The 48,185-nt window shown below is 67.0% G+C and carries 35 protein-coding genes (1 of these 35 running past the window's edge); 20 read left to right on the top strand and 15 right to left on the bottom strand.

Going from position 1 to position 48,185, the window contains the following annotated elements; genetic code table 11:
* Positions 1-12 precede the first annotated feature (12 nt).
* From OXR08_RS05525 to OXR08_RS05495, 7 genes are all read right to left on the bottom strand, one after another.
* Positions 13-1,317 (bottom strand): outer membrane protein transport protein, encoded by a 1,305-nt coding sequence (locus tag OXR08_RS05525; RefSeq protein WP_267348401.1) that lies wholly within the window; start codon positions 1,315-1,317, stop codon positions 13-15.
* A gap of 44 nt (positions 1,318-1,361) precedes the next feature.
* The gene (locus tag OXR08_RS05520) at positions 1,362-1,769 is read right to left on the bottom strand and encodes a DUF2147 domain-containing protein (RefSeq protein ID WP_267348409.1); all 408 of its coding nucleotides are present in this window, start codon (positions 1,767-1,769) and stop codon (positions 1,362-1,364) included.
* 227 nt (positions 1,770-1,996) lie between these two features.
* On the bottom strand, positions 1,997-2,308 hold the full coding sequence (locus OXR08_RS05515; protein WP_267348399.1) for a polyhydroxyalkanoic acid system family protein: 312 nt from the start codon (positions 2,306-2,308) through the stop codon (positions 1,997-1,999).
* Positions 2,309-2,381: 73 nt separating this feature from the next.
* Positions 2,382-3,221 (bottom strand): type 1 glutamine amidotransferase, encoded by an 840-nt coding sequence (locus tag OXR08_RS05510; protein WP_267348397.1) that lies wholly within the window; start codon positions 3,219-3,221, stop codon positions 2,382-2,384.
* Between the two features lie 79 nt (positions 3,222-3,300).
* The gene (locus OXR08_RS05505) at positions 3,301-5,097 is read right to left on the bottom strand and encodes an acyl-CoA dehydrogenase C-terminal domain-containing protein (protein ID WP_267348395.1); all 1,797 of its coding nucleotides are present in this window, start codon (positions 5,095-5,097) and stop codon (positions 3,301-3,303) included.
* A gap of 17 nt (positions 5,098-5,114) precedes the next feature.
* On the bottom strand, positions 5,115-7,442 hold the full coding sequence (locus OXR08_RS05500) for a 3-hydroxyacyl-CoA dehydrogenase/enoyl-CoA hydratase family protein (protein WP_267348393.1): 2,328 nt from the start codon (positions 7,440-7,442) through the stop codon (positions 5,115-5,117).
* Positions 7,443-8,579 carry a thiolase family protein gene (locus OXR08_RS05495; RefSeq protein WP_267348391.1) on the bottom strand — a complete coding sequence of 379 codons (1,137 nt, stop codon included), beginning with the start codon at positions 8,577-8,579 and terminating at the stop codon, positions 7,443-7,445.
* Positions 8,580-8,712: 133 nt separating this feature from the next.
* Between OXR08_RS05495 and OXR08_RS05490 the strand changes: the two genes are divergently transcribed.
* From OXR08_RS05490 to OXR08_RS05475, 4 genes are all read left to right on the top strand, one after another.
* The gene (locus OXR08_RS05490; protein ID WP_267348389.1) at positions 8,713-10,410 is read left to right on the top strand and encodes a long-chain fatty acid--CoA ligase; all 1,698 of its coding nucleotides are present in this window, start codon (positions 8,713-8,715) and stop codon (positions 10,408-10,410) included.
* Complete coding sequence (locus OXR08_RS05485; RefSeq protein WP_267348387.1) at positions 10,407-10,820, top strand: MerR family DNA-binding transcriptional regulator; 414 nt, start codon at positions 10,407-10,409, stop codon at positions 10,818-10,820. The genes OXR08_RS05490 and OXR08_RS05485 overlap by 4 nt, the downstream gene beginning before the upstream one ends.
* A 135-nt stretch (positions 10,821-10,955) precedes the next feature.
* Entirely contained in the window at positions 10,956-11,810 is an 855-nt protein-coding gene (locus OXR08_RS05480) for a manganese catalase family protein (RefSeq protein ID WP_267348385.1), read from the top strand.
* Positions 11,811-11,854: 44 nt separating this feature from the next.
* Complete coding sequence (locus OXR08_RS05475) at positions 11,855-12,397, top strand: DUF4142 domain-containing protein (protein ID WP_267348383.1); 543 nt, start codon at positions 11,855-11,857, stop codon at positions 12,395-12,397.
* A 42-nt stretch (positions 12,398-12,439) separates the two neighbouring features.
* Here OXR08_RS05475 and OXR08_RS05470 read toward each other — a convergent pair whose 3' ends face one another.
* Complete coding sequence (locus OXR08_RS05470) at positions 12,440-13,837, bottom strand: hypothetical protein (protein ID WP_267348381.1); 1,398 nt, start codon at positions 13,835-13,837, stop codon at positions 12,440-12,442.
* 152 nt (positions 13,838-13,989) lie between these two features.
* On the opposite strand from OXR08_RS05470, the gene glf reads away from it, so the two are divergent.
* A complete protein-coding gene (gene glf, locus OXR08_RS05465) occupies positions 13,990-16,266 on the top strand; it encodes a UDP-galactopyranose mutase (RefSeq protein WP_267348379.1) in 2,277 nt (758 codons plus the stop codon).
* A gap of 4 nt (positions 16,267-16,270) precedes the next feature.
* On the opposite strand, the gene OXR08_RS05460 is transcribed toward glf, so the two are convergent.
* Together OXR08_RS05460 and OXR08_RS05455 are read right to left on the bottom strand one after the other, a co-directional pair.
* Entirely contained in the window at positions 16,271-17,773 is a 1,503-nt protein-coding gene (locus OXR08_RS05460) for a tryptophan halogenase family protein (RefSeq protein ID WP_267348377.1), read from the bottom strand.
* A 68-nt stretch (positions 17,774-17,841) separates the two neighbouring features.
* Positions 17,842-20,919, bottom strand: coding sequence for a TonB-dependent receptor (locus tag OXR08_RS05455; RefSeq protein WP_267348375.1), 3,078 nt, complete (start codon positions 20,917-20,919; stop codon positions 17,842-17,844).
* Positions 20,920-21,355: 436 nt separating this feature from the next.
* Between OXR08_RS05455 and OXR08_RS05450 the strand changes: the two genes are divergently transcribed.
* The 3 genes from OXR08_RS05450 (at position 21,356) to OXR08_RS05440 (ending at position 23,457) form a co-directional block, all read left to right on the top strand.
* Positions 21,356-22,315 carry an AI-2E family transporter gene (locus tag OXR08_RS05450; protein ID WP_267348373.1) on the top strand — a complete coding sequence of 320 codons (960 nt, stop codon included), beginning with the start codon at positions 21,356-21,358 and terminating at the stop codon, positions 22,313-22,315.
* On the top strand, positions 22,312-23,100 hold the full coding sequence (locus OXR08_RS05445; protein ID WP_267348371.1) for a formate/nitrite transporter family protein: 789 nt from the start codon (positions 22,312-22,314) through the stop codon (positions 23,098-23,100). The genes OXR08_RS05450 and OXR08_RS05445 overlap by 4 nt, the downstream gene beginning before the upstream one ends.
* A gap of 114 nt (positions 23,101-23,214) precedes the next feature.
* Entirely contained in the window at positions 23,215-23,457 is a 243-nt protein-coding gene (locus OXR08_RS05440) for a hypothetical protein (protein ID WP_112383952.1), read from the top strand.
* 42 nt (positions 23,458-23,499) lie between these two features.
* On the opposite strand, the gene OXR08_RS05435 is transcribed toward OXR08_RS05440, so the two are convergent.
* The gene (locus OXR08_RS05435) at positions 23,500-24,525 is read right to left on the bottom strand and encodes a polysaccharide deacetylase family protein (RefSeq protein ID WP_267348369.1); all 1,026 of its coding nucleotides are present in this window, start codon (positions 24,523-24,525) and stop codon (positions 23,500-23,502) included.
* Positions 24,526-24,534: 9 nt separating this feature from the next.
* Entirely contained in the window at positions 24,535-26,319 is a 1,785-nt protein-coding gene (locus OXR08_RS05430) for a hypothetical protein (protein ID WP_267348367.1), read from the bottom strand.
* Between the two features lie 188 nt (positions 26,320-26,507).
* Here OXR08_RS05430 and OXR08_RS05425 point away from each other — a divergent pair, with 188 nt between their 5' ends.
* Positions 26,508-26,975: an Lrp/AsnC family transcriptional regulator gene (locus OXR08_RS05425; RefSeq protein WP_112383955.1), complete on the top strand. Its 468-nt coding sequence runs from the start codon at positions 26,508-26,510 to the stop codon at positions 26,973-26,975.
* Positions 26,976-27,419: 444 nt separating this feature from the next.
* On the opposite strand, the gene OXR08_RS05420 is transcribed toward OXR08_RS05425, so the two are convergent.
* A complete protein-coding gene (locus OXR08_RS05420; RefSeq protein WP_112383956.1) occupies positions 27,420-28,715 on the bottom strand; it encodes a hypothetical protein in 1,296 nt (431 codons plus the stop codon).
* A gap of 157 nt (positions 28,716-28,872) precedes the next feature.
* Between OXR08_RS05420 and yaaA the strand changes: the two genes are divergently transcribed.
* The 4 genes from yaaA (at position 28,873) to OXR08_RS05400 (ending at position 33,546) form a co-directional block, all read left to right on the top strand.
* On the top strand, positions 28,873-29,613 hold the full coding sequence (yaaA, locus tag OXR08_RS05415; protein WP_267348365.1) for a peroxide stress protein YaaA: 741 nt from the start codon (positions 28,873-28,875) through the stop codon (positions 29,611-29,613).
* Entirely contained in the window at positions 29,610-30,299 is a 690-nt protein-coding gene (locus tag OXR08_RS05410) for an SDR family NAD(P)-dependent oxidoreductase (protein ID WP_267348363.1), read from the top strand. Before yaaA ends, OXR08_RS05410 begins: the two co-directional genes overlap by 4 nt.
* A 149-nt stretch (positions 30,300-30,448) precedes the next feature.
* A complete protein-coding gene (gene gyrA, locus OXR08_RS05405) occupies positions 30,449-33,199 on the top strand; it encodes a DNA gyrase subunit A (RefSeq protein ID WP_112383959.1) in 2,751 nt (916 codons plus the stop codon).
* Complete coding sequence (locus OXR08_RS05400; protein ID WP_267348360.1) at positions 33,196-33,546, top strand: DUF952 domain-containing protein; 351 nt, start codon at positions 33,196-33,198, stop codon at positions 33,544-33,546. Before gyrA ends, OXR08_RS05400 begins: the two co-directional genes overlap by 4 nt.
* Before the next feature lie 120 nt (positions 33,547-33,666).
* Here OXR08_RS05400 and OXR08_RS05395 read toward each other — a convergent pair whose 3' ends face one another.
* Together OXR08_RS05395 and OXR08_RS05390 are read right to left on the bottom strand one after the other, a co-directional pair.
* Positions 33,667-36,099 carry a TonB-dependent receptor gene (locus tag OXR08_RS05395; RefSeq protein WP_267348407.1) on the bottom strand — a complete coding sequence of 811 codons (2,433 nt, stop codon included), beginning with the start codon at positions 36,097-36,099 and terminating at the stop codon, positions 33,667-33,669.
* 614 nt (positions 36,100-36,713) lie between these two features.
* Entirely contained in the window at positions 36,714-37,889 is a 1,176-nt protein-coding gene (locus OXR08_RS05390) for a cellulase family glycosylhydrolase (protein WP_267348358.1), read from the bottom strand.
* 164 nt (positions 37,890-38,053) lie between these two features.
* On the opposite strand from OXR08_RS05390, the gene OXR08_RS05385 reads away from it, so the two are divergent.
* From OXR08_RS05385 to treY, 7 genes are all read left to right on the top strand, one after another.
* On the top strand, positions 38,054-40,933 hold the full coding sequence (locus tag OXR08_RS05385; protein WP_267348356.1) for a TonB-dependent receptor: 2,880 nt from the start codon (positions 38,054-38,056) through the stop codon (positions 40,931-40,933).
* Positions 40,934-40,962: 29 nt separating this feature from the next.
* Complete coding sequence (locus tag OXR08_RS05380; protein ID WP_112383976.1) at positions 40,963-41,931, top strand: family 43 glycosylhydrolase; 969 nt, start codon at positions 40,963-40,965, stop codon at positions 41,929-41,931.
* Between the two features lie 121 nt (positions 41,932-42,052).
* Positions 42,053-42,337, top strand: a complete 285-nt coding sequence (locus tag OXR08_RS05375; protein WP_211368606.1) for a DUF2934 domain-containing protein — start codon at positions 42,053-42,055, stop codon at positions 42,335-42,337.
* Between the two features lie 50 nt (positions 42,338-42,387).
* The gene (gene glgX / locus OXR08_RS05370; protein ID WP_267348351.1) at positions 42,388-44,508 is read left to right on the top strand and encodes a glycogen debranching protein GlgX; all 2,121 of its coding nucleotides are present in this window, start codon (positions 42,388-42,390) and stop codon (positions 44,506-44,508) included.
* Positions 44,505-46,199 carry a malto-oligosyltrehalose trehalohydrolase gene (gene treZ, locus OXR08_RS05365; protein ID WP_267348349.1) on the top strand — a complete coding sequence of 565 codons (1,695 nt, stop codon included), beginning with the start codon at positions 44,505-44,507 and terminating at the stop codon, positions 46,197-46,199. Before glgX ends, treZ begins: the two co-directional genes overlap by 4 nt.
* Entirely contained in the window at positions 46,196-48,076 is a 1,881-nt protein-coding gene (gene malQ, locus OXR08_RS05360; protein ID WP_267348347.1) for a 4-alpha-glucanotransferase, read from the top strand. Before treZ ends, malQ begins: the two co-directional genes overlap by 4 nt.
* Positions 48,073-48,185 carry the 5' end (the start) of a malto-oligosyltrehalose synthase gene (gene treY, locus OXR08_RS05355; RefSeq protein WP_267348345.1) on the top strand. The gene runs 2,275 nt beyond the window's last position, so only the first 113 of its 2,388 coding nucleotides appear in the window; it begins with the start codon at positions 48,073-48,075; its stop codon lies off the right edge, out of view. The genes malQ and treY overlap by 4 nt, the downstream gene beginning before the upstream one ends.

Genomic DNA, 48,185 nt, shown 5'->3' with positions numbered 1-48,185 from the left:
CCTGTCCCCTCCTCAGAAGCTCAACCGGCCACCGAGCGTTAGCACGATCGCACGCGCGTTGCGCAATTCGCCATTGGTCTGGATGGTCGTGGCGGCGGCCGTTCCCGGATAGAAGCTGCCCGGACGATCGATCGTCGTATCCTCGAAGTCGACATAGTTGGCGCCGGCATCGATCGCGAAGCCCGGCGTCACCTGGAAAGTGCCGCCTGCGCCGTAGTTCCAGCGGTTGGCATCGGGCACACGGGCGTCACGCTGTGTATCCTGCGTCGGGGTCGTCGCATGCTGCACGCCGGCGCGCAGCGTGACGCGGGGCGACAGGGCGTAATCGAAACCGCCCGCCAGGCTCCAGCTGTTGCGATAATTTTCCGGGATCGCGGTGTTCAGCGGCGGCCCCAGCCGGATCGCATCGAACTGACCCCAGGTATAGCGGATCGCCTGCGCGTTCAGCGTCAGCGCGTCCGTCGCCCGGAAGCGACCACCGACGATGATCTGCGCGGGCGTGTAGAAGCTGGCGGTGGCCCCGTCGACCACGCGGTTCTGCGCGGCGAGCGGCCCCAGCAGGCCGCTGATCTCCAGCGATCCCTTCAGCTTGTGCTGAATCGCCGACTTGTAGCTGATGCCGACCGTCGCCCAGTCGTTGTGCAACTGCACGCCAGCCGTCCAGCCCAGATCCCAGCCGTCGCCGGACAGGCGCTGCAACCCGTCGGGCAGCGCCGCCGACAGGTTCGGCAACGCGTTGGACAGGGTGGCGTCGGAATATTCCACGTTCACCGCGCCGCCGACGCGCAGCCAGGGCAGCAGCGACACCGCGATCGACGGCTGGATGTCGATGGTACGCAGGCGGGTGCGATCCGCGCTGTACCGCGCCCAGCTATCCCCGTCATAATTGGTGGTGAAGCTGTACGGCGACGTGACGGCGACGCCCACCGCGATCCGGTCGGTCAGCGGATAGGCCACGGCGCCCGACGGCACCACGCCCTTGCGGATCGGGTCGGACGAGGTGCTCTGCCCGCTGATGGCGGTCGGCACGCCTGCCACGGTGCGCCGGATACGCGACCCCGTGTCGACCACATCGCCCTTGGGCAGGATGGCGGACGCGCTGATCGCGGCCTCGCCGCTGCGGATATCGGCGATCGCCGCCGGGTTCCACCACAGCGACGCGGCGCCGGTATCGGCGACCTCGCCCGAAAAGGCACGGCCCGCGGCACGCGCCGATTGTTCCTGAAGGTAGAAGGCCTGCGCGTGCGCGGCCCCGGCAAAGGCGAAGGAGGGGGCGACGACCGAAGCGAGCAGCACGCCCTTGATACGCAGAGACATAACGAAAAATTCCTGAAGCAGAAGAAGGCTTGGGGTGCGCGCGATCAGCGCACGCGCGTCCAGGTCTGAGTCTTGCACAGCGGCACGAACACGCAGCCGCGCACCTTGAGCTGGTTGGCGCCCACCGGCGTCACCTTCGCGCTATAGGTCTTGCCATCTTCGGCATTGTAGATCTTGCCGCCGGTCCAGGCATCGCCGTCCGCGGTAAAGCCGCTCAGCATCAGCATGCCCTTGATCGGGCGACCGCGCAGCGCGGCATTGCTGTTGTTGGCATCCTTCAGGTCGGGCTGCGTACGCAGATTGTCGGAAGTGACGATACGGCCGCAGATCGACGCGCCGCAACGCTGGATCTCGACGACACCACCACGGGTCTCGGTCTTCCACCGCCCGATGGCGGCGTCGGCGGACGGCGACGCTGCGGCCAGGGCCATTCCGATTATGCTGAAGAACATGGTCATTCCTCTCCTATCGCCCCATGCGGGGCACGGGTCCGCCTGCCCTTTTACCGGCACGGCGCCGCATGCGTACGGTCGCCGACACCTCGTCGTCCAGACACCGGACCTAAAGGGCCGGCAACTGACGCATAGGGAAACGTCACCCCGATCGACTACGTCTTTGGACGAAGCTGTCAACCGGTTTGTGGTACCCGCCCGCCGTCATCGATCCTGTTCGTGCCGCATCAGGCTGGTTTGGCGAGCATCTTTTCCGCACTGGTTTTGACGAACTCGGCGATCGGGCCGCCCATCATCGCCAGCATCATCGGCACCTGAACCGTACCGGCCACGCGGGCATCCTCGACCGCCATGTCGACGGCGACCTTCTGCCCCATCGCGGTGATCGCCAGCGTCAGCCGGTCGGCGTCGATCCAGTCCGCATCGACCGTGCCACCGCCCGGAATATGCTGCGCCAGCTTGGGCAGGCCCGCCTCGATCCGGCGCCGTGCCTCCGCGCGGCCAAGGCTGTGGGAAATGTCGAACGGAATGGTCGCCATGGGGTCGGGTCCTTTGGGAATGGGGAGGTGGGGATAGGCCGGCTGGCTGCGATCGCAAGGGTGGGAAGCCCCCTCACCCACGCTGCTGCGTCACCGCCGCGATGAAATTGGCGAGTTCGCGCCGTCGTCCGGCTTCCTCGGCAAACTCGCCATCGATGCCCAGCTCCCAGCGCGCGGCGCTGTCCGCCGGATCATGCTGCAACCGGTCGAGCAGCGCGGCGCGCCGTTCCACCGCCTCGACATCCGTCGCCAGCCCGGATTCGACCAGCGAGTCCGCCTGATGACGAATGGCGACCGCGATCTCGCCGGGCGCCAGTTCGGGGTGATATTGCACGCCCCAGAAGACGCCGCGATCATGCCGGATCTCCGCGGCCTGCACGCGCGTGACGCCGTTGCCGGCAAGCAGCACGGCGCCATCGGGCAGTTGCTCCACCTCGTCGGTATGGATCGCCGCGGCGTCCCAGGCACCCGGCCGGCCGGCGAGCAGCGGATGCCCGCGCCCCGCCTCGGTCGCGGTGATGCCGCGCGCCACCGCCGCCTCGATCCGGCCGGTCATCGCGCGCACCTTGCCCCCCGCCGCGAACACCGCCAGCTGCAATCCGGCGCATGAGCCAAAGGAGCGCACGCCGCTGGCGAACACCGCGCGCATGAAGGCGACCTGCCGGCGCACCTCCGGCTTGTCGTCATAGACGTGCAGCGGCGATCCCGTGACGAACACCGCATCAAAGGCGGCGATGTCCTCCAGACCCATGTGCGGCGCATCGGCATCGGCGGGCGCGATGCGCGTCACCTCCGCCGCCGGCACCATGCCGGTCAGCGTGGCGGCATAGGTTTCGCCCGAACTTTTGCCCGCCCGCTGCCGACGCGCCTCGCGCTCCTCCGCGGTTTCACTCTCAAGTACCAGAAATTTCACGCCTTGCTCCCGTCATCCTCTCGACAGGGGCCAAACGCATGGTGGTGCGTTCGGCCCCGTATGCGAGCGGGTGCGGCGATCAGAAGGCGTCGGCGGGCAGCGCCATGGTCGATCGCTTGCCCGACTTGATGACCAGGAAACCGGTCGTCGCCTGCGGCAGGATGCGGTCGAAGAAGAAGCCCGCGGTCGCCAGCTTCGCACGGTAGAAGGCGGCATCGTCATGCCCCTCGTCCAGCCGCGCCTGCGCGATCACCGCCGCCTTCAGGAAGGTGTAGCCGATGCCGACCAGACCCAGCATGCGCAGGTAATCGGTTGCCGCCGCGCCCGCTTCCTCGGGGTCCTTCATGCCCTTTTGCGCGATCATGCCCGTGGTGAGCTGAAGCGCGCCGAAGCTCTGGTGCAGCGCCGCGGTCCATCCCGCGATCGCCTTGTCGCCGTGCCCCGCCGTTTCCTCGCACAAGGCCGAGACGGCGTGGAAGAAAGGCCGCAGCGCCCGGCCCATATGCGCGGGCATCTTGCGACCGACCAGATCGAGCGCCTGGACGCCGTTGGTGCCCTCGTAGATCTGGGCGATCCGCGCATCGCGAACGAACTGCTCGACGCCGTGTTCGCGGATATAGCCGTGCCCGCCATGCACCTGCACGCCCAGGTTCGCGGCATCGAAGGCAAGGTCGGTGAACAGCGCCTTCACCACCGGCGTCATCAGCGCGACGAAATCGCCCGCACGCTGCTTCACCGCCGGATCGGCGCTGTGCTTCTCGGCATCGAGCGCGCGCGAGGTCCATTGGCCGAGCGCCCGGCACCCTTGCGCATAGACGCGCATGGTCATCAGCATGCGGCGGACGTCGGGGTGGACGATGATCGGGTCGGCGGGCAGATCCGGCCGCTGCGCCCCCGCCAGCGAGCGCCCCTGCAGGCGTTCGCGGGCATAGGCGACCGCGGACTGATACGCGATCTCGTTGATGCCGAGGCCCTGGATGCCCACCGAAACGCGCTCGGTGTTCATCATCGTGAACATCGCGGCCAGCCCCTTGTTCGCCTCGCCGACCAGCCAGCCGGTGGAGCCGTCGAACGCGATCTGGCAGGTGGCCGATGCCTTCAGGCCCATCTTGTGCTCGATGCCGGCCACCGACACGCCGTTCGCCGCGCCGACCGCACCATCGGCACCCGGCAGATATTTGGGCACCAGGAACAGGCTGATCCCCTTCACCCCCGCCGGCGCATCGGGCACGCGGGCGAGGACCAGATGGATGATGTTGTCGGTCAGGTCGTGGTCGCCCGACGAGATGAAGATCTTGCCACCGGTGATCGCAAAGCTGCCATCCTCGCGCGGTTCGGCCCTGGTACGGAGCAGGCCGAGATCGGTGCCGCAATGCGCCTCGGTCAGGCACATGGTGCCCGCCCATTCGCCGCTGACCATCTTGGGCAGATAGGCCGCCTTCAGCGCCTCCGAACCATGCCCCTCGATCGCGGTGGTCGCGCCGTGGGTCAGGCCGGGATACAGGCTGAACGACAGATTGGCCGCGCAGATCATCTCCTCGACCAGCTTGTTCACCGTCTCCGGCAGGCCCTGTCCGCCATATTCGGGCGGCGAGGCGAGTGCCGCCCAGCCGCCGTCACGGAAGGTGGCATAGGCCCGCGCAAAGCCTTCCGGCGTGCGGACGACGCCGTCTTCCAGCCGGCATCCTTCGATGTCGCCGCTGGCGTTGAGCGGCAACAGCACCTCCTGCGCCATCCGTGCCGCCTCTTCGAGCACGGCATCGTACAGATCGGGGGAGAACTCCTCGAAGCTGGGCAGATCGCCGAAACCGTCATCGGCGAACAGTTCGTGAAGCACGAAGCGCATGTCGCGCAACGGAGCCTGATAGACTTGCATGGGTTTTCGTATCCCGATCAGTTGCGGAGCGGCTTACCGGTTTCGAGCATGTGCTCGATCCTTGCCTGCGTCCGCGCATCTTTGACGCTTGCCATGAATTGCTGGCGCTCCAGCTTCAGGAGCTGGTCCTCGGTCACGGTGTCGACCAGATCGGCCTCCCCGCCGGTCAGCACCTGCGCCAGCCGACCCGCCACGACCTGGTCGTACGGCGTCGCCACGCCCTTCTTCACGAAGTCACGCACCACACCCGCGATACCCACCCGGCCGCTTTCGCCGGCCAGGCGGAAGGTCGGCTTTTCGGGCGGCGCATAGCCCTCGACAAGGGCGAGCGCCTTGTTCTTGGCATCGGCGAGCAGGCGGTCGCGGTTCATGGTGATGCCGTCGCCGCGGCGCAGGATCATCATCTCGCGCGCCTCCGCCGCCGACTTGGCGACCTTGGCAGTGGAGATCATCTCGAACGCCTTGGCGGTGGCGGGCATCGGCCCCTTGGGAAAGCCCGGCGTCTTCTGGAACCGGTCCAGCATCTCGCCATGCCCGCCCCAGCCGGGGACGAGGCCGACGCCCGCCTCGACCAGCCCCGTATAGGTTTCGGCATGTGCCTGGATCGCATCGGCATGGAGCAGGATTTCGCACCCGCCGCCCAGCGCCAGTCCGGCAGGCGCAGCCACGACCGGGAAAGGCGCGTATTTCAGCGCCTTGAACGCGGCCTGCCCGCCCGTGATCAGCTTGTCCACCTCACTCCACGCCGCGATGTTCACCGCGAACATGGCAAGGCCGAGATTGGCGCCGGCCGAGAAATTCGACCCCTCGTTATAGATCACCAGCGCCTTGTATCCGCCCTTCACCAGCGGGATCGCCTTCTGGATAAGCTGGATGACCTGCTCGTCGAACGCGTTCATCTTGGCGGTGAATTCCAGGCAGACGACGCCGTCGCCGATATCCCAGAGCGCCGCCGATCCGTTCCTGGCGAGCGGCTCGGCCCGCAGCTTGATATCCTCCAGCAGCAGCACGCCCTCGCCGCGCACGACATCGGCATAATCGCCGCCCAGCGTCAGATATTGCCGCTTGCCGCCCTCGACCCGGTAGAAGGGTCGGTCGCCCGCTCGCTCCAGGATCGCAGGCACCGCCCGCCCCTCGGCGCGCAGCCGCTCGGCCAGCTTGCCCGGCCCCAGCCGGTCGATCAGCTCGAACGGCCCGAATTTCCAGTTATAGCCGAGCTTCATCGCGTCATCGATCGCGACGATGTCGTCGGCAACCTCGCCCGCCAGCCCCGCGGCATAGGCGAGAACCGGCCCCAGCACGGCCCAGGCATAGGCCCCCGCCTTGCCCGGCGCCGCGACCAGCGCGGCCAGATCCTTGTCCGCCTTGCCGGGCAGGCGTTCCGGCTTCTTCTCGGGCCGGTATTCGCCAGTGGCGAGATCGATCGCCAGCTTCTGCCGGCTGCCATCGGGGCGCTTGTCGAGGCGGTAGAAGCCGCCCTTGCCCTTGCGACCGGTAAAGCCGTCCGCGATCATCCGCTCGATCAGCGGCATCGGGCGCACCGTGTCGAAATAGGCGTCGCCCTGCGGCAGCGTCGCCGACAGGCTTTTCGACAGCAGCGGCATCAGGTCGATGCCGACCAAATCGACCAGCCCGAAGATGCCAGTCTTCGGCACGCCCATCGGACGGCCGCCGATCTGGTCCGCCTCCTCGACGGTCAGCCCCTGGTCCATCGCCGCGTTGATCGCCACCGACAGCCAATAGGTGCCGATGCGGTTCGCGATGAAGCCGGGCGTGTCCTTTGCCCGAACGATCCGCTTGCCCATCATCCGGTCGACGAAGTCCGAAACGCGCGCCGCCACGCCCGCATCGGTCGCCGGGCTCGTCACGATCTCGATCAACCGCATGTAACGCGGCGGATTGAAGAAATGGGTGATCAGGAAATCGCGCCGGAACTGGTCGGAGCGTCCCTCGGTCAGGTTCGCCAGCGGGATGGTGGAGGTGTTGGACGACACCGCGGTGCCCGGCCGCTTGGCTTCCTCCAGCCGGGCATAAAGCGCCTGCTTGATGTCCAGCCGCTCGACCACCGCCTCGACGATCCAGTCGCATTCGGCGACCCGGCCGAGGTGATCCTCGATATTGCCGGTCTCGACCAGCTTGGCCGCCGCCTTCGACATGAAGGGCGCCGGATCGGTCTTCAGCATCCGCGCGACCGCCCCCTTGGCGACGGCGTCACGATCGGCCCCGTCCTTGGGCACGATATCGAGCAGCAGGACGGGCACGCCGGCATTGGCGACCTGTGCGGCGATGCCGGCGCCCATCACGCCGGCCCCGATCACGCAGACTTTCTTGATCGCATCCGTCATTTATGCACGCTCCAGCACGGTTGCGATGCCCTGCCCGCCGCCGATGCACTGGGTGGCCAGCGCATAGGTGCCGCCTTCGCGCTCCAGCAGGGCGGCCGCCTTGCCGACGATGCGCGCGCCCGTCGCGCCCAGCGGGTGGCCGATCGCAATGGCGCCGCCGTCCAGGTTGATCGTCTCGTCCTTCAACCCCAGGTCGCGGATGCAGGCGATCGCCTGGCTCGCAAACGCCTCGTTGATCTCGACGATGTCGAGGTCGCCGGACGTGATGCCTGCCCGCTCCAGCGCCTTCTCCGACGCACCGATCGGCCCCAGCCCCATCGTCTCGGGCGCACACCCCGAAATCCCCACCGACTTGATCCGCGCCAGAATCTTCAGGCCATGCCGCTTGGCAAAGTCCTCGGAGGTGACCAGCACGGCCGATGCGCCATCGGTCAGCGGCGAGGCGGTGCCCGCGGTCACCGTGCCGTCCTGGCTGAAGGCGGGCTTCAGGCCGGCGAGGACCTGCTCGGTGGTGTCGGGGCGGATGATGCCGTCCTCGCTCACCACGCCGCCCTTGGTCTGGATCGGCACGATCTCGTCCGCCAGACGACCGGCGTCACGCGCGGCGGCCGCCTTCTTCTGGCTCCGGACCGCAAAGCCCTCCTGCTCGGCGCGGGTGATCTGGTATTTGGTCGCGACGTTCTCGGCCGTCTCTCCCATGCCCATATAGGCGCCCGCGCTCTTGGCGGCGAGTTGCGGGTTGGGCAGCGGGTTGTAGCCGCCCATCGGCACGCGACTCATCGATTCGATGCCGGCGCAGATGAACGCCTCGCCCGCGCCGATCTGGATCTGGCCCATCGCGATATGGATCGAACTCATCGACGACCCGCAGAAGCGGTTCACCGTCATGCCGCCGACCGACAGCGGCAGGTCCGCCAGCAGGCCGATCATCCGCGCGACGTTCAGGCCCTGCTCGCCCTCCGGAAAGGCGCAGCCCAGAATGATATCCTCGATCGCCGACGCATCGACCCCGGTCCGCTCGATCAGCCCGCGGATCGTCTGCGCAGCAAGGTCGTCCGGCCGTACCCGCGCCAGCGCGCCCTTGCCGGCCAGGTGGAAGGGGGAGCGGGCGTAACCGGCGATCACGACGTTGGTCATGAGATCCTCTCGTTGAAAGGCCCTTGCGGGCTCACGTTAAGGTGCGATAGCTAACCTATACGTCAATGCTATACGAGATGGTGCAACCGGCTACAACCGGGGCCGCCGGAAAAACGAAAAGGAGAGGCGCCAGATGGAAGTGAACGACACGCGCGAACCGGCCGCAAAAGGGGCTGCGCTGGTCTTCGAGCCGCGGTTGCTGACCGACATGTTCGATGCCACGGTGGCCGCACATGGCGGCCGGCCTGCGATCGACTTCATGGGCGGCATCACCCGCTATGGCGAACTGGGCGAACAGGTGGCGCGCGCCGCCGCCGGGTTGCAGGCGCTGGGCGTCACGACCGGCACCCGCGTCGCTTTGTGCCTGCCCAACATGCCGGCCTACCCCATCCTGTTCTTTGCGGTGCTGAAGGCGGGCGGCGTGGTTGTGAACGTCAACCCGCTCTATGTCGAACGCGAGATATGCCATCTGCTGCAGGATTCGGGCGCGGAGATCATCGCGACCTGCGACCTGCCGGACATCCATGCCCGCGTGACGAAGGTCGCCGCGCAACTCGGCCTGCGCCGCGTCATCACCTGTCCGATCGCCGACGGCCTGCCCGCGGTGAAGCGCATCGCCTATCGCCTGGTCAAGCGCGCCGACATCGCGGCCGTGCCGGCGGGGCCCCTGCACGTCACCTTGCGCGCGCTGATGCGCGGTGGCGCGACGCCGGCCCCGGTTTCGGTCGCGCCCGATGACGTGGCGGTGCTGCAATATACCGGCGGCACCACCGGCCTGCCCAAGGCGGCGATGCTCAGCCACGCCAATCTGGTGTCGAACGCCGATGCGATGGTGATGCATGTCGGCGACCAGGGTCCCGAGCAGCAGCGCGTACTGGGCGTGTTGCCGATGTTCCACGTCTTTGCGCTGACAACGGTGCTCAGCTATTCGGTGCGGGTGGGCGCGGAGATGATCCTGCTGCCGCGCTTCGATCTCGAACAGCTGCTCAAGACCATCGCGCGGACGCGCCCCACCTCCTTTCCCGCGGTGCCGACCATCTACAACGCCATCGCCAAGGTGGCGGAAAGCCGCACCGTCGACCTGTCGCAGATCAACGCCTGCATCTCGGGCGGTGCGCCGCTGCCTGCGGAGGTGCGCGTCGCCTTCGAGCGGACGACCGGCGCCACGCTGGTCGAGGGGTATGGGCTGTCCGAGGCATCGCCGATCATCACCTGCAATCCGATCGGCGGGCTGAACAAGGCGGGCTCCGCCGGCCCCCCCTTCCCCGGCACGGTGATCGAGATCCGCGACCGGAGCGGCACCGACCGCGTGCTGCCCCCCGGCGAGGTCGGCGAGATCTGCGCGCGCGGGCCACAGATCATGCAGGGTTACTGGCACAAGCCCGAGGACAGCGCGGCGGTGTTCGTGGACGGCGCGCTGCGCACCGGCGATGTCGGCTATCTGGACGAGGACGGCTATCTGTTCATCGTCGACCGGATCAAGGACGTCATCATCTGCGGCGGCTACAATGTCTATCCGCGAATGATCGAGGAAGCGCTGTACGAGCATCCCGCGGTCGCCGAGGCGGTGGTGATCGGTGTGCCCGACGAGTATCGCGGCCAGGCGCCCAAGGCGTTCGTCACGCTGCGCCCGGCCCAGCCGGCCACCCCGGCCGAATTGCGCGCGTTCCTGGTCGACAAGATCAGCAAGATCGAGCTTCCCCGCGAAGTGGAAATCCGCGAGACATTGCCCAAGACGCTGATCGGCAAGCTTTCCAAGAAGGAACTGGTCGAGGAGGAAATGGCCCGGCTGGCAGCGACGGCGCCGGCGGTGACGGAGCAGAGACGGTGACGGCAGACGACCCGCAGGAATTGCGCGGAATACAGGAGGTGGCCGCCAGCCTGGGGGTCACCGCCCGCACGCTGCGCTTCTACGAGGATCGCGGCCTGATCGAGCCGCGCCGGGTGGGCACCGCGCGCGTCTATACCAGGCGCGAAACCGGGCGGATGCAGCTGATCCTGCGCGGCAAGCGGCTGGGCTTCTCGCTGCGCGAGATCGAGGAGTTCCTCGACCTGTACGATGCCGATCCCCAGCATGTCGAACAGATGCGCGCGCTCGCCGAACGCTGCCGCGAGCGAATCGAGGAGCTGAACCAGCAGAAGATCGCGATCGTCCAGACGCTGGCGGAGCTGGAGACGATCGAGCGCGAGGCGATGGAGCGGGTCACCGCCGCCCTGACCGAGACACCGGCGGTTCCGTAACTTCTTTATCTACATCAATAGCTTATAACGCCCTACCGCGTTCCCGCCACGCCGTGGCGACCGTTGCGGTGACGCAACAAACCTTGGTGGTCCTGTGACGTTCAGCCGGCGCCATTCACGCTGGGAGGACCACCCATGTATTATCACGACAAGCGGCTTCAGTATCCGGTCACCGTCGACAAGCCCGATCCCGCCTTTGCACGCATGCTGCAACAGGCGATCGGCGGCGTGGAGGGCGAGATCCGCGTGTGCATGCAGTATTTCTTCCAGGCCTGGGGCAACCGGGCGCCGACTCCGAAATACCGCGACATGCTGCTCCACACCGCGACCGAAGAGATCGGCCATATCGAGATGCTGGCGACCGCGGTCGCGCTCAACCTCGACAAGGCGCCTGCCTCGCTGCAGGAAGAGGGTGCCGCCGACGGCATCGTGGGCGCGGTGATGGGCGGCGGCAACGGCCGCCACGCGATCGAGGGCATGATCCACAAGAACCTGCTGTCGACCGGTCTTGCCGCGATGCCGGTGGACTCCGACGGCGTGCCCTTCAACATGAGCCACATCTATGCCAGCGGCAACATCGCCGCGGACATGTATTGCAACGTGGCGGCGGAAAGCACCGGGCGCGTGCTGGCGGTGCGCCTGTTCAACGCCGCGCATGACGAGGGCATGAAGAAGATGCTCCACTACATGATCGCGCGTGATACCATGCACCAGCAGCAGTGGCTGGCGGTGCTGGAGGAACTGGGCGGACCCTCGGCCAACCTGCCGGTCCCCAACTCCTTCCCGCAAGGTATGGAGGATCAGGCGAACAACTACAACTTCTACGCCACCGCCGCCGACGGATCGGTGCCGGAGGGACGCTGGACCAGTGGCCCGACCATCGATGGCCGCGGCGACTTCACCGTCTTCCAGAACAAGCCGCTGGGCGAGGAGCCCATTCTCGGCCCCGCCCGCCCCGACAGCGCGGCGCAAAGCCAGCAGATCGGGTGAGGCGCACGCCCGCCCCACCCCCTCACGCTTCGAAGGTTTCGAACATGACCAGATACATGCCCATCTCGATTGCGCTGCTGCTCGCCGGCACCTCCATAACCGCTGCCGCGCAGACGCCGCCCCCGCCGCCCCCGGCCGAGGCCAAGACGCAGGCCGAACCCTATGTGACCGCGGCCGGGCGCAGCGACCTGTACGAGATCAACTCCAGCCAGGTCGTGCTGGAAAAGTCGCAAAATCCCGCGATCCGGCGTTACGCCGACATGATGATCAAGCATCATCAGAAGACCACCGCGGCGACGCTGGCTGCGGCTACCAAGGCCGGCCTGACCCCGCCGCCCCCCGCGCTCGACCCGGGGGCGACCGCCTCGATCAACGAACTGCAACTGGCATCGGCCGGCGACGTCGACCGGCTGTATCTGGCACAGCAGGTGCCCGCCCACCGCGCCGCGCTGGACCTGCACCAGAGCTACGGTTCGGGCGGCGATCAGGCGCCGCTGCGCGCAACCGCCAAAAAGGCGGTGCCGATCGTCCGCCAGCATCTCGCCGAGGCCGAGCGGATGCAGCAGGGCGCCGGCGGCGGCATGTGACGGACCGGGGCCGGCCGCCACTCCCGGCGGCCGTCCCCGCCCTCAACCGATCCTGCGCACCGCAAAGGCCCGGTCCCCGCACACCGCCTCCGCGGTGATACGGAGCAGCCCACCGGACGCGACATGCTCGGCGCTGGCGATCACCCGCCCCGCCTCGGTATCCCAATCCGTCACCCGGTAGCGTCCGTCCGGCATTGCGAGTTCCACCCTGGCTGGCTTTCCCGGCGCCCGGTCGACCCGCCCGTCCGGCAACAAGGCCCGCCGCCGCACGATCCAGGCGACCGCCTGCGCATCATCGCCGCACGCAAAGCCGTGATGCCCCCGCGCCGAAATCGCCACCGGCGCCCGCCGCATGTGTCGCCAGTCGATCAGCGGCAGGAACGCCGCCATTGCCCGCTGTGCCCGGCGCATCCCCGGCGTCAGTATATGGGGGTGCCGGTTGGGCCAGCGCATCCCGCCGCCTACCCCGCCAGCCGCCAGATGCGCCCAGCTCATATGCCGGAAATACTCGTCGTCGAACGCTTCGGGCAGCGTCTGGTGCTTGTCCTTGAAGCGGTGGATGGGGCCGTGTTCGGTGTCCAGGAAGGGGCGGCCGTCGGTGATCTCCGCCAGGCATTGCTGCACCACCTCGCCCATCGCCAGCGCCGGCGCGACGGTGTCGCGCGGATCGTCGATCGCGCCGTGGCGATAGATGTGGATCGACGCGAAATCGAGATCGGGGTGGCGAAAGATCGGCTCGGCGATCGGCAGGTCGGGCCGGGTCCACCATTCCGGCCCGAACAGCGATACGGTTTGCGGATGCGACCGGCCATAAAGCCGCTGCTCCAGGCGGCGGACATGCTGCGACAGGTCGGCGATGAATGCCCCGAAGCCGTCCGCCCTGCCCTGCGCCTGTGCGGGATGGATCTCGTTCCACAGGTCCCAGGCGAACAGCACGCCCGATCCGCCCCAGCGCTCGATGATGAACGACAGCCGTGCCTTGATCGCGGCGCGGGTCTCGGGGCACAGCAACAGGCGCGACGGGTGATCCAGCGGCCCGCCATGCGCCGCGTTCCACGGGTGGTGCCGCCAGTGCAGCCACATCCAGAACGTGTCCACCGGGGTCAGCAGGATGCGCATCCCCACCCGCTCGCACATCGCGAACAGGTCGTCCCACAGCCGCACCATCGCGGGCACCGCGGTGCCGGCCGGCCGTTCGAAATAACGATGCCGCACCTGCGCATATTCGATCATCAGCCGCAGGCAGGTGACGCCGTGATCGACCAGCCAGCGCAGATGCGCCTCCACCGTGGGCAGGTCGCGGCGCCGGAACAGCCCTGCGAGTTCGGGCCAGCTGATCGCGTCGTTCTGCCCGATCGGGGTCCAGTCGGCGCCGTCGCCGTCGATGAAATAGGGCGCGTCCGGGGCAACGGCGATCCACGACAGGCTGTTTTTCGACATAGCCGTGCTGTGCCAGCGCCGGACCGAGGGGCCAACGGCCAAGTTGTTGATATCGGTTAGCGTCTGCCGCCGCGGGACGCGCTACGCCCGGTACGGGCGGGGGCCCGGGAGATACAGATTTGCGCGTTCCGCCTGTCGCTGACGACATGCCCATGGGTGGCCTTCCTGCCGGCGGCGTCGCGCCGCTGCTGCTGTGCTTCTGCCACTTGCGCTGGGATTTCGTGTTCCAGCGTCCTCAACATCTGATGACGCGGTTTGCCGCCACCCACCGGGTGGTGGTGTGGGAAGAGCCGATCGTCGGCGGCGACGACGCGCCGCGCCTCGCCCTGCGTGCCGCCGGGCCGCTCCATGTCGTCACGCCGCATTTGCCCCACGGCCTGTCCGGCGAGGATGCCAACACCGCACTGCGCCGCCTGCTCGACGACTTTCTGGCGCTGGAAGGTACCGTGGCGATCCGCTGGTACTACACGCCGATGATGCTCGGCTTTTCGCGCCATGTCGGCTCGGCATGCACCGTCTATGACTGCATGGACGAGCTATCCGCGTTCCGCTTCGCGCCGCCCGAACTGCTGGCGCTGGAAACCGAGCTGCTCGCCGCGGCCGATCTGGTCTTCACCGGCGGCTACAGCCTGTACGAGGCCAAGCGGGAGCGTCACCCGGACGTGCGCCCCTTCCCCTCCAGCGTCGATGTCGCCCATTTCGCCACCGCGCGCGATGTCGAACCGGGCCGGGCGCCGGCCGCACGCTTCGGCTTCTACGGCGTGCTGGACGAACGCATGGACCTCGACCTTCTCGCCGAGCTGGCCGATGCCCATCCCGATTGGACGATCGAGATGGTCGGCCCCGTCGTAAAGATCGACCCCGCCGACCTGCCGCAGCGGGCCAACATCGTCTATCCGGGCCAGCGCAGCTATGACGAGCTGCCCGCTACCATCGCCCGCTGGGACGTGGCGCTGATGCCGTTCGCGCTGAACGAGGCGACCCGCTTCATCAGCCCGACGAAAACGCCCGAATATCTCGCCGCCGGCCGCCCGGTCGTGTCCACCCCCATCGTCGATGTCGCGCGGCATTACGGCACGCTCGATGCGGTCAAGATCGCCGGCCGGGGTGCGCGCTTCATCCAGGCGTGCGAAGAGGCGCTGGCACTGGTTCGCGGCAACACCCGCGACTGGCGCGATGCCGCCGATACCGTCCTCGCCGCCACCTCATGGGACGCGACAGCGGCCGAGATGATGGCAGCGATCGATGAGGCGACCGCCGCCAGCGCGCATCTGGCTGCGCAGGGGCAGCGCCCGCATTATGATTATCTGGTGGTCGGCGCGGGTTTTGCCGGCGCGGTGATGGCCGAGCGGCTGGCGGCGGACGGCGGCAAGCGCGTGCTGGTCGTCGATCGGCGCCCGCACATCGCCGGCAACGCCTATGACGTGGCGGATGCCGCCGGCATCCTGATCCACCAATATGGCCCGCACATCTTTCACACCAATTCGGATGAGGTGTTCGCCTATCTGTCGAACTTCACCCGGTGGCGCACCTATGAGCACCGGGTGCTGGCCGATGTCGACGGCCGGCGCGTCCCCGTGCCGATCAACCGCACGACGCTGAACGCGCTCTACGATGCCGGGCTGGAAACCGACGCGGACGCCGCCGCCTTTCTTGCCGCCCGCGCCGAGCCGGTGGCGCAGGTGCGCACGTCGGAAGACGTGGTCGTCTCGGCGGTTGGGCATGAACTCTACCGCACCTTCTTTCGCGGTTATACCCGCAAGCAATGGGGGCTGGACCCGAGCGCGCTCGACAAATCAGTCACCGCGCGCGTGCCGACCCGCACCTCCACCGACGATCGCTATTTCACCGACCGGCATCAGGCGATGCCCGCCGCCGGCTTCACCGCAATGTTCGCCGCGATGCTGGATCATCCCAACATCACCGTGCTGACGGGCACCGACTTCGCCGAGGCGGCGGCGGCGGTGTCCTATGACCGGCTGGTCTATACCGGGCCGATCGACGAATATTTCGGCTATTGCCACGGCCGGCTGCCGTATCGCTCGCTTCGCTTCGAACACCGGACGCTGCCCGTCGAGCGGCATCAGGAGGTCGCCGTCGTCAACTATCCGGAAGAGGCGGTGCCGCACACGCGCATCACCGAATACAAGCACCTGACCGGGCAGCGTTCACCGGTCACCAGCATCACGATCGAATATCCGGCGGCCGAGGGCGACCCCTATTATCCGATCCCGCGGCCCGAAAACCATCAGCTCTACAAGCGGTACGAGGCGCTTGCCCTGGCCGAGCCCGACGTGATCTTCGTCGGCCGCCTCGCCACCTACCGTTACTACAACATGGACCAGGTGGTCGGACAGGCGCTCGCCACCTACCGCCGCCTGAAGGCCGGGAACGCCGACATCGCCCCCGCCTCCGCCGCCCCCGCCTGACGCCTTACCCAGCCGCCACGCGCGCCAGAAACCGGTCATGCCGCTCCCCATGCGCCAGCACCCGCGCGATCGACGCGCGGATGCTGGCCAGGTGCCCCGACAGGGCCGGCATCGGATAGGCGTCGGCCAGCATGCTATGGTGCGCCGGCAACTGGTTCAGCCCGGCATAGAGGCTGAGCCAGCTCGGATCCTGGAAGCTTTCCCATTCGTAACGCACGAACTCGCCGCAGGCGCGCCAGCCGTCCAGCTTCATCCGCAGGTGGTCGGGCGGCTCGATCGCGCGCATCCGGTCCCAGAAGGGTTCGCCGATACGGCGGTTGAACATGTAGTGGATCAACAGGAAATCGCGGATCCGCTCGAACTCCAGCACCGACTGCCGGTTGTAGACGGCCGCCAGACGGGGATCGATATCCCGCTGCGGCCAGAGCTGGACGAGGCGTTGCAGGCCGGACTGGACGAGCGAGATGCTGGTCGATTCCAGCGGTTCGAGGAACCCCGACGCCAGACCGACGCCGACGACATTGCGGTGCCACACCTCGGCGCGGTGGCCGGGGGTGAAGCGCAGCCGATTGGCATTGCCGAGCGGCGCGCCCTCCAGCCGGTCGCGCAGCGTCTGCTCCGCCTCGTCGTCCGACACATGGTCCGAACAATAGACATACCCGTTGCCGATCCGGTGCTGCAACGGAATATGCCACTGCCACCCCGCGGGCAGTGCCGTCGCGGTCGTGCGCGGATGCATCGTCGCACCCGCCGGCGCGCATGGCATCGCCACCGCGCGATCACAGGGCAACCATTCCCGCCAGTCGCGATACGGAACCCCCATCGCCTCGCCCAGCAACAGGCTGCGAAATCCCGAACAGTCGATCCACAGATCGCCGTGGACCACGGCTCCGGACTCCAGCCGTACGCCGCTTACGTCACCGCTTTCCGGATCGCGCATCACCGCATCGATGCGGGCGGGGACATGGCGCACGCCATTGGCGATGGCCAGGCGGCTGAGCAGATGGGCAAAGCGCACCGCGTCGAAGTGCAGCGCAAAGTTGAAATGGCCCAGGTCGTTCTCGGGCCGGTCGGGCGGCGCGAGGAACAGGCCGTATTCGGCGAGCTGCGTCGCTACGCAATAGGCGTCGAGCGGCGTCGCGTCGCCCGCTGCCCGTGCACGCAACCAGTGATGATGGAAAGGCACGCCCCCGGCCGGCACCCCGTACAGGCCGAAGGGATGAAAGAAGGCATGCCCCTTCGTCTGCCAGTCGACGAAGCGGATGCCGTATTTGATCGTGCCCTCGGTTTCGCGCAGCACCTCCGGCTCGCCGAGTTCGACCGCGGCCAGGAAATCGCGGATCGCCGGCACCGTCGCCTCGCCGACGCCGACCGTGCCGATCGCCGGGCTTTCGATCACCGTGATGTCGGGGCGCAGATGCGACAGGCGCCGCGCCAGATAGGTGGCGGCCATCCATCCTGCGGTGCCCCCGCCGACGATGACGATGGAGCGTAACGGATCGCTCATGCACTGGGCTCCTGACGCCGGCTGTGCTGCCCGTCATAGACGAACGGCGCAGCCGGCCAAGGGGCGTTTCAGAAGCGTGCGCGCACGCCCGCAATGAAGCGACGCTCGTAGATGTTCTCGTTGAACACCTGATCCTTCCACGTCAGGTAATAGCGCTCCGTCTCGCCGGTCAGGTTCGACGCCTGGCCATAGATCGTCAGATACGGCAGGATGTCGTAGCTGACCGAGGCATCGAGATAGTTGGTCGGCTGCTGATACTGGGCCAGCCCCGAGATGCCGCCGTAATCGGAAGAAACGAGACGCTTCGAGCGATAGTTATAGGCGACGCGCGCCTGGAAGCCATATTGCTCGTACCAGAGCGCGGCGTTCACCTGATGCTTGGAATTGTCCTGGAAGGGCTGCTTGTTGCCCGCCAGATCGACCCGGCCCGTCTCGCCCAGCGACAGGGTATAGTTGGCATCCACGCCGAAGCCGCCGAACAGGCCGTTCACGCCGTAATCGGCCAGCGACTGCCGTGCCGAGACCTCGATGCCCTTCAGCGTACCGCCATCGCCCTGCACCGACGTGCTGACCGGCACCTCGCGGCGGATCACGCCGTCATTGTCGGGAATGTCGTTGCGGAACACGGTGGCGTTGGCGATGAAGCTGTCCACCGCGATGTGGAACGCGCCGATCGCGACCAGGCTGGAGCGGCCGGTATAATATTCCAGGCTCGCCTCGACATTGTCCGCACGCCACGGATTGAGCTGCGGATTGCCGCCGAGCGAGGCCGACTGCGCCTCGAACCGAGACGGCGTGATCGAGGTGTTGATCGCATAGTTGACGTTCAGCGCGCCGCCCCACTGGTCGAAGTTCAGCAGCGTCATCGTCTTGGCATAGGAACCGCGCAGGCGCAGCTTCTCGGTCAGGTCGAACGCGATGTTGAAAGCTGGCAGGAAGTCGGTGAACTCACGCCGCGTCAGGATGTCGCCGGCATCCTGCCCCGACACGCCGTAGGGCTGCGGCAGGCCGACGATGTTCTGGCGCACGGTGAAGCGCGTGTTGACGATGCGCAGGCCCCCATTGGCGCGGTAGGGCAGGCCCAGCAACTCGCCCTCGCCGCTCACCTCGGCATAGCCGGAGGCCTGGCGCAGATCGATGTCGAACGAGTTGGCCGGGTTCACATTCTCGCGCAGACCCGGATAGAAGTTGCCGATGAACGCCGCCGGATTGTCCAGCGCCTTGGGATCGATCGTATAGACCTGCGGCGCGCCGGACGCGGGCAGGCTGACGCGCTTCAGGATTTCGGCGAAACGCGGGTCGTTGGCCTGCGCGGCGAAGCCCGCGGTGTAGGGCAGGCCGGCGGAATCGGCGACGCGGCATGCGCCATCGGCCAGGTTCACGTCGATCGCCAGCCACTTGACCAGGCACCCGCCCGCCGGGTTCGCGGGATTGTCGGTGTTGCCGGCATAAAGCGGCGCGACGCGCTCGAAATTATACTGCGACACGCTGCGCTCGCTGTAGCGGCCGCCGAACTTCACCTTGATCTGGTCGGTCGGGCTCCACTGCGCATCGGCGCGCAGTGCCCAGATGTCGCCCTGGCGCCGGAAGTTGTTCTCCGACGACATGGTCTTGAAACCGTAGCGCGACGGGTCCTCGACCTGCGACAGGAACGAGGCCGGATAGGTGAAGACCGGCTGGCCGCTGCTATAGTCGATCGTCGCCTGCTGGCTGTAGGCCTGATAGCCGCCGGGATTGAACGCGACGTCGCCGGTCGGATAGTTGCCGATACCGTTATAGCCCCATTGCGACCCGTTGCCGAGGACGAAGGTGGCATAGCCATTGTCGACGCGCTGCGTCGCCTTGCCATAGATGCCGCGAACGGTGGCGGAGAAGGAGTCGCTTGGCTTCCAGTCGAGTTGCAGATTGTAGTTCTGCGACTCGCCCACCGTCTTGCGGTTCTCCGAATAGGCTTCGACATTGGCGAGGTCGTACAGATAGGTCTGCACGGTGTTGATGTTGTAGCCGTTGCGATCGACCGCGCCGGTGTCGCGCGACCGCGTCGGCAGATAGGGCGACGACATCCAGTCGATCGCGTTGAACGCCAGGCCGGACAGCCGGTCATACTGCGTCTGCTTGGTGTAGAAGCCGTCGGCGGTCAGGCGCAGCGCGTCGTTGACCTCGAACTGCAGCGACGCGTTGGCGCCGAAGCGCTTGCGGCTGGTGATCCGGTTCCACGCATTGTGGTTCTGCGGCGTGATGAAGGAGTCGTTGGCATCGCCGTCGCCGTTCACGTCGAAACCGGTGATCGCGCCCGCCGCGTTGCGCACCGGCGTACCACGGCTGACACCGTTGCGGCCGACCGCGAAGTCGCCCGGATTGGTGGCGCTGCCGCCTTCGTTGCGCAGCATCACGCCGAAATCCTGGATGCCGCGGAACGAGTTCGCCAGCGTCAGGTCGCTATAGGCGGCCGAGGCGAGCAGGCCGAAGCGACCCGAATTGTACGAGATCAGGCCATTGACCGACGGATTGAACTTCTCCGTCCGGTCGCCATACTGCGCCTCGGCCGCTGCCGCGACCGTCAGCCCCGGCTTCATGTCGAACGGCCGCCTGGTCAGCAGGTCGACCGTGCCCGACAACCCCGCCTGTTGCAGCGACGCCGTCGGCGTCTTGAACACGGTCGCGCCCGAGAAGAGTTGCGAGGGAATGTCGTTGAAGTTCGGCTGAACCGTGGTGACCGAGTTGGCGCCGAGGAATTCTTCGCCGTTGAACAGGGTCGTCACCTGCGGCAGGCCGCGGATGTTGATCGCGCCGCCTTCACCCGCCTCGCGGCGGATCTGCACGCCGGGGATGCGCTGCAACGAGTCCGAGATGGTGACGTCGGGCAGCTTGCCGATGTCCTGCGCGCTGATCGCCTCGACCACGCTGTCGGCGTTGCGCTTCACCTCGATCGAGCGTGCCTGCGACGCACGAATGCCGGTGACGACGATGTCCGGTGCACTGTCGTCGGACTGGGTCGGCGCGGCGACCGGGTCCTGCGACGTGGTCGTCGCCTCGATCGCACCACCAGCGGTCTGTGCGGATGCCGATCCCAGCAATGCCGTCATCGCGATCGGCGAGGCCGCAGCCAGCATGACGAAGCGAAGCGGTGCCAACTTACTGGACATCAAGTCATCCTCCCTTTGGAACGTGATCGGTTCGACCATTCTTATCGCGAATTGCTTTAATTAGTGGCGGTCAGAACTGTCAAGCGGCGGCGATCCCCCTAAAGGATGACGGCCACGTTGTTTTCACGTCCACGCAGGGCGGGAGGCATTCCTGGCGTCAGCATGCCGCCCGAACCGCCTCAACCCTGCGAGCAACCAGGCGCAGGGGAGCGCGCAGGGGAACCGTTGCGGACCTTTCCAGTCACCATTCGGTTGTATGAACTCCAGACACTGCAATCAACGCCATCCCGGCCCATGCAGGGGGCCTGCGCGACGCCGGCAGACGTATGCACGTCACGCGACAGGAAGGTGAGAAGGGTTGATGAACATTCCCGACCGGCCGTCCCCACCATCCGATCGCAAGCAGATGGTTGCCGATTTTGCGTTACGGACCGTTGTGGCGATCGCCCTTGCGGCGTTGGCGTTGCTCCTGTGGTGGCTCCACGACATCGTGCTGCTGGTCTTCGCGGCCATTCTGGTCGCGGTCATCCTTCACGCCGCGGCAGCCGGCATCTGCCGCATCGTCCGTTTGCCGCGCAGTATCGCCCTGATCCTGGCAGGGCTGGTGATCGTCGCGGTGCTTGCCGGGGGCACCATGCTGTTCGGTCGGGAGATCGGCAGCCAGCTCGGAAAGCTGGGTGACAGCCTGCCGGCCGCGTGGCAGCGGTTCGCGCAATGGATTGGCGAGGACCGGGTCAAGTCGGTGATGAACACCGCCATGCCCGACGGGTCCACCCTCGCCTCGATGGTGCAATCCGCGTTAGCCGTGGCATCGAGCGCGGTTTCCGGCCTGATCCTCGCCATCCTTGGCGGCATCTATCTGGCGGCCGACCCGGACAGTTACCGGCGCGGCATGCTGGCGATGCTTCCCCACAGTGCGCAAAGCCCGGTGGGTGAGGCATCCGACGCCACCGCTAGGGCGCTGCGCAACTGGCTGCTGGGTCAACTGGTGTCGATGGCAGCGACCTTCACGGCCGTCCTGATCGGCCTCAGCGTTATCGGGGTGCCGTCCGCCCTGGCACTGGCGATCGTCGCCGGGCTGCTGGAATTCATCCCGCTGGTCGGTCCCTTTCTGGGCGCCATTCCGGCCTGTCTGCTTGCCCTGACCCTCGGGGTCGAGAGCTTTGCCTGGACGGTCGGCTTCTTCGTCGTCTGGCAACAGATCGAGGGCAACGCGATGGCGCCGCTGGTCATGCGATACGCGGTGTCGATCCCGCCGGCGGTAACGCTCTTTGCCTTGTTCATCGCCGGCGGCCTGTTCGGCGTGGTCGGCATCCTGCTCGGCGGTCCATTGACGGTCGCGGCCTGGGTGATGGTCAAGCATCTATGGGTGGATACGCGAAAGGCGAGCGCATGAACGATCCGACCGGCGCGAAGATCGCGCAAGCCGCGCCCGATGCCCTTGCCGACAAGGCAGAACTACCCTGGGCTCGGATGATGGTGCTGGCGATGCTGGCGGGAATGTTCATCGGCTTCGGTTCGATCGCCTTTCTGATCGTGCAGGCCAATGCGTATCCGATGACCGGCCCAGGCCAGCTTCTGTCCGGCGCCGCCTTTTCTGTCGGTTTGATCCTGGTGATGCTGACCGGTGCGGAGTTGTTCACCGGCAACACCATGTTCACCCTGCCCGCCGCCATGCACCGGCTGACCGGCCGGCGATTGTTCGCCGCCTGGATCGTCGCGTGGGCAGGCAATCTGGTCGGCAGTGTCGCGCTGGCGGCGCTGTTCACCGCAGCAGGCGGGCTGGAGGGATTGGAGGGCCATGTCGGCGAGGCGGCGGCCCGGGTGGCTCAGGACAAGCTCGATAAGGCGCCAGCTACGATCTTCGCGTCGGGCGTTCTGGCCAATATCCTCGTCTGCCTGGCGGTCTGGATGGCGATGTCCGCTGGCAGCATTCCGGCAAAGATACTGGCGATCATCGGGCCCGTGACGATCTTCGTGGCCGCCGGGTTCGAGCATTCGGTTGCCAACATGTCGCTGATCCCCATCGGCCTGATGGCCGGCACGAGCGGAGGTGCTGTGGCGATCACATCAAACCTCGTTGTCAGCACGATCGGCAATATCGTCGGCGGCAGTCTGGTATCACTCGCACTTGGCGTCGGTCACGGACAATCCTTGTCGGGTGAAGATCATGAAGAATAGGATTTGACGCCAATTCCGCATCCTGCGTTGTTTTTTTGATGATTTGCAGGAACACTGCGCGCGCTCGTCAGTTTACCGGGCGGGCGCGCACTGCGCAAAAAAGGGAGTTCCAGTATGAAGAAGCTTATCGGTTCGGCCATGGCTCTGTCGATGATCGCAACGCCGGTTGTCGCAGCCGCTGCTCCGGCAAACCCCGCTGCCAAGCTGTCGGTCGGCAAGGCACGTGCAGGCACTCCTTCGGCCAAGAGCAACAAGCTCGGCGGCGGCGGCATCCTCGCCGCGGTTCTGCTGGCTGGCATCGTTGCCATTCCGGTGATCGACATCGTCCGCAGCGACGACGATTCGGACAGCAACTAAGACCAATACGCCGGGCCGGAGTGATTTCCGGCCCGGTTTGCCCTACCCCGCTCCTGTCCGATCCGCCCCCGCCGGGCGTCGATCCAGCGACGCGAGAACGTCGTCCAGACTAGCCGGCACGACACGCCTTCCTGCCAGATGATCCATGATCATCTCCCACCATTCCCAAAACGCCGACAGGTCGCACGCATCACGCACATAGGGCGTGTGTCCGGGGACCAGCGACGGCGAATGAAATGAAAGGACCAGCAATTGCTCGCCCCCGGCAAGCAGGGCGTCGATCGCGGCGATAACCGCAGCCACCGGCATCCCCTCCGGGGTCAAGGCCACACGCGACATCATGCCGCTCCGCGCCATGCCCCCCCGGAAGAGCGGCAGACGCGCGAGCTTCGGATAGATCCACGGCCCCTGACTGCGCACCGAGCCGATGAATGCGGTGCTCAGCGGCAGTTCCAGCATGCCGCCGCGAACAAAGGCGGCGGGGCCGATCGCGGCGAAGTCCGGCCCATGGTGGTCACTGTAATCATGATAGGCGCGTACCGAACTGTCGATCCGGTATCCCCGCGCCGCCAGCATCCCCAGGGTAGATGGCCCCAGGCCATACCGACCGGAGCGAAAGGCAATGGGCGGCTGGCCGAACGCCTCGGTCAGCGCGTGGGTCAGATGATCGATCTTCGCCGCTTCCAGCGCGGGCGGCAGATTGCCGGCATAGCTGTTCCGCACACCAACGACTTCCTCGAACGGCGGCGTCACCCATCCGTGCAGTTGCGCGCCGATCGTCGCGCGGCCGTCACCCGCCACGTCGCGCAGAATCGCGACGGCTTCGGGATCGGCCGCCATCGGCGCATCGACCATCATGGTCAGGGCTACGCCGGCGTCGTAAAATCGGCGATGTGCCGCCGGAAGGGCGCGGATAGCGGTCGTCGTATGGTCTGACCGGGTGAATGGCGCCGCCCAGTCGAACTCCTCCTCGACATCGACGAAGACCATAAAACGCCGGCCGAAATCCGCTGGCCAGCGCACCCGTTCGCCCCGCTCCACGGCCGGCATGCGAAAGGGGCCGCGCACCTGCGCCGCCTACAGCAACGACGCCTGCTCCATCGGGCGCCCCGCCGCCGCGGCCGGCAGACGCAGCGTCAACCGGTGCGTCCCGATCATCAGCCCGCCCCCCATCTCCGCCGCCAGCTTCTGCGCCAGACGCAGCGCGAAACCGGTGCCCAGCAACGGCCCGCCCTCGCCCTCGCTCTCCTCCGGAGCCGCATCTAGCGACAGCAGCGACGCATCACCGTCGACCGGCAGCGCGATCGGCCGGTCGATCGTGATCGCCACCGCCCCGTCGCCCGCATCCGCCGCCACGATCCCGATCCGCTCCCCGATCACGCACGCGGACACCAGCGCCGCCATCAACCGCGCCACCAGCCGCTCCACCGCCCGATCATCCGCCGCGACCGCCAGTCGGGCATCCGCCCCGTCCAGCACCACCTCACAATGCCGCAACCCCGCCAACGGCGCCAGGTCAGCCATGATCCGGTTCAGCAAAGGATACACCGGAACGACGCTAGGCCGCAGATCCAGCGCATGTCCCTCGATCCGTGCGGCCGTGTCCAGATCCTCGACCGCCGCCAGCAGATCGCCGGCCAGTTGCCGGATCTCGGCTGCACGCGCGCGGTAGACGGCCGACACCGGACCCAGCAATTCGCTTTCGATCAACTCGGCGAAGCCGGCGACGGCGTTGGTGGGGGTGCGGAGTTCGTGGACGAGTTGGCGCAGGGAGTCTGAGGCAGTGGCCGAGGATGTGGGCGCGGTGCATTCGTCGGGGCGGGGGCGGCGGGCGGTGCCCTGGAGGCCGAGGAAGCGTCCGGTGAGGGGGTCGAAGGAGGGGACGCCCGAGACGCGCCAGGAGCCGGCGGCGTCGGAGCGGCCGCCGACCTGTAACCGCGCGTCGCGAAAGGCGGAACGCCGCCGGAACGCACCCGTGGCGACGCCGTCGAACTGCACATGGCCCTGCGCACTGGCGAGCGCGAAGCTGGCACCGACAAGTGCTGCGCGCGCGACGCCGTCGACCCAGCGGATGACGCCCTGCGCATCGGTTTCGAACCGGAAGCGATCCTGCTCGGGTTCTTCGGGAAGCGGTGCCGGCGCCACGCGCGGCTCCGCTTCGCGCTGACGGTTGAAAGCGTCGATGCGGGCAACAAGATCGGCAATCTCGAAGCGTTGCGGCGGCCCCGCCGGCTCGGGCAACGGATCGGCACCGAGCGGCGCCTGCGTATCGGCGTGCAGCCGGGCGCGGGCGATAAGCGGCAGATCGCGGGCAACATCGCCGAGCGCCACGAACGAACTGTCCGAACGGGGGGTGGCGGGATCCGGGAACGGAGCGGATACAGCCGCCGGAGCAGGAGCCGTGGCCGCAGCGGCCACGGGCGCCTCCACCGGCTGATAGGGCAGGACGAAGTCGGTCGGCCCGAAGCTTTCCAGCCCGCGGCGCACCGCCTGCGACAGGTCGCGGCGGTGGCGCAGGACGGAGCGGCCCGCCGGCGTCAGCCGGGGCAGCAGGGCAAGCCAGTCCCCGTCATCCAGCGTCACGGTCCGCAGCACGGGGCCGGTGATGGCGGGCAGGTCCTGTGCGAAGAGGGCGACCAGCGCAATCGGGGGCGTCGTCAGGGCCAGGGCGCGTGCGCTGGCGGCCCGCACCGCATCGGGCACATGCGGGCGTAGCGTGCGCAGGCGCTCGATCGCGGCATCGTCGGCGGGAACGCGACCACGGCCGATCAGGTCGACCAACTGGCGCCATGACGACTGCGCGCCGAATCCGGTCGCCGTTTCGGCGGAAAGAACCGTCTTCAGGCTGTCGTCGAACCGCACGTGCTAACCCCTTGGCCGGACTGCCGAGCGCAGCACCGATACTTCCGTCCTTACGCACGTCCGGTGCCGGGTGCAAAGGCTCAAAATAAGCACGTCGCAATGTGGGACAATTGCGTTTGCCCGCAATTTTCTTATGTATCGACGTTCCTATGGATTGGGAATGACGAGTATATGTGGAGTTTCGCGTAATGGCCTTTGATCGCATCGACCGGCAAATCCTGGCTTTGCTGCAAGATGACGGGCGGATGACCAATGTCGACCTGGCCGAACGCGTCGGACTGACCGCCCCGCCCTGCCTGCGCCGGGTTCGCGCGCTGGAGGAAGCCGGGGCGATCCGCGGCTATCATGCCGATCTGGATGCGGCACGACTGGGCTTCCCGATCACCGTCTTCGCGATGGTGTCGCTGCGCAGCCAGGCGGAGCATGACCTCGCCGCGTTCGAGAATCACGTTGCGGGCATCCCCGAGGTTCGCGAATGTCACATGTTGAACGGTGAGATCGACTTCATCCTGAAGATCGTCGCGTCGGACCTGAAGAGCTTCCAGGAAATCCTGACGACGCACCTGACGCCGGCCCCCAATGTGGCGAGCGTGAAGACGTCGCTGACGATCCGCACCGCCAAGCAGGTTTCGGGGATTCCGGTCACGGTGGATTGAGGCGCGGGGGCCTGTCTCTCGATACGATGAACAGGTCGGATCGCCCCCCGGACGATTCTGAACATGCTGGGAGCATGTTCACCTGTTCATCTCGATACGCAGCTTTGCTGCTACTCGACAGCTACTCGAGACGAACGGACTTAAGGGCGCTTGTCACGCGATTGATCGACGCCTGGGTGAGCCGCGGGGGATGTGCTTCGACTTCGCTCAGCACGAACGGATCAGAGTGGAATTCGATCTTCGTCGGTCACCCTCACCCTTTTGCGGCTGCGCCGATCCCTCCAGCATCGGGAGAGGAAGAAGACGCCGAAGGCGGCGAAGGGTGAGCGCGACCACGTCTGATCGAATTCGACCCTGGATGTGTGAGGCTTCGCCTCACCACACTCCAGAAACGAAAAGGGGCGGCCCGCGAGGACCGCCCCTTCTTCGTTGCCGGCCGACCGATCAGGCGGCCTGCGAGTCCAGCCAGGTCGTCCAGAAGCCGGCCAGGTCGGCGCGGGGTGCGCCCTTGACGTTGGCGAAGGCCGCCTTGGCTTCGGCCTTGTTGCCCTGTGCTGCCAGCGCGATGCCGAGGCGGGTGTTGACCTCGTCGGCGTTCACGCCGCCCTTTTGCAGCGCCGCGCGGTACAGCTCGACCGCCTTGGCGTAGTTGCCCTGCCCGTAATAGGCCTCACCGGTCACCGCGGCGAGCTTGCCGTCGGCCGCGGCCAGGGCCTTCTTCTCGGTTGGGGCCAGCGATCCTTCCGCCTTGGCCTTGGCCGCGGAGTCCGCCAGCATCGCCTTGGCCGCGCTGTTGCCGGCCGGGATCTTGCCCGATGCGGTGCCTTCGCGCAGCACCGCCTCCGCCTCTGCCGGCAGGCCCTTTTCCGACACGTTCTGGGCATATTCCAGATAGTCGTTCTGGTCGGCAAGCGACTTGGAAGTGCGCATCAGGCGGAACAGATCGATCTTCTGGTTCTTGTCCAGCGTCGCGAGCGAGCCGGGCTGGAGACCATAGATCACCAGCGCGTCACGCCAGTTCTTCGAGGTCGGATAGGCAGCGATCCACTTGCGCATCCAGCCAAGCGTTTCCGGCACCATCTTGCGCTGGTTCGAACGCGCGATGGCGTAGCGGTAATAATCCTCCGGCGCCTTCTGGCCCGATGCGTTGATCTGCTGGATCGCGGCATCCAGGTCGGCATTGGCGCCCGCCACGTCGCCGGTTTCCATCTTGGCCTTGACCATCAGGAGCGGCATTTGCGGATCGTTGTAGCCGAGCTGCTTGGCCTGCTGGAACATCTGCAAGGCGACCGGATACTGCTTGCCGTTATAGGCGAGCGCACCGCGACGAAACGCATAGCGCGCCTTGTCGGCCGGCGGGGTCGAGGCGTTGGCGATCAGCGTGTCGAGCGGCTTGGCCAGCACCGTTTCGTCGAGCGGCGCGTTGGGATTGGCGGCCTGCGCGCCGTACAGTTTGCCCGATTCCAGATCGTAGCGGAGCGCGGCGGCGATATACTTGTCGTCCTCGGTCTTGGCCGCGGCCTCGACGGCGGCGACCGCCGGCTCTGCCGCGGCATAGTCCTTGGCCTGGAGCAGCGGCTGCGCGGTCTGCGCGGCCTTCAGGGCATCCGGGCTCAGCTTCAGGCCGCCGGCTTCTTCCTTCTTGTTCTTCTGGGCAGCGGCCACCGGTGCCGTGACGGCAATCGTGCTGACGCCCGTGGCAAGCACCGCCATCAGTGCCAGCTTCGAGAACATCTTCATGCGGAATCTCTCCTGTTGAGCATCTTGCGCGTGGAAAAGGGTTAGGGCGCTTCTAGGGGCAGCCGCCCACCCATTCAAGCGAACCACCCCCTTTTGCCGAACGGACGCTGAACGCGGATTGAATAGCGAAGCTCCCGCCTGTAGCGCCGCTTTCACCATGATTGCCGTTATTTCACCCGCCAAGACGCTCGATTACGACACCCCGCCGCCCGTCGATACCCGCACCCATCCGCGCCTTGCCGGGGAAGCGCAGACACTGGCCGCTGCTGCCGCAAAGCTGGGGGCCGAGGCGCTGGGCAGCCTGATGCGCATCTCCCCGGCACTGGCGACGCTGAACGCGCAGCGCTTCGCCGGGTTTGCGGACGCGCCGGAGCGCCCGGCAATGTTCGCCTTTGCCGGCGACGTCTATGCGGGGCTGGACGCCTATACGCTGGACGAGGCGCAGGTGGCGTTCGCACAGGATCATCTGCGGATGCTGTCGGGCCTGTATGGCCTGCTGCGCCCATTGGACGCGATGCGCCCGTACCGGCTGGAAATGGGAACGCGCTGGGCACCGGGGGGCACGAAGCTGACCGAATGGTGGGGGGACCGGATCGCGACCCTGCTGGAAGATGATGTGGCCGCGGAAGGATCGGGGACGGTGCTGAATCTGGCGAGCCAGGAATATTGGCACGCGGTCAAGGGTCGCCTGCCCGCCGACATCCGCGTGATCGCGGTGGATTTCCGCGAAGGCGACCGTTTCGTCAGCTTCCACGCCAAGAAGGCGCGCGGGCTGATGGCACGCTGGCTGGTCGAGCACCGGGTGACGGACACCGACGCGATGCGCGGCTTCGATGCCGATGGCTATGCCTATGACGCGGCCGCGAGCAGCGCCGACCAGTGGACCTTCCGGCGATGAGCGCGAAACAGGCCGTGGTGATCGGCGCATCCGGCGGGATCGGTGCCGCGCTGGTCGAGGCGCTTCGCGACGAGGATATCGCAACCCGCGGCTTTGCGCGGTCCTTTGCCGGCGCGGACCATATCGACCTGGAGGACGAGGCCAGCATCGCGGCAGCGGCGGCTTCGCTCTCCACCGCGCCCGATCTGGTGATCGTCGCGACCGGCCTGCTGCACGCGAGCGATCGGGGTCCCGAGAAGAGCATCGCGCACCTCGATCCCGCCTGGCTGCACCGGCAATTCGCGGTCAACGCGATCGGCCCCGCGCTGGTCGCCAAGCATTTCCTGCCGCTGATGCCGCGGGCCGGGCGCACCGTATTCGCCGCCCTCTCCGCCCGTGTCGGCTCGATCTCCGACAACCGGCTCGGCGGATGGTATGGATACCGCGCCTCCAAGGCGGCGCTGAACCAGTTGGTGCGCACCGCCTCTGTCGAGGAGAAGCGACGCAACGACCGCTCCATCGTGGTCGCGCTGCACCCCGGCACCGTCGATACCGCATTGTCGAGGCCGTTTCAGGCCAATGTCCAGGCCGGGCGGCTGTTCGACGCCGGGCGCGCGGCGGTGCAGTTGCTGGACGTGATCGACGGGTTGCGGGTGATCGACAGCGGCAAGCTGTTCGACTGGGAGGGAAAAGAGGTTTCACCCTGACGGTGGCGGGGGCCTTGCCGCAGCGTTTGCAACGACTTGGCCCCTGCCCCGCCCCCTCGCGCAGGCGCGCGTGCGCGGGGGTGGTCAGGCGCCTTCGGAGCGGCTAGGGATGTCGTTTCCCAACTGACACAAGCCTGAAAGTAGCTGCTTTGGCCGACGAGACGATGCTCGCGGAACCCTCCGACATTTCGACGATCTCGATCGTCGACGAAATGAAGTCGAGCTATCTCGACTATGCGATGAGCGTCATCGTGGCGCGTGCGCTGCCCGACGTGCGCGACGGCCTGAAGCCGGTGCATCGTCGCATCCTCTATTCGGCCGCGGAAAGCGGCTTCGTCGCCGGGCGCCCCTACCGCAAGTCCGCCCGCATCGTCGGTGACGTGATGGGTAAATACCACCCGCACGGCGACAGCGCGATCTATGACGCTTTGGCGCGCATGGCGCAGGACTGGTCGATGCGGGTGCCGTTGATCGACGGCCAGGGCAATTTCGGATCGATGGACCCCGATCCGCCCGCCGCGATGCGCTACACCGAGGCGCGCCTCGCCAAGGTCGCCAACACGCTGCTGGACGATCTGGACAAGGACACGGTCGACTTCCAGCCCAATTATGACGGGTCGGAGCGCGAGCCGCAGGTGTTGCCGGCGCAGTTCCCCAACCTGTTGGTCAACGGCGCGGGCGGCATTGCGGTCGGCATGGCGACCAACATCCCGCCGCACAATCTGGGCGAGGTGGTGAACGCCTGCCTCGCCTATATCGACAATGGCGCGATCACGATCGAGGAACTGATCGACATCGTGCCCGGCCCCGACTTCCCGACGGGCGCGGTGATCCTGGGGCGGGCCGGCGCACGGTCAGCCTACAATACCGGGCGCGGCTCGGTCATCGTGCGCTCGCGCTACGAGATCGAGGAAGGGCGCGGCGACCGCCGCTCGATCGTGCTGACCGAGATCCCCTACCAGCAGGGCAAGAACGCGCTGGTCGAGAAGATCGCCGAGGCCGCCAAGGAAAAGCGGATCGAGGGCATCAGCGACATTCGCGACGAATCGAACCGCGAAGGCGTGCGCATCGTCATCGACCTGAAGCGTGACGCGACGCCGGAGGTGGTGCTGAACCAGCTCTGGCGGCACACGCCCGCGCAGTCGAGCTTCGCCGCCAACATGCTGGCGATCCGCGGCGGCCGCCCCGAGCTGCTGAACCTGCGCGACATCATCCAGGCGTTCGTGCAGTTCCGCGAGCAGGTGATCACCCGCCGCTCCAAATACGAGCTGAACAAGGCGCGCGAGCGGGCGCATATCTTGCTGGGCCTGGTCATCGCGGTGACCAATCTGGACGAGATGGTGCGGATCATCCGCGGATCGTCCTCGCCCGCCGCCGCGCGCGAGGCGCTGCTGGCGCGCGAATGGCCGATCGCCGAGATCGCGCCCTATATCCGGCTGGTCGAGGCGGTCGATGTCGAGGTGACCGGCGACAGCTACCGCCTGTCGGACACGCAGGTGCGTGCGATCCTCGACCTGCGCCTCCACCGCCTGACCGCGCTCGGCCGCGACGAGATCGGCGAGGAACTGCAGGCGCTGGCCGCCTCGATCGCCGAGCTGCTGGAAATCCTGGCGAACCGCGCCAAGCTGTACGAGGTGATGCGCGGCGAGCTGGTGGCGGTGCGCGACCAGTTCGCGACGCCGCGCCGCTCCGAGATCGCGGCGGCCGCCGACGGCATCGACGACGAGGATCTGATCGAGCGCGAGGACATGGTCGTGACCGTAACCATGCAGGGCTATATCAAGCGCACCTCGCTCGACAGCTTCCGCGCGCAGAACCGCGGCGGCAAGGGCCGCTCGGGCATGGCGACCAAGGACGAGGATGTCGTCACGCAGTTGTTCGTGACCTCGACGCATACGCCGGTGCTGTTCTTCTCCACGCATGGCAAGGTCTATCGCTACAAGGTCTGGCGCCTGCCCGAGGGCGGTCCCGCGACGCGCGGGCGGCCGATGGTCAACCTCCTGCCGCTGGCGCCGGGCGAGACGATCTCGACCGTGCTGCCGCTGCCCGAGGACGAGGCGGAATGGGGTGCGCTGCACGTCATGTTCGCCACCGCCCGGGGCGCGGTGCGGCGCAATTCGATGGACGCGTTCACCAACGTGCCCTCGAACGGCAAGATCGCGATGCGTTTCGAGGAGGAAAGCGAGGACCGGCTGATCGGCGTCGCGCTGCTGGGCGCGGGCGACGACGTGCTGCTCGCCACCCGCTGCGGCAAGGCGATCCGCTTCGCCGCCGACGATGTGCGCGAGTTCCAGAGCCGTACCGCCACCGGCGTGCGCGGCATCGCGCTGAAGGGCGAGGACGAGGTGATCTCGCTGTCCGTCCTCCACCGGGTCGGCACCACCTCCGAGGAGCGCGAGGCGTATCTGCGCTTCGCCCCCTGGAAGGGCGAAAAGGAAGGCGAGCCGGAACTGCCGCCCGAGCGGTACGAGGAACTGCGCGCCGCCGAGCAGTTCATCCTGACGGTGTGCACCAACGGCTATGGCAAGCTCAGCTCGGCCTATGAATATCGCCGCACCGGCCGCGGCGGTCAGGGGATCACCAACATCGACAACATCGCCCGCAACGGCGATGTCGTCGCCAGCTTCCCGGCGACCAAGGGGCACCAGTTGATGCTGGTGACCGATCAGGCCAAGCTGATCCGCATGTCGCTGGCGTCCCTGCGCGTCATCGGTCGCGGCTCGGCGGGCCTGCGCCTGTTCAACGTGGCGGCGGACGAGCATGTCGTGTCGGCGGCGCGGATCGAGGAAACCGAGGACGAGGCGGAGGCCAATCTGGCCGACGAGACCCCGGTGATCGATGCACAGGACGATGCAACGGTCGGCGACGACCTGAGCCAGGGCCCGGAGGATGGCGAATGACGCACCCGACAACTGCATACAAGGTGCTGACCGCCGAGCAGATGGCGACGCTGGAGACCGACGGCGTGTTCACCGGCGCGCCCGTCGATCGGCAGGACGGCTACATCCACCTGTCCACCGCCGCGCAACTGACGGAGACGGTGGACAAGCATTTCGCCGGGCAGAACGACCTGCACGTCGCGGCCGTCGATCTGGAGGCGATGGGCGACGCGGTGCGATGGGAGGAAAGCCGCGGCGGGCAGCTATTCCCGCATCTTTATGCCGATCTGCCGCTGAATGCGGTCGTCGCCTACGGTCCGCTGCAGAGGGATGACGACGGCACCGTGCGCCTGCCCATCACCGGGTGATGCAGGCGCCAAAGCTGTAACCCAAACCGTTCAGCCTGAGCGAAGTCGAAGGCCACGCGCTGGTGGCTGTGCTTCGACTTCGCTCAGCACGAACGGATGTTTCCGTACCTTTGCGATAGCTTACCAGTTCAGGCCCAGCCGCGCGTAGAGGTACCGGCCGTTAAAGCCGAAGGGCGAGTAATAGGGAAAGCCGAGCACGCCGCTGGGATTGTTGGCGAGCGGCGTTTCACGCGGATAGACGTCGAACAGGTTGCTGACGCCCAGGCCGATCTGCGCGCCCTTGGTCGCGGCATAGCGCAGTTCCAGGTCGGTGATCGCGCGGTTGCCGGTGAACACGTCCGCCGCCGGCGTGGTGCCCGCCTGATTGACGTTGCCGTAATAGGTGACGCGGGCGAGCGCCCCCAGCCGGTCCAGCGACCAGTCGACCGTGCCCGTCACCTTCTGCTGCGGGGTGCCGTCCTCCAGCGTCAGGATGCGGCTGCGCGCGAACAGCGTCGGCGCCGGGTTCAGCGTCGCAGTGCTGGTCGGCACGCGCGTGACCTTCACGTCGTTGATGTTGCCGGCCAGCGTGAAGTCGAACGCGCCCGCCCCTGCGGTCCGCCACCGATAATGCGCGACCACGTCGATGCCCTTGGTGGTGGTCGCCAGACCGTTGATGAAGAAGCGTGCCGCCGAGACGTCAGCCGGCAGCAATGCGGCAACCTGCGGATTATAGGTAGCGGTGCCGGGCGTACCTGCGGAGATATTCTCCGACAGGCCGATCTGGTTGCGGATATGGATGCGATAGGCATCCACCGTCAGGTCGAACCCGCCGGAGCGGATCACGGTGCCGACCGATAGGTTGGTCGACTTTTCCGGCTCCAGCGGCAGGCCGCCGAGCGCGGTGCCGACCGGACTGACCGAGGGATAGGTGCCGGTCTGGACTGGCACGCCGTTCTGCACCACCTGCGCGATCTGGGTGAAATATTGCTGCTGGAGCGACGGCGCACGGAAGCCGGTGGAGGCGGTGCCGCGCAGCGCGAACCAGTCGGCCACGTCGTAGCGCAGCGACAGCTTGCCGTTTACCGTGCTGCCGAAGTCGGAATAGTCCTCGACGCGGCCCGCAAGCCCGGCAAGGAACTTGTCGGTCACCTGTGCCTCGATATCGACATAGGCGCTGACGTTGCGGCGGCTGCGCTCGGTCTCGTTGAGCGGCGAGAAGCCGCCGAACCCTTGCGCACCGGGCGCCGCATTGGCCGCGGCCCCCGTCACCGTCCCCGCGGGCGGATAACCATAGGAGGCCTGCTCGCCCGCCTGGATCTTGTACCCCTCGCGGCGGCCTTCCAGACCGAAGGCGACGTTGAGCGACTGGAACACGTCGAAGCGGCGCGTCGCGTCAAGCCCGACGATATACTGGTCGTAGATCAGCGCCCCGTCACTGAAGTCGCGCGGCGTCGTGCTGCCATAGGCGTAGTTGGCCGAGTTGAGCGTGCGGAAGCCGATCTTGTTCCGGCCATAGCTGAACGACAGGTCGACATCGAACCCACCGAGATTGCCGCGCAGACCCGCGGCCGAGTTCAGGTCCTGCACCTTGGTGTTGATGATCGGCAGGAAGCCGTTGGGATACCCCGCCAGAGCGGTCGTGGCGCTGGCCAGCCGCGGGAAGGCCGCGCTGCGCGTGTCGCGGTCCTGGTAACCGCCGAACGCGTACAGGCTCCAGTCGTCGGTCAGCGAGGTGCCCGCGTTGACGAAGCCGGTATACTGCTCGACTTCCGGGTCGCCGTAACGACCGGTTATGCGGTTGGGCGTCACGCGCCGGTCGAAGTCCGCACGGTTGGTCGGGCTGCGCTTCAGATATTCGCCGGAGACGGTCAGGAAACCGTCCTCGCCGAACCCGATCCCCTGCCACAGCGAGGCGGTGACCGCGTTCTCGCCCGTCACCGAGCGCCGGCCGTTCGCGGTGTCCACGTCCGTGTTGTAGAATCCGTAATTGACCTGTGCACCGCCGCCTGACCGCGCTTCGCGCAGGCGCAGGTTGACGACGCCGGCGATCGCGTCCGAGCCATATTGCGCGGAGGCGCCGTCGCGCAGCACCTCGATCCGGTCGAGTGCCACGGTCGGGATGGTGTTGAGGTCGACCGCCGCCGATCCCCGGCCCACGGTGCCGTTGGTGTTGAGCAGGGCCGAGGTATGGCCGCGAATGCCGTTGATCAGCACCAGGGTTTGGTCCGGCGACAGGCCGCGCAGCGTCGCCGGGCGGATCGCGTCGGTGCCGTCATTGGCGGCAGGCCGTGGGAAATCGATCGACGGGGCGACCGCCGACAGCGCGGTGGCCAGCTCGGTCGTGCCCTGGCGCTGCAGGCTGGCGCCGCTCAGCACATCGACCGGCGAGGCGCTGTCCAGACGGGTGCGCCCCTCGGCACGCGTACCGGTGACGACGATGACGTCGCCCTCCTCTTCCGGCGTCGCGGCATCGGCGACGGGTGCGGCCTGCGCTTCCTGCGCAGGCGGCGCCGCCTGTGCGGCAAGGGCGAGCGCGGAACTGGTGGCGAGCAGCGATGTGCAGAAAAGCAGCACTATCAACCCCTTGTTTTTCTTGTTTGGTGGGACGGTCCCTGACCGGTGCCATAATCCATCAAAGCGGTGGATGATCCGTAGAAATTCTTGGGGGTGCCCTTTGGATAAAAATTGTCGCCGACATCAGTGACAAGGGGGCCGGCCCGGATGGAAGGGCGATGATTTGGCCATGCGCTTTTCTTCGATGGTGAGCCCGATCTGGTCCGTTGGAGAATTTCAGAGGCACCGATCACCACCGCGCGCAACGCCGATCGACATGCGGGTGCACGGAGCCGACGGCCACACGCTGTCCGGAACGACCATCCACGTCCTCGCGATGGGCGCGGGAGTTGGGAGGCGTGCGTCTCAGGATGCGGTGGGACATCGCCTTCGCGCCCCGGACGATGAACGTGCCAGTCTGCGCGGGTCACCGATCAGCACCCTGTACGCGCCTGCGCACATTCCTTTTGTCTCAGCAGGCGCGAAGGCCGGTCGATGCCGGTCCCGCTTCCCCCGCTGAGTCAGGCCGTCCCGCCGGGCGAGGCGGCGACGTGTCGTTCGATACGTCGCCGCGATACGCACGAGGGGTGGATCAACCCGGGGTCATCCGGATCGAGCCCCCCTCGCCCCGATCACCGCCGCGCGCGCCGCGGCGGCGATGCATCTGCCCCAGGAGGCGCCGGCACCACGCCCTTGGGCGCCGCGCTCAGCCGCCGGATCAGGTCCGTCTCCGCCGCCCGGTACGGCGTGCCATCGCCGCGGAACACCTCGTGGAACCAGATGGTCGGCTCGTCCTGCGTATAGGGCTTCTTCCAACTGTCCCAGGGCAGGCGCGTCTGCGTCTTGCCATCGACAAAGCCCCAGTTCATCATCGCGACATTGTAGCGCTTGCCGATCGGCAGGCTGTTGTCGAAGGTCGATCCGTTCCCCCGCGCCATATATTCGGTGCACAGCAGCGGCCGGTTATAGGGCAGCAACTGCCGCACCCGCCGCTCGAACGTTTCCGGCCAGCTGTAATCGTGGAACGAGATGACGTCGGACTGCCCCAGTTGCAGCTTTTCCATCGGCGAGCCGCGCCCGCCCGGCGTCCAGTCGTCGCCGATCCACACGCCCGATGTCAGCGGCTGCGAAGGCTCCGCAGCGCGCGCCCAGTCGAACACCTGCGCCAATAGCGCGCGGACCAGCGGCTCCTTGCCCTCCTGTCCCTTATACTGGTCGGCACCGTTGTCGGGCTCGTTCCACAGGTCCCAGCCCAGCACGCGCGGATCGTTTGCAAAGGCGCCGATCACGCCTTGCACATAGGCCTTGTAGCGCGGCCAGCCGGCACGGTCGCGCAGGCCCGCCATGCCGGGCGACTGGACCCAGCCGGAATTGTGCACGCCCGGTATCGGCGGATGCTGCGGCCCCGCCACCGGGTTCGGGTCCCAGCAACTGTCGAACAGCACGAACAGCGGCTTGATGTTGTGCCGCTGCGCGATGGTCAGGAACGCGTCGATGCGCTGGCGGAACCCCTCCGGGTCCTTGGTCCATAGCTGATCGTGCAGGAACACGCGCATCGTGTTCATGCCGATGCCCTGTGCCAGCCCCAGTTCGTAATCGATCCGCTTGGGGTCCCAGGTTTCGGCCTGCCACATTTCGAACTGGTTGATCGCATTGGCGGGTGCGAAATTGGCGCCGACCAGCCAGGGCTGTTTCGCGTACCAGGCGTTCGCCTGCGCCTCCGTCCACCGGCCCCGCGCCTCGGCGGGCACGGCGACCAGCAACGCGCTGGTGGCAAGCCCCGTCATCATCGTGACGATCAGCTTCATCGATCCTCTCCTGCTTTTGCTCTCTGCCGCCGGTCTAGCCCCATCCCGAATTGTCTTACAAGCCGACGCGCTATTTTTATCATGTGGTTCGTTTGGCTTACCGTTCAAATCTCACTTGTCACCTCCGACAAATGCGGTAATTGCCTGTGATCCAAGGCGCAAAGATGCCGGACACGAAACAGGGGTTGGATATCATGAAGGACAAGGCGCTGCTCCGCGCATCGACCGCGATGCTTGTCGGACTTTTCGCTGCCATGCCGGCACAGGCTCAGGTGGCGCAGGAAACCCCCAAGCCCGACACGCCCAGCGACCTGTCCGCCAATCCCAGCGTCCCGGCCCCCTCCAGCCAGCAGGGCCCGGCCGACGATGGCGAGATCGTCGTCACCGGCCTGCGTCGCAGCCTGGAGTCGGCGCAGGCGCTCAAGCGCAATTCGGACGGCATCGTCGATGCCATCGTCGCGGAGGATATCGGCAAGCTGCCCGACACCTTCGCCTCGGCCGCCCTCGCCCGCGTCTCGGGCGTGCAGGTGACGCGCGGCGCCGGCGAGGCGGCGGGCGTGCAGATCCGCGGCCTGCCCGACATCAGCACCACCTATAACGGCCGCGAGATCTTCACCGCCGAGGGCCGCTTCGTCGCGATCCAGGACTTTCCCGCCGGCACCGTCGCCGCGCTGGAGGTGTACAAGAACGGCACCGCCAATCTGATCGAAGGCGGCATCGGCGGGCAGGTCAACGTCCGCGGTCGTCGCCCGTTCGACTTCAACGGGTTCGAGGTTTCGGGTTCGCTCAACGGCGTTCACTGGGAGCAATCGGGCAAGCCGACATGGAACGGCAATCTGCTCGTCAGCGACCGGTGGGATACCGGCATTGGTGAGATGGGCCTGCTGGTCAACGCATCCTATGTCGGCCTCAACTATCTTGATGCGACCCGCGAACAATCGGTCGTGATCGGCACCACCACGGCCGAAAGCGCGCCCGGTGCCGGCGCCGGCATCCGCTACCCGGATGCGCAGGGACGCTTCACCAGCAACGGCAACCGCTTCCGCCCCTCGGCCAACGCCGCGTTCCAGTGGCGTCCCAGCCCCGAACTGGAGGTCTATGTCGACGGCCTCTACCAGGGGTATCGCAGCCACGACGAAAACCAGTGGATGTTCGTCCCGATCTTCGGCGGCCCCGACTTCCAGTTGCAGAATCTGACGACGCGGCCCGGTGCGGCCAATGTGGCGCAGAGCGCCACCGTTGTCGGCGGCAGCATACCCGACGGCTATTACACATCGGCATCCGGCCGTACCAACACCTACCAGATCGGTGGCGGCATGGTATGGCAGAGGGATCGGCTGCAATGGTCGGTCGACGGCGCCTACACGCGCTCGACCTACGATTTCAAACTCTACAATATCGACTATCTTTTCGCCCGTTCGCCGACGCGCACGGTGTTGTTCGACGGGCCGGATGGCGGACCGACGTTCAACTTTGTCGACTTTGATCCCAGCGACCCGAACAATTTCAATGTCCGCGGTTTCTTCCAGGAACATCTGAAGGTCGGCGGCAAGGACATCCAGCTGCGCGGCGACACCCAATATGATTTCGACGAGGGCAGTTTCATCAAGCGGATCCAGGCGGGTCTGCGCTACAATGATCGCGATGCCAATCGGGATCGCGGTGCCCCCTATATCGATCGTTTGAACAACGATCCCGCCAACGCGCTGTACCGCGATCTGAGCATCCCGATTTCCGCGCTGCCGGCAACCGTCCGGCAGACGCGGCCCGCCTTCAGCTTCAACAACAATTTCCCGGTCTATTCGTTCGCCGGGCTTTCCGAGGAAAGCATCCGCAACAATATCGATCAGCTGCGCGCCTATTTCGGCGCCCCGGAAGGATTGCCCGCATTCAATCCGACCGAAAACTTCCAGGCGAACGAGCGTGCGCTCGCCGCCTATGCGCAGGTCAAGTACGGCGCCGATCTGAACGACAGCATTTCGGTCGACGGCTTGCTCGGCATCCGGGCGATCCGGACCAAGGTCAGCATCAGCGGGTTCGTGCGGGACGAGACCTCCGGCGCGGCAACGCCGACATTCGACCCGATCACGGCCAGGAACGAATATACCGACTATCTGCCCAATGCGAGCGCCCGCTTCCGCTTTGGCGATGAGCTGCAACTGCGGCTGAACTACAACCAGACCCGCACCCGCCCCAACTTCTTTGACCTGAACCCGACGCTGACGGTAGGCCCGCCGCCCACCATCTCGCCCGAATGCCAGGCCGACCCGTCGCTGCCGCAGTGCATCAACAGCAATCTGCGTAACATCAGCGGCGGCAATCCGAACCTCAATCCGCTGACGTCGAACAACTACGACATCAGCCTGGAATGGTATTTTTCGCGTGCGGGCTCGATGACCGCGGCCTTGTTCCGGCGCGATGCACAGGGCTTTATCTCGCGCGTCAATCGCGAGGGCGTCGATGTCGGCTTCGGCCCGTCGCGGCTGAACCTGCCCGAAAATACCGGCCAGACGCGTTTCCAGGGCGCCGAGGTGCAGTTCACCAGCTTCCTCGACATAGACGGGCTACCCGACTGGGCGAAGGGCTTCGGCGTCCAGGCCAACGCGACCTATGTCGATTCGGAGGGCGACCTGGCCAGCGATCTGGGCAGCAACCCGAACGTCGCCGGGCGTGGGCTGCGCTTTACCGGCGTTTCGAAATGGTCGGGCAACCTTGTCGGGTTGTACGAACGTCCCTTCTTCTCGGCACGGCTGGCGTATAACTACCGCTCGAACTTCGTGTTCGAATATGGCCAGGTCAATCTGGACGTCGATGCCAACGGCGCGCCGCGCACCGGGGCGATCGTGGAAAAGGGCCGCGGCCAGCTCGATTTCTCGACCACGGTCACGCCGATGCCCAACATCACCGTCGCGTTCGATATCGTGAACCTGCTCGGCAACCCGCTGCGCCGTTACCGCGAGTTCAACGATGCGGGCGACCAGTATGCGCGGCAGATCGTCTATCTGGAACGGACCTATTCGCTGGGCATCCGGTTCCGCTTCTGAACGGCCATTCGGGCATTGGGGATATGCTGATGAAGAAAAGGCACTGGTTCGCCGCCGCCGCCATGGCGCTCACCCTGGCGGGCGGCGCACTGGCAGACAATCCGCAGTTCCAGGGCGCCGATCCGCACGCGATGATGATCGATGGCGAATTGTGGGTCTTCCCGACCGGCGGCCCCGGCGGAAGCTGGGCTGCGGACCGCTTCGGCGCCTTCTCGTCCAAGGACCTGAAGACCTGGCGCAACCGCGGCGAGCTGATCCGCCGCGACCAGATTCGCTGGATCGGCGATGACGGTGCGCCCGAGCATTTCCTCTGGGCCCCCGGCGTCGCCACCCGCGACGGCAAGTGGTTCCTTTATTACTCGGTCGGTCCGCAGAACCCGACCCCCAGCCGCATCGGCGTCGCGGTCGCCGACCGGCCGGAGGGTCCGTACCGCGACAGCGGTGCCCCGCTCGTCACCGGCGGACAGGGGTTCGAGGCGATCGACCCGATGGTGTTCGTCGACCCGAAGGACAACAAGGCCTATCTCTATGCCGGCGGCAGCGCGGGATCGCGGCTGCGCGTCTGGGAGATGGCGCCCGACATGATCCATGTCGCGCGCGAGGTGCCGGTCGACAACCCGCCCGAGTTCACCGAAGGCGCCTTCATGCACGAGCGTGGCGGCATCTATTACCTGTCGTACAGCCATGGCCGCTTCAACGGCCCGGACTATTCGGTGCATTACGCCACCGCATCGTCGCCGACCGGCCCGTGGAAGTATCGCGGCGCGATCCTGACCAGCGACAAGCACCGCAAGGGTCCGGGCCACCACAGCATCGTGCAGGCGCCCGACGGCCGCTGGCTGATCGTTTATCACCGCTGGGAGCGGCCGGGCAGCCCGCCCCCGTTCCGCGGCGAACGACAGGTCGCGATCGACCGCCTGGACTATGCCCCGGACGGCACGATCCGCCGCGTGACGATGACCGACGCTCGCGCCCCACTGTTGCAACCTGCGCACTGACCGGGGGCACGGCCCCCTCCCCCCAAAGAAATTCGGATCGTCGCGGAGCCGAAACGGCCGATCACCGTTTCGTCTTCCGTGGCGCACCATTTCGTGTGCCCGGCAAGAGGGAGACGTCAGGGTGGCCGAACGCGAGAACAAGGTCCGCGACCGCGCATATGCTTTGTGGCAGGCCGAAGGTGAGCCGCATGGCCGCGACCGGGATCACTGGACCCAGGCCGAACTCGAATTGGGCGACGACGATGCCGCCGCCGCCGAACCCGCCGATTCCCCGGCCGCCGACACGCCCCTGACCGATACGCAGGACACGGCCCCCGCGGCCGAGCCCGCCGACTCGCCCGCCGCGCCCAAGCCGCGCGCCACCCCTGCCCGCAAGCCGCGCAAGCCCCGCGCCAAGCAGGCCTGATCCAGCACGACACCGAATCCCCGCGACGCTAAACGCCGGAGACCCATTCTTTGCACGCACTCCCCGACCGGCTCGAGGCCGGATCGCCCTACCCGCTCGGCGCGACGTTCGACGGGGAGGGCGTGAACTTTGCCGTCTTCTCCGCAAACGCGGACGCGATCGAACTCTGCATCTTCGACCCCCAGGGTAAGCGTGAGCTGAAGCGTTTCGCGCTGCCCGAGTGCACGGACGAGGTGTGGCATGGCTATCTGCCGGACGTCGGCCCCGGCCTACTCTACGGCTACCGCGCGCACGGCCGTTACGAGCCGGAGGCGGGACACCGCTTCAACCCGCACAAGCTGCTGCTCGACCCCTATGCCCGCAAGCTGCACGGCGCTATCAAGTGGACCGACGCGCTGCACGGCTATCAGATCCGCTCGAAAAAGGAGGATCTGAGCTTCGACAAGCGCGACAGCGCGCCCGCCATGCCGAAATGCGTCGTGGTCGACGATCATTTCGACTGGTCGCGCGATAAGCGGCCGAACACCCCCTGGTCCGAAACGGTGATCTACGAAGCGCACGTCAAGGGCCTGACCAAGCTGATGGAGCTGGTGCCGCCGCGTGAGCGCGGCACCTATGCCGGGCTCGGCCACCCCGCCGTCATCAAGCATCTGAAGCGCATCGGGGTGACGGCGATCGAACTGCTGCCGATCCACAGCTTCACCCAGGACCGGTTCCTTCAGGAAAAGGGCCTGCGCAACTATTGGGGCTACAACACGCTCGGCTTCTTCGCGCCGGAACAGGCCTATTTCTCCAGCGATAGCCAGGACGAACTGCGCCGCGCCGTCCACCGCCTGCACAAGGCGGGGATCGAGGTGATCCTGGACGTGGTCTACAACCACACCTGCGAGGGATCGGAAAAGGGCCCGACGCTGTCGTGGCGCGGGCTGGACAATGCCAGCTACTACCGGCTGGTACAGGATAATCCGCGCTACACGATCAACGACACCGGCACCGGCAACACGCTGAACATGTCGAAGGCGCGGGTCATCCAGATGGTGGCGGACAGCCTGCGCTACTGGGCGACCAGCTTCGGCGTCGACGGCTTCCGCTTCGATCTCGGCCTGACGCTGGGGCGCGAGGCGGATGGCTTCGACCCCGGATCCGCCTTTTTCGACGTGCTGCGCCAGGACCCGGTGCTGGGCCGGCTGAAGCTCATCACCGAGCCTTGGGATGTCGGCCCCGGCGGCTATCAACTGGGCAACTTCCCGCCCGGTTTCGCCGAATGGAACGACAAGTACCGCGACACGGTGCGCGAATATTGGAAGGGCGAACCCGGCAAGCGCGGCGATCTCGCCGCGCGCCTGTCCGGCTCGGGCGACTTGTTCGATCGCCGGGCGCGCCGCCCCTGGGCCAGCGTCAACCTGCTCGCCGCGCATGACGGTTTCACGCTTGCCGATACCGTGATGTACGAGGAACGGCATAACGAGGCCAATGGCGAGGATAATCGCGACGGCCATTCGCACAACGCGTCGTGCAACTGGGGTGTCGAGGGGCCGACCGACGATCCATCGGTCAACGACGCGCGCGGCCGCGTCATGCGGTCGATGCTGACCACGCTGATGTCCTCGCTCGGCACGCCGATGCTGGTCGCGGGCGACGAGTTCGGGCGGACGCAGGGTGGCAACAACAACGCCTATTGCCAGGATAACGAGATAAGCTGGCTCGACTGGAAGGCGGCCGACACGCCCGAGGGTCAGGCGCTGATCGACTTCACCGGCCGGCTGGCGGCGTTGCGCCGCCGCTATCCGGTGCTGCGCTCGAATACCTTCCTCTACGGACAGGATACGCCCGGCCACGGCATCAACGACATCGAATGGTGGGACGAACAGGGCAAGCAGTTGAGTTCGGAGGATTGGGACAATCCCGAGGGCCGCGCGCTGATGATGCGCCGCGCCAGCCGGACGGAGGACGGCCAAGTCGAGGCAGTGTCGCTGCTGCTCAATGCCTCGGGCGATCCGATCACCTTCCAGCTTCCGCCCCCCCATGCCCAGCGCATGGTGCTGGTCGACAGTGCGAAGCCGGATCAGGGCGAGATCGAGACCGGCGACAGCTACGAGGTCGCGCCGCAGGGTGCGGTTCTGCTGACCTGGCTCAGCAATTTCGAGCAGTCGGAGCCGGACGAGCAATGAGCGCCTGGGGACCGACGCCGACGGAGGGCGGTCGCGCCGCCTTCCGCCTCTGGGCACCCGACCGGGACATGGTGACGCTGGAAATCGATGGCGGCGATGCCACCCCGATGCAGCGTCACGACGATGGCTGGTTCACCGCCGAGGCTCAGGCCCCGGCGGGCACCCGCTACCGGTTCCGGCTGGACCCGGACCTTGCGGTCCCCGATCCCGCCTCCCGCCTTCAGGATGGCGGCGTGCACGGCTGGAGCGTGGTCGTCGACCCCGCCCATGACTGGCGGCATCCTGACTGGCGCGGCCGGCCATGGGCCGAGACCGTCGTCATGGAACTGCATGCCGGCGTCCTTGGTGGCTTTGCCGGCGTGATGGAACGCCTGCCCGAATTCGCCGCGCTCGGCGTCACCGCGATCCAGTTGATGCCGGTGAACGCGTTCGGCGGCACCCGCAACTGGGGCTATGACGGCGTGCTGCCCTATGCACCGGCGGAGGCCTATGGCACGCCCGCCGAGTTGAAGGCGCTGGTCGATGCCGCGCATGGCCACGGCCTGTCGGTGTTCCTCGACGTGGTGTATAATCACTTCGGCCCCGACGGGAATTACCTGGGCGCCTATGCAGGCGCCTTCTTCCATCAGGATGTCGATACGCCGTGGGGCGGCGCGGTCGCGGTCGATGCCGATCCCGTTCACCGCTTCTTTGTCGACAATGCGCTGATGTGGCTGGACGAATACCGGTTCGACGGTCTGCGCTTCGATGCCGTGCACGCCATCGCCAACGATGCGTTCCTCGACCGCATGGCGCGGGAAATCCGTGCCGCCCTGCCCGACCGCCATGTTCATCTGGTCTTGGAAAACGAGAATAACGATGCCGACCGATTGGCGGACGGCGTGTATGACGCGCAGTGGAATGACGACTTCCACAACGTCCTCCACGTCCTGCTGACCGGCGAGACCAGCGCCTATTACAGCGACTTCGCCGACAAGCCGGCACAGCGCCTCGCCCGCTGCCTGCATCAGGGCTTCATCTATCAGGGCGAGGGATCGCCCAATCATGACGGCAAGCCGCGCGGCAAGCCCTCCGGCCATCTGCCCGCCACCCGGTTCGTGTCCTTCCTCCAGAACCACGACCAGATCGGAAACCGCGCGATGGGCGAGCGGCTGACGCTGCTTACCAGCCCCGACAAGCTGCGCGCCGCCACCGCGCTGTTGCTGCTCTGCCCGCAAATCCCGCTGCTGTTCATCGGCGACGAGACGGGCAGCGAGGCGCCCTTCCTGTTCTTCACCGATTTCCACGACGAACTGGCCGATGCGGTGCGCGAAGGCCGGCGCAAGGAATTCGCCAAGTTCGACGCCTTTGCCGATCCCGAGGCACGCAAGCGTATTCCCGATCCCAATGCGCAGGATACCTTCCGCCGCTCCGCCCCCACGCCCGGCCCGGACGCGGGCACCTGGCGCGATCTCTACACGCGGCTGCTTGCCCTGCGCCGCGACCGCATCGTCCCGCGCCTGTCCGGTGCGAAGGGCATCGCCGCGCGGGCGCTGGGCGATGCGCGAGTGGAGGCACAGTGGCGCCTCGCCGACGGTGCGACGCTCACCATCGTCATCGACCTTGCCGATACGCCCGATCCGCTGCCCGAACATCCCGGCGAGCGGTTGCATGCCGAGGGCAACCGGTTCGGCGCGTGGCTCAGCGCATGACCGACCTCACCGCCCGCGCCGAGGCCGCGGGATTGTGCGTCGAATGGGAAGACGCGGACGGCCGCCAGCAGCGTGTTTCGGACGCGGTGCTGGAAGCGATCCTCGCCTGCCTTCGCACGGATGGCGATGCCGCGCCCTTCGTCACGGCGGATGTCGGTCGGCCCATCGCATTGCCCGCGCATCTGGCGGGGCTGACAGGCGAACTCGATCTGGAAGACGGCACCCGTCGCAGCGCGGCAATCGGCGAGGACGGCGCCCTGCCCCCGATCGCCGAGCCCGGCTATCACCGGCTGCTCGCCGGGGGAGAGACCTGGACGATCGCCGTCGCCCCGCTGCGCTGCCCCGCCGTTCCGGGGAAGGCGCTATGGGCCACCGCGGTGCAACTGCCCTCGCTCCGCGGCGACACCCCCGGCGCTTTCGGCGACTTCGGCACGCTGGCGCAGGCGATGCGCGCGGTCGGCGAGGCTGGCGCCGCTGCCGTGGCGATCAGCCCGACGCACGCGCTCTTTCCCGCCGATGCCACGCGCTACAGCCCCTATGCACCGTCCAGCCGGCTGTATCGCAACGTGCTGTTCGCCCCTGCCGGTGCCGCTGCACCATCGGGTGGCGACGACCTGATCGACTGGTCGGCGGCGATCCCCGATCGGTTGCGGGACCTGCGCATCGACTATGACCGGCGCTCGCAGGAGGACCGCGCAGCGGTTGCCGCCTTCCGCACGCCCGAACGCCACGCGCACGCCACCTTTGATGCGCTCCACAGCTATTTCCACCAGCGCGACCGTGCCACCGGCTGGCGCGACTGGCCGGAGGCGTTTCACGATGCGGGCGGCCCCGCCGTCGCGCGCTTCGTCGCCGATCATGCCGATGCGATCGACTTCTACCTCTACCTGCAATGGCGTGCCGAAACCGCGCTCGCCGCCGCGGGGGAGGCCGGTCGCGCGGCCGGCATGCCGATCGGCCTCATCGCCGATCTCGCCATCGGCGTGTCCGGCGACGGCAGCGACGGCTGGAGCCGCCGCGACGAGCTGCTGACCGGGCTCAGCATCGGCGCACCGCCCGATCCGCTGGGGCCGGACGGGCAGAATTGGGGCATCACCGCGCTTTGCCCCTTTGCGCTGCGCCGCACCGGCTTTGCGCCCTTCATCGCCACCCTGCGCAGCGCCTTCGCCCATGCCGGTGGCCTGCGCATCGACCATGCCCTGGGCCTCAAGCGCCTGTGGGTGATCCCGGAAGGCGAAAGCGCGGACAAGGGCGCCTATCTTCAGATGCCGTTTGAGGATCTGTTGCGCATCCTGAAGATCGAGGCGCACCGCGCCGGCGCGATCGTCATCGGCGAGGATCTGGGCACCGTCCCGCCCGGTTTCCGCGATACCATGGCAGAGGCCGGCCTGCTCGGCATGCGGGTGCTGCCGTTCGAGCGCGACGAGGATGGCGGCTTCGTGCCGCCGGCGGAATGGGATCGCGAGGCCGTGGCGATGACCGGCACGCATGATATCGCCACCGTCGCCGGCTGGTGGCTGGGCCGCGACATTGCGTGGCGGGCAAGGATCGCCGACCGCTCGCCCGAACCCGATATGGCGCAGCGCGTGGACGAACGTACCGCTTTGTGGCGCGCCTGTGCGGGCGACGCGCCGGAGCCCACCGATCCGCAGCTGGTGGTCGACGCCGCGATCGCGCGCGCCGCCGCCACCCCCTGCCCGATCGCACTGATCCCGGTCGAGGATCTGCTGGGGCTTGAGGAACAACCCAATCTGCCCGGCACCATCGATGAACACCCCAACTGGCGCCGCCGCCTGCCCGACGCCACCCCCGCCCTGCTAGCTAGGCCGGCTGTGGTCGCCCGTATCCACACCCTAAACTACCGGACCCCCGCATGACCCCCCGCGCCACCTATCGCTTCCAGTTCCACGAAGGGTTCGGCTTCCAGGATGCGGAGGCGCTGGTTCCGTATCTCGACCGGCTCGGCATCAGCCATGTCTACGCCTC

The organism is Sphingomonas sp. GM_Shp_2 (assembly GCF_026540875.1).
GTDB classification, from domain to species: Bacteria; Pseudomonadota; Alphaproteobacteria; order Sphingomonadales; family Sphingomonadaceae; genus Sphingomonas; species Sphingomonas carotinifaciens.
Note: the sequence above shows the minus strand (reverse complement) of the source record. Positions and strands in the feature narration are given on the sequence as shown.

Excerpts from the sequence above, each read along its gene's own strand:
- OXR08_RS05525 (WP_267348401.1), bottom strand. The coding sequence starts at position 1,317 with ATGTCTCTGCGTATCAAGGGCGTGCTGCTCGCTTCGGTCGTCGCCCCC.
- OXR08_RS05520 (WP_267348409.1), bottom strand. The coding sequence starts at position 1,769 with ATGTTCTTCAGCATAATCGGAATGGCCCTGGCCGCAGCGTCGCCGTCC.
- OXR08_RS05515 (WP_267348399.1), bottom strand. The coding sequence starts at position 2,308 with ATGGCGACCATTCCGTTCGACATTTCCCACAGCCTTGGCCGCGCGGAG.
- OXR08_RS05505 (WP_267348395.1), bottom strand. The coding sequence starts at position 5,097 with ATGCAAGTCTATCAGGCTCCGTTGCGCGACATGCGCTTCGTGCTTCAC.
- OXR08_RS05500 (WP_267348393.1), bottom strand. The coding sequence starts at position 7,442 with ATGACGGATGCGATCAAGAAAGTCTGCGTGATCGGGGCCGGCGTGATG.
- OXR08_RS05495 (WP_267348391.1), bottom strand. The coding sequence starts at position 8,579 with ATGACCAACGTCGTGATCGCCGGTTACGCCCGCTCCCCCTTCCACCTG.
- OXR08_RS05490 (WP_267348389.1), top strand. The coding sequence starts at position 8,713 with ATGGAAGTGAACGACACGCGCGAACCGGCCGCAAAAGGGGCTGCGCTG.
- OXR08_RS05480 (WP_267348385.1), top strand. The coding sequence starts at position 10,956 with ATGTATTATCACGACAAGCGGCTTCAGTATCCGGTCACCGTCGACAAG.
- OXR08_RS05475 (WP_267348383.1), top strand. The coding sequence starts at position 11,855 with ATGACCAGATACATGCCCATCTCGATTGCGCTGCTGCTCGCCGGCACC.
- OXR08_RS05470 (WP_267348381.1), bottom strand. The coding sequence starts at position 13,837 with ATGTCGAAAAACAGCCTGTCGTGGATCGCCGTTGCCCCGGACGCGCCC.
- glf (WP_267348379.1), top strand. The coding sequence starts at position 13,990 with ATGGGTGGCCTTCCTGCCGGCGGCGTCGCGCCGCTGCTGCTGTGCTTC.
- OXR08_RS05460 (WP_267348377.1), bottom strand. The coding sequence starts at position 17,773 with ATGAGCGATCCGTTACGCTCCATCGTCATCGTCGGCGGGGGCACCGCA.
- OXR08_RS05455 (WP_267348375.1), bottom strand. The coding sequence starts at position 20,919 with ATGTCCAGTAAGTTGGCACCGCTTCGCTTCGTCATGCTGGCTGCGGCC.
- OXR08_RS05445 (WP_267348371.1), top strand. The coding sequence starts at position 22,312 with ATGAACGATCCGACCGGCGCGAAGATCGCGCAAGCCGCGCCCGATGCC.
- OXR08_RS05440 (WP_112383952.1), top strand. The coding sequence starts at position 23,215 with ATGAAGAAGCTTATCGGTTCGGCCATGGCTCTGTCGATGATCGCAACG.
- OXR08_RS05425 (WP_112383955.1), top strand. The coding sequence starts at position 26,508 with ATGGCCTTTGATCGCATCGACCGGCAAATCCTGGCTTTGCTGCAAGAT.
- OXR08_RS05420 (WP_112383956.1), bottom strand. The coding sequence starts at position 28,715 with ATGAAGATGTTCTCGAAGCTGGCACTGATGGCGGTGCTTGCCACGGGC.
- yaaA (WP_267348365.1), top strand. The coding sequence starts at position 28,873 with ATGATTGCCGTTATTTCACCCGCCAAGACGCTCGATTACGACACCCCG.
- OXR08_RS05410 (WP_267348363.1), top strand. The coding sequence starts at position 29,610 with ATGAGCGCGAAACAGGCCGTGGTGATCGGCGCATCCGGCGGGATCGGT.
- OXR08_RS05400 (WP_267348360.1), top strand. The coding sequence starts at position 33,196 with ATGACGCACCCGACAACTGCATACAAGGTGCTGACCGCCGAGCAGATG.
- OXR08_RS05390 (WP_267348358.1), bottom strand. The coding sequence starts at position 37,889 with ATGAAGCTGATCGTCACGATGATGACGGGGCTTGCCACCAGCGCGTTG.
- OXR08_RS05385 (WP_267348356.1), top strand. The coding sequence starts at position 38,054 with ATGCCGGACACGAAACAGGGGTTGGATATCATGAAGGACAAGGCGCTG.
- OXR08_RS05380 (WP_112383976.1), top strand. The coding sequence starts at position 40,963 with ATGAAGAAAAGGCACTGGTTCGCCGCCGCCGCCATGGCGCTCACCCTG.
- treZ (WP_267348349.1), top strand. The coding sequence starts at position 44,505 with ATGAGCGCCTGGGGACCGACGCCGACGGAGGGCGGTCGCGCCGCCTTC.
- malQ (WP_267348347.1), top strand. The coding sequence starts at position 46,196 with ATGACCGACCTCACCGCCCGCGCCGAGGCCGCGGGATTGTGCGTCGAA.